Origin of the sequence: Pseudomonas brassicae, from assembly GCF_010671725.1 — a bacterium.
Classification (GTDB): domain Bacteria; phylum Pseudomonadota; class Gammaproteobacteria; order Pseudomonadales; family Pseudomonadaceae; genus Aquipseudomonas; species Aquipseudomonas brassicae.
The window spans coordinates 1-40,993 of the sequence record NZ_JAAHBU010000040.1; the positions used below are offsets into that span (position 1 = coordinate 1).

Here is a 40,993-nt window from a genome sequence, read left to right on the forward strand (position 1 = left end):
TGCACGCGCTGGTGACCAGCGGCGAGCTGGACCGTGCCTTGGGCGCCGGCGAGTTGTGTGCCCAGGTGGCCGCTGCGGCCCAGGCGGCCAGCAACGAAGACGAGCTGGCGCGCAACCTGCGCCGCCAGCGCACGCGCCAGCAGGTGCGCATCATCTGGCGTGACCTGACCCGTCAGGCCGACCTGGTACAGACCTGTCGCGACCTGTCCGACCTGGCCGACGCGTCCATCGACCAGGCCTACCAATGGCTCTACCCGCGCCTGTGCGCGCAGTTCGGCACCCCCACCGGGCACCGCAGCGGCCTGCCCCAGCACATGGTGGTGCTGGGCATGGGCAAGCTGGGCGCGGTGGAGCTGAACCTGTCGTCGGACATCGACCTGATCTTCGCCTACCCCGAGGGCGGCGAGACCGTGGGCGTGAAGCGCCCACTGGACAACCAGGAGTTCTTCACCCGGCTGGGTCAGCGCCTGATCAAGGCACTCGACCCGATCACCGTCGACGGCTTCGTGTTTCGCGTCGACATGCGCCTGCGCCCTTACGGCTCGGCCGGCGCGCTGGTGCTCAGCTTCAATGCACTGGAGCAGTACTACCAGGACCAGGGCCGCGACTGGGAACGCTACGCCATGATCAAGGCGCGGGTGGTGGCTGGTGACCAACTGGCCGGTGCGCAACTGCAGGAGATGCTGCGCCCGTTCGTGTACCGCCGTTACCTGGACTTCTCGGCCATCGAGGCGCTGCGCACTATGAAGCAGCTGATCCAGCAGGAGGTGCGGCGCAAGGGCATGGCCGAGAACATCAAGCTGGGTGCCGGCGGCATCCGCGAAGTGGAATTCATCGCTCAGGCGTTCCAGCTGATCCACGGCGGGCGCGACCTGAGCCTGCAGCAGCGGCCACTGCTCAAGGTGCTGGCGACCCTCGAAGGCCAGGGCTACCTGCCACCGGCAGTGATTGCCGAATTGCGTGAGGGCTACGAGTTCCTGCGCTACACGGAACACGCGATCCAGGCCATCGCCGACCGCCAGACCCAGATGCTGCCCGACGGCGAGCTGGACCGTGCGCGCATCGCCTTCATGCTCGGCTTCGACCACTGGGACAGCTTCCATGCGCAACTGATGCACTGGCGCGGGCGTATCGACTGGCACTTCCGCCAGGTGATCGCCGACCCCGACGAAGACGAGGGCGAGGAGGGCGAAGTGGTGGTCGGTGGCGAGTGGCTGCCGCTGTGGGAGGAGGCCCAGGATGAAGAAGCCGCCTGTCGCCAGTTGACCGACGCGGGCTTCGCCGATGCCGGCAAGGCCCTCAAGCAGCTCGCCGGCCTACGCGCCAGCCCGCAGTTGCGCGCCATGCAGCGCCTCGGCCGCGAACGCCTGGATGCCTTTATTCCGCGCCTGCTGGCCCAGGCGGTCGAGCATGCCGACCCGGACCTGGTGCTGGAGCGCGTGCTGCCGCTGGTCGAGGCCGTGGCGCGCCGTTCCGCCTACCTGGTGCTGCTGACCGAAAACCCCGGTGCGTTGCGCCGCCTGTTGACCCTGTGCGCGGCCAGCCCGTGGATTGCGGCGCAGATCACGCGTTTCCCGCTGCTGCTCGACGAGTTGCTCAACGAAGGCCGGCTGTTCAGCCCGCCACAGGCGCCAGAACTGGCCGCCGAGCTGCGCGAGCGGCTGACGCGTATCCCCGAGGACGATCTGGAGCAGCAGATGGAGGCGCTGCGCCACTTCAAACTGGCCCACAGCCTGCGCGTGGCCGCCTCGGAAATTGCCGGCAGCCTGCCCCTGATGAAGGTCAGCGACTACCTGACCTGGCTGGCTGAAGCCATCCTCAACCAGGTGCTGGCCCTGGCCTGGCGCCAGACCGTGGCGCGCCATGGCCAGCCCAAACGCAGCGATGGCAGCCTGTGCGACCCGGGCTTCATCATCGTCGGCTACGGCAAGGTCGGCGGTATCGAGCTGGGGCATGGCTCGGACCTGGACCTGGTGTTCATCCACGACGGCGACCCGCAGGCCGAGACCGACGGCGCCAAGCCGATCGACAGTGCGCAGTTCTTCACCCGCCTGGGCCAGCGCATCATTCACCTGCTGACCACCCAGACCAACTCCGGCCAGCTGTATGACGTGGACATGCGCCTGCGCCCGTCCGGAGCGTCGGGGCTGCTGGTGAGTTCGCTGGGCGCCTTCGAGCGCTACCAGCAGAACGAAGCCTGGACCTGGGAGCACCAGGCGCTGGTGCGCGCGCGCGTGCTGGTGGGCTGCGCGCAGGTAGGGGCAGCGTTCGAGGGGGTGCGTGCGCAGGTGCTGGGCCAGGCCCGCGACCTGGACAAGCTGCGCGCCGAGGTCAGCGAGATGCGCGCCAAGATGCGCGACAACCTGGGCACCCGGGCGACCCAGGCCGGGCTTGGCGCGAATGCCTACGACAGCGGCGTGGCCTTCGATATCAAGCAGGATGCCGGTGGTATCGTCGATATTGAATTTATGGTGCAATACGCCGCCCTGGCCTGGTCGCACGAGCACCCGGTGCTGCTGCGTTATACCGACAATATCCGCATCCTCGAAGGGCTGGAGGCGGTCGGCCTGATGCCGGCCAGCGATGCGGTATTGTTACGCGAAGTGTACAAGGCGTTCCGCTCCGCAGCGCACCGCCAGGCCCTACAGAAACAGGCCGGGGTGATCGATGCCGGGCAGTTTGTCGTCGAGCGCCGCGAGGTGCGGCGTATCTGGGCGCAACTGGGGCTGAGCTGAACCGGCGCTGAATACGCGCTGAATATCGACCAGGCGATACCACGGCAGGAGGCCGGCCACGACCACAGCCTACACTGAGTGGCGTACACTGGTCGGACCACGCCTGATTATAAAGAAGGGAGGCCAGGCTGTTGGCAAACAGGCTGCAGCCTCCCTGATCGTTTCTGGATAAAGCATGAGAATTTTGATCATTGGGCCCAGTTGGGTGGGCGACATGGTAATGGCACAGACGCTGTTCCATGTGCTGAAGCAGCGTCACCCCACGTGCGTGATCGATGTGCTGGCCCCCGAGTGGAGTCGCCCGATCCTCGAGCGCATGCCCGAAGTGCGCCAGGCCTTGAGCTTTCCGCTCGGCCACGGCGCGCTGGAACTGGCCACGCGGCGGCGCATCGGCAAGTCGCTGGCCGGCCAGTACGACCAGGCGATCCTGCTGCCCAACTCGCTCAAGTCGGCGCTGGTGCCGTTCTTTGCCGGCATCCCCCAGCGTACCGGCTGGCGTGGCGAGCTGCGCTATGGCCTGCTCAACGATGTGCGCAAGCTCGACAAGGCGCGCTACCCACTGATGATCGAACGCTTCATGGCGCTGGGCTATCCGGCCGGTGCCGCGCTGCCCAAGCCGTACCCGCGGCCGAGCCTGCAGATCGAAGCCGGCAGCCGCGACGCTGCGCTGGCCAAGTTCGGCCTGAGCCTGGACCGCCCGGTATTGGCCCTGTGCCCCGGCGCCGAGTTCGGCGAAGCCAAGCGCTGGCCGTCGGAGCATTACGCCAAGGTCGCCGAGATCAAGATCCGCGAAGGCTGGCAGGTGTGGCTGTTCGGCTCGAAGAACGACCATGCGGTCGGCGAGTCGATCCGCGAGCGCCTGATCCCGGGCCTGCGTGAAGAGTCGGTAAACCTCAGTGGCGAGACGTCGCTGGCCGAAGCCATCGACCTGCTGTCGTGCAGCGACGCGGTGGTGTCCAACGATTCGGGGCTGATGCACGTGGCGGCTGCGCTGAACCGCCCGCTGGTGGCGGTGTATGGTTCGACCTCGCCGGGCTTCACGCCGCCGCTGGCCGAGCAGGTCGAGGTCGTGCGTCTGGGGCTGGAGTGCAGCCCGTGTTTTGACCGCACCTGCCGTTTCGGCCACTACAATTGCCTGCGCCAGCTGGAGCCCGAGGCCGTTGCCTCGGCGTTGCAGCGGCTCAACGGTCCGTCGCTGGTCGACGTCACGGTCGAGGTCGATTAAGTTGCGGGTACTGCTGATCAAGACCTCCTCGCTGGGGGATGTCATCCATGCGCTGCCGGCCTTGACCGACGCGGCCCATGCCATTCCCGGCATCCGCTTCGACTGGGTGGTTGAGGAAGGCTTTGCCGAGATCCCCACCTGGCACCCGGCCGTCGACCGGGTAATCCCCGTGGCCATCCGGCGCTGGCGCAAGAACCTCTGGCAGACGCTCAGCAATGGCGAGTGGCGCCAGTTCAAGAAGCGCCTGCGCGAACGCCAGTACGACCTGGTGATCGACGCCCAGGGCCTGGTCAAGAGCGCCTGGCTGACCCGCTACGTCAAGGCACCGGTGGCCGGGCTGGACCGTTATTCGGCGCGCGAAGGGCTGGCCAGCCGTTTCTATGACCGACGCCTGTCGGTGGCCCGTGCGCAACATGCGGTGGAGCGGGTGCGCCAGCTGTTCGCCCTGGCCCTGGGCTACGACCTGCCGTCGGGGTTGGGCGACTACGGGCTGGACCGCTCGCGGCTGGAAGAAATACCCGCCATGCCCTACGTGGTGTTCCTGCATGGCACCACCTGGGACACCAAGCACTGGCCCGAGGTGTACTGGCGCCAGTTGGCCGAGCGCCTGGGGCGCAGCGGCCTGCATATCTGCCTGCCATGGGGCAACCCGGCCGAGAAGGCCCGCGCCGAACGTATTGCCCAGGGCCTGAAGAATGCCCAGGTACTGCCCAGGCTGAACCTGGCGGGGGTGGCGCGGGTGCTGGCCGCCGCCAAGGCCTGCGTGGCCGTGGACACCGGCCTGGGGCACCTGGCGGCGGCACTCGATGTGCCGACCCTGTCGCTGTTCGGCCCGACCAACCCGGGCCTGACTGGAGCCTACGGCAAGTCGCAGGTGCACCTGGGCAGCGATTTCCCGTGCGCCCCGTGCCTGCAGAAGAAATGCACCTACAAGCCGAGCGCCGAAGACCAGCGCCGGTTCGATCTAAAACGCGAGTGGCCGCTGTGCTTCACTCGCCTGAATCCCGAGCGTGTGGCGAGCCAGTTGAGCGCGTTGCTGCGGGCTGAGGACGTTCGTTGATGCAACTGGCCTTTGTGCTCTACAAGTATTTCCCCTTCGGCGGCCTGCAGCGTGACTTCATGCGCATCGCCCTGGAGTGCCAGCGCCGTGGGCACCAGATCCGCGTGTACACGCTGATCTGGGAGGGCGAGGTGCCCGCGGGCTTCGAAGTGCTGGTGGCGCCGGTCAAGGCGCTGTTCAACCATCGGCGCAACGAGAAGCTCACCGCCTGGATGGAGGCGGACCTGGCCAGGCGCCCGGTCGATCGCCTGATCGGCTTCAACAAGATGCCGGGGCTGGACGTGTACTACGCCGCCGATGGCTGCTTCGAAGACAAGGCGCAGAACCTGCGCCACTCGCTGTACCGGCGCTGGGGCCGCTACCGGCACTTTGCCGAGTATGAGCGGGCGGTGTTTGCACGCGATGCCAAGACCGAGATCCTGATGATCTCCGAAGTCCAGCAGCCGCTGTTCGTCAAACACTATGACACCCCGGCCGAGCGCTTCCACCTGCTGCCACCGGGCATCAGCCAGGATCGCCGAGCACCGGACAATGCCGCCCAGATCCGTGCCGAATTTCGCCGCGAGTTCAACCTGGCAGACGATGAGCGCCTGCTGGTGCAGATTGGTTCGGGGTTCAAGACCAAGGGCGTGGACCGCAGCCTCAAGGCCCTGGCGGCCTTGCCTGCGAGCCTGCGCAAGCGCACCCGGCTGATGGTGATCGGCCAGGACGACCCCAAGGTGTTCCAGCTGCAAAGCGCAGCCCTGGGGCTGGGCGAACAGGTGCAGTTCCTCAAGGGGCGCAGCGATATCCCGCGTTTCCTGCTCGGGGCTGACCTGCTGATCCATCCGGCGTACAACGAGAACACCGGTACGGTGCTGCTCGAAGCCGTGGTGGCCGGGCTGCCGGTGCTGGTCTCGGCCGTGTGCGGCTACGCCCATTACATTGCCGAGGCGGATGCTGGCCTGGTACTCGATGAGCCGTTCGAGCAAGAGCAGCTCAATCGCTACCTGCAACGCATGCTCGAAGACGACGCGGCGCGTGCCGACTGGAGCCGTAACGGCCTGGCCTTCGCAGACAGCGCCGACCTCTACAGCATGCCGCAGCATGCGGCTGACGTGATCCTGGCGCAGGAGCGCGCATGAAACTGATACTGGCAGAACCCTTCAAGCGCCTGTGGGCCGGGCGCGACGCCTTCGAGGCCGTCGAAGCCCTGCAAGGCGAGGTGTACCGCGAGCTGGAAGGCCGACGTACGCTGCGCACCGAGGTCGACGGCAACGGCTATTTCGTCAAGATCCACCGTGGCATCGGGTGGGGCGAGATCTTCAAGAACCTGCTCACCGCCAAGCTGCCGGTGCTCGGTGCCGGCCAGGAATGGCGGGCGATCAAGCGCCTGCACGAGGTCGGCGTGCCGACCATGACCGCCGTGGCCTACGGCGAGCGCGGCAGCAACCCGGCAACCCAGCACTCGTTCATCGTCACCGAGGAACTGGCGCCCACCGTCAGCCTCGAAGACTTCAGCCTCGACTGGGTCAAGCAGCCGCCGGCGCCGCGTCTCAAGCGTGCACTGATCGCCGAAGTGGCGCGCATGACCGGCATGATGCACCGCGCCGGGGTCAACCATCGCGACTGCTACATCTGCCATTTCCTGCTGCACACCGAGCGGCCGGTAACCCCGGACGACTTCAGGCTGTCGGTGATCGACCTGCACCGCGCGCAGACCCGCGCGACGATCTCGCGGCGCTGGCGCGACAAGGACCTGGCCGCGCTGTACTTCTCGGCGCTGGACATCGGCCTGACGCGTCGCGACAAGTTGCGTTTCCTGCGGGGCTACTTCCAGCAGCCACTGCGCCAGGTGCTGAGCGAGCACGCCACGCTGCTGCGCTGGCTGCAAGGCAAGGCCGACAAGCTCTACGCGCGTAAGCAACGGTATGGGGATGCGCTCTGATGGCGGGTTGGACACTGGAGCCTGCTTACCAGGCACTGGCGCAGGATTTTGGCAGCATCGAAGCAGTCTTTGCGCTCAAGGGCGAGCGCCTGACCCATGACCCGCTGAGCGAGGTGATCCGGGTCGAGCGCGACGGCGTGAATTACTACGTCAAGCGCTATACCGGCGCCGGCAAGGGCCTGCGCCGCTACCTGGGGCGCCCGCGGATCAAGGCCGAATGGCAGAACCTCAAGCAGTTCGCCAAATGGGGCATCCCCACCGCCGAAGTGGTGGCGTGCGGCCTGCAACGGCGCGGCCTGACCTTTGGCCGCGGCGCGATGATCACCCGCGAGCTGCCGCGCACCGAAGACCTGTCGGCACTGGCCAAGCGCCGCGACGCACGCCTGGCCGACCGGCGTTGGGTCGACCATGTCAGCCAGCAGCTGGCGCGCCATACGCGCACGATGCATGACCACCACTTCACCCACAACGACCTGAAGTGGCGCAACCTGCTGGTGGACGATCAGGGCACGCTGTTCTTCATCGACTGCCCGACCGGCGCCTTCTGGGTCAGCTTCATGCTGCGCTACCGCATTACCAAGGACCTGGCCTGCCTGGACAAGGTGGCCAAGTACCACCTGTCGGCCACCCAGCGCCTGCGTTTCTACCTGCAATACCGTCGTCGCGAGCGCCTGAACGCGGCTGACAAGCGCCGCGTGCGGCATATCGTGACGTTTTTCGAGGGGCGTGAATGAGTGATTTCCTGGCCAGTGCCGAGACGGCACTGCTTGAGCGCCATGGCCTCAACGGGTTCGACCCGCTGTGGGCGCTGCAACTGGACGCGGTGGACGAGCCCAACACCGGGCGTGGTGGCTGGAGCAGCGTCTATCGCCTCGAACTGGAGGGCAAGGGCTTCTACCTCAAGCGTCAGAGCGACTATCTGACGCGCACCTTGCACAGCCCGTTCGGCGAGCCGACGTTCGCCCGTGAGTTTCGCAACATCAAGCGCTACCAGAAGCTGAACATCCCGGCGTTGCAGGCGGTGTTCTACGCCGAGCGCCGTGTCGATGGCGAGCGCCGCGCGATCCTGCTGACCCGTGCCCTGGATGACTGGAGCGACCTCGACCACCTGCTCGGCCACTGGCCGCAGCTGGCCCTGGAGCAGCGCCAGCAGATCCTGCGCGCCTGCGGCGAACTGGCCCGCACGCTGCACACGGCGGGGCAGGTGCATGGCTGCTTCTACCCCAAGCACATCTTTCTGCGCGAGTGCCGCGAGGGCTGGCAGGCGCAGCTGATCGACCTGGAGAAGACACGGCCGCTGCTGTTTGGCCAACGTGACCGGCTCAAGGACCTGGAGCCCCTGCTGCGCCGTGCTGCGGCGTGGAGCGTGGGTGATGTGCGGCTGATGCTGGCGGCCTACCTGGAACAACCAGCCGACAGCGCGCTGGTGGACACCTGGCTGCAGCGCCTGCTGCACCGCCGTCGTGATAAAGAGGCTCGCTGATGCGTCTGTCTGAACTCAAGAATGCCGGGCGCACCCCGGCGCTGCCGTTGAGCATTCCCCTGGCCGATGCGGCAGGCCCCGCCGAGCTGCAGCTGCTGAGCCTGCTGCGGGTACTGCCGGGCCAGCGTTATGTGGGGGCCGGTGTATGGCGCGGCACGCCGGTGCTGGCCAAGTTGCTGGTTGGCGGCAATGCGGCGCGCCACTTCCAGCGCGAGCTGGCCGGTGTGCGCCTGCTTGCCGAGCAGGGCCTGAGCACACCGTTGTTGCTGGCCGACGGGCTGCGCGAAGGCGAGGGTGGCTGGCTGCTGTTCGAGTTTCTTGAACAGGCACAGAGCCTGGGCGATGCCTGGGCCGAGGTCGAGGCCTTGCCGGCACTGGCCGATGAACAGCAGGCGGTGCTCGGCGAAGCGCTGGGTGCGTGGCGCAGATGCACGCCAAGGGCTTGTGGCAGGCCGACCTGCACCTGGACAACCTGTTGCGCCACGGCGGCCAGCTGTACCTGATCGATGGGGCCGGGGTCAAAGCCGAAACCCCCGGGCAGCCGTTGTCGCGCCAGCAGGTGCTGCAGAACCTGGGGGTGTTCTTCGCCCAGTTGCCCAAGCGCCTGGAGCCGTTTGTCGAGGAATTGCTGGTGCACTATGTGCTGGTCAATGGGGAACATGCGCTGCCGCTCGAAGCGTTGCAGAAGCAGATCGACAAGGTGCGCAACTGGCGCCTGAAGGACTACCTGGACAAGGCCGGACGCGAGTGCACACTGTTCAGCGTCGAGCGCGGACCTTCCGGGCTGCGCTCGGTACGCCGCACGGAACTGGCCGCGATGCTGCCGGTGCTGGAACAGGCCGATGCGCTGATCGACCAGGGCCATCTGTACAAGACCGGCGGCGCGGCGAGTGTTGCACGGGTCGAGGCCGGTGGGCGCAGCCTGGTGCTCAAGCGCTACAACATCAAGAACACCGCGCATTGGTTCAAGCGTTTCTGGCGCCCCAGCCGGGCCTGGCATTCGTGGATCGAAGGGCATCGCCTGGAGTTTCTCGGTATCGCCACGCCCAGGCCGCTGGCGGTGCTGGAAAAACGTGTGCTGGGGCTGCGCAGCCGTGCGTACCTGGTCACCGAGTATGCCGACGGTGCCGACCTGATCGCCTGCTTTGCACCGTTCGTCGAGAGCGGCGAGGTGCCCGAGGCGCAGTTGCACGCCTTGCAGGCGCTGCTGGCACAACTGATGCGCGAACGCATCAGCCATGGCGACATGAAAGGCCACAACCTGTTCTGGCAGGACGGCGAGTGGTCGCTGATCGACCTCGACGCCATGTGCCAGCACGCCACGCAGATGAGTTTTGCCCCGGCGTTCGCGCGCGACCGCGCGCGCCTGTTGCGCAATTGGCCAGGTGACAGCGCGCTGTATCAGCGCCTGGATCAGCTGCTGCCGCGGATCGCCGAGTAAGCCTGGGGCAGCGCCAGCCAGTCGCTGCTGCGCCCGGTCTGGCGCACCCGTACCTGCCAGCGCTGGTCCTGCCAGCGCAGCGCGGCCCAGGCCGGTACGGCGCCGTGCTGGGCCGCAGGGATCAGCAGGTGGTAGTGCTGCCCGAGCAGGTGTGCGCGCAGCGGCAATTGCCCGCCGCCGGTCTGCAGGTAGAGCTGGCCGTCGGCGTCAAACAGGCCGTCGCCGCCCGGTACCGGCTTGCCCTGCAAGGGCGTGGTGCTGCGGCAATCATCGAACAGTTGCGCAAGGTCAGGCAGGCCGTCGTGCCAGAACACCCCCGAATCCACGTACCAGTCGCCGTGCGGCACGCGCTTGAGCGGCAGTTGCAGGTAGGCGTTGGGCTGGTCGGGATCGATCACCCGCCAGCGCCGGCCGTCGAAGGTGATGTGATAGAAGCGCCCCTGCTTGTCGCGAACGTAGTACTGGGAGATGCCCTGATACTGCGAGGGCTTTTCGTAGACGCCTTCCTGGTAGATACCGTCGACGCGGTAGCGCAAGGTGCCACTGTCGACCTTGACCGAGAGGCGCCTGGGCAGCAGCAGCGGTGCCTTGTGCGGAAGGTTGCGCATCACGCGCCGCATCCGCGTCGAGCCCCCGAGGCTGCCGAAGGCATCGCCCAACTGGCTCAGGGCGCTGTAGCTGTGGCGCATCAGCGCTTCGCGATCGCCGTGTTCCAGCGCCTCAAGCCCGTCCCAGATGGCGATGGCCGCACGGCCGAACGCCAGTGGCACGAGGGCGCGGTTGGGCAGTACCAGGCAGATCAGGTCCAGCACCTGCCAGAACCCTTCGATCACCGAATGCACGTTGGCTTCCTCGGTGCTGCGGCTGCCGGCATCGGCGTCGGCCAGCAGCGCGCGCACCTCTGCCGCGTACATTGCCTGGAACAGGTCACCTTCGATCAACGGGCGCCTCACATGCGCGCCGATTCTGCCGCGGGCCAGCAGGCTGTCGGTCTTCGCCGCCTGGGCCGCGGGCAGGCGCCGGGTCACATAGCTGCGCAGCGCGGGCTTGTCGCGCAGGCTGCGCAACAGCTCGCGGGTATTGCGGTACTCGCGCCAGGGGCGGCTGTCGGGGGCATCGGGGGCGTAGAGCACAAAGGAGGGCAGGCTGTTCTCGTCGGCGGTAATCAGCAGCACCCCCTGTACCGTGCTGCCCTGGATGAGCAGTTGGCGCACGTGCAGATGATGCCCCTCGACCGTGGGCCGCAGGCGACTGTCAGGGTATTGCAGCACGGTCTTGACCCACTGGTGGCCGCGCTCGCCACGGTCGATGCTGAAGTGCCCGGCATAGCGTGCCTTGACGGCTTCGGCGCGCATGCGCGCGCGGCAGATCTGTGCATGAGCCGATGCACGCCATCGGCCATCGGCCGAGGTGAGCAGTTGGGTGCGCAGGAACTCGGCGTAGCTGCTGCCCACGTTCAGCGTGCGTGCCAGGCGTTTCAGGTAGCCGGCCTCGAGGCCGACGACAGGGCTGGCATCGGGGTGATGCACGCGGGCGGTCAGCCAGTAGTCCACGTCCAGCCAGGCGACATTGAGCAGGGCCAGCTCTTGCAGGCTGTAGGTGGTGCTGACCAGCTCGATGCTGGCGCCGACCTGCGGCCGGCTGGTCACGGGCACGTAGCTGCCGGGTAGCAACGGGTTGACCAGCGGGCCGATCTGACGCGCCTGGGTGACCGTGATCTGCACGCGCGCCGGGTCGATCTGCAGGCCCAGGTCATGCTGCACGCGTTCCTTGAGGCGGGCATTGGCCCAGGCCAGCAGGCTGTTGCGCTGGCGGAACTGGGTCAGGGTGGGAATGCCCGGTGCGGCCGCCTGTTCGATGGCGCGGCCAGCGCCTGCAGGGTTTGCATGATTTCGCCCAGGCCTTGCTGGGACGTCTTGTGCAGCCAGCTGGGCAGGTTCTTTTCCAGCAGCAAGGCGTAGCGGGTAGCCAGGGCGCCCTTGCTGAGGATGTCCTGCTCCAGGTCCAGGGCCTGGCGCAGGGCTGTGTGGTGGGGCGGGTCGGCGTGCCAGACGCTGGCCAGGCGTGCACGCTGTGCATCGTGCAGGCGCTCGATCTGATGCTCCACGGCGTCATCGGCAAACCCGTCATAGCGCAGGCGCTCGGCCTGCCTGGCACGTATCGGGTCGTCGGGGCGGCTGAACAGGCACAGCAGCGGTGCGGCCTGCAGCGGGTCGTCAAGTCGCTCGCTCAGTTCGATGTGCAGCTCGGCGAGGTTGTCGAAGGCTTCGATACCATGGGCCAGGCTGCACAGCAACACGTGGCCCACTGGCTCGTCGGCGTCGATGATGCGGCCCTGCGGGCCGGTTTCACTCAGCACCAGTACACCGGCCAGGTGCGCGCGCCAGTTGGGCTGGCTGGCGCTGAGCAGGGGGCGATAGACCTGGGGGCGGCGGGCCAGCGGCAGGTGCAGGCGCTGCCAGCTGTGGGGCAGGTCGAGCAGGGTGTTCAGCAACTGGATGTGTGCCCGCGCGAGGGTCTGGTCGGTTTGACGCAGTGCCAGTTCGGCCCGCAGTTGTTCACGCCGCAACTGCACCAGGCGCTGCTGGCGGCTGACCCCGGCGGCGTCGGGTTGGGCCCACCAGGCAGCGAGGTCGCCGTGCAACTGGATGCGGTCCGGGGTGTCGGGCAGGCCCTGGAGCAGGGCCTTGATCTGTTGGTCCAGGGATTCGAGGTGTTCGAGCGGTCGCATGGTGTGGCTCCTCACGATAGCGAGCGGGCCATGTTAGGTGAGGTGGCAACAGGCGCTGCGGTAATCATGTACGGCGGGGCTGTCGCGTGTGTAACCCCACCTTCTCGGCCTCACCTGGATCGCAAACCGAACACGCAAGGCTGACGATGGTGCGACGTTGCAGGCGGTGTCCTAGAAGCGGTAATTGACGCTGGCGACCACATTGCGTTGGTCGCCGTAGTAGCACCAGAAGCCGTCGCAGTTGGCCAGGTAGTCCTTGTTCAGCAGGTTCTTGGCTTCGATCGCCACGCTCAGGCCTTTCAGGCTGGCATCCAGGCGCCCCAGGTCGTAGTGCAGCGCTGCGTCGTACACGGTGTATGCGCCGACGTGTGCCACTTCGGTGTTGGCGGTGTTGCCATAGGTGTCGCCCACATGGCGCGCGCCAGCCCCCACGCCGAAACCGTCGAGCACGCCGGCCTGCCAGGTGTAGTCGGCCCATAGCGTGGCCTGGTGGCGCGGGATCAGCGCCATGCGGTTGCCGACTTCACTGGCCAGGCCCTGCTGGATCTGGGTATCGGTGTAGCTGTAGGAGGCGACCAGCGTGAGCGTGTCGGTCACGGCGCTGGTGGCTTCCAGCTCCAGGCCGCGTAGCTGAAACTCGCCCACCTGGCGGTTGATGCTGCCTTCGGTGACCTTCACGTTGTGCTGGCGCAGGTCGTAGGCGGCTGCGGTCAGCAGGGTGTTGCCGGCCAGCGGCTGGAACTTCACGCCGGCTTCGTACTGGCGGCCCTGGGTGGGCTTGAATGACTGCGTTGCAGCGACGTTGGCACCGCTGCTGGGCTGGAACGACTCGGTGTAGGACAGGTACGGCGTGATGCCGTTGTCGAACACGTAGCCCAGGCCCACATTGGCGGTGAAGGCTTTGTCGCGCAGGGTGCTGGTGAGCCCTGCCTGGTTGTGGAAGGTGGTGGCGGTGTGGATCCAGTCTTCACGCCCACCCAGGGTCAGGCGCCAGCTGTCGAGGGCGATCTGATCCTGCAGGTAGACGCCGCTCTGGTGGGTTTTCTGGCGGTAATCCTGCAGGGCGATGTAGCTGACACGGGACAGATCGGCGCCGTACACCGGGCGAACCACGCTGATTGGCGGCACATTTATGCCGGTGATGTTGCCGTTGGCATCAAAGGTATGCGAGCCCCCATATAGCCACTGGTAACGGGTGTTGCTGCGCTGGTGGTCCAGGCCCAGCAGCAGGGTGTGGCTGAGTGCGCCGGTGGTGAAGTCGGCCTGCAGGTTGTTGTCGAGGGCGAACTGGGTGATGTCTTCGTTGACGATGCCCGACTCGCGGTTGACGCTGCCGTCGGCCTGCACGCTGTTGACGGTGGCGACGTTGACCGCCTGCAAGCCCAGGTCGCTCCTGGTGTAGCGCAGGTTCTGGCGAAACTGCCAGGTGTCATCGAGACGCTGTTCGAAGGCGTAGCCCAGCGCGTAGTAGGTACGGTCGTAGAAGTCCCAGTCAGGCTCGCCAAGGTTCTTGTGATGGGAGATCTTCGCCCCGGCCGGCGAGCCCTGCCGGGTGCCCTGCAACGGCAGGAACTGCCCGGTGATACCGGTATCGTCGCGGGTGAACTGCGAAATGAAGGTCAGCCGGGTGTCGTCGGCCAGGTTCCAGGCCAGGCTCGGCGCCAGGTTGTAGCGCTGGTCGGGGATGTGGTCGACGGGGGCATTGCTGTCGCGCACCACGCCGCTGATGCGGTAGAGCCACTGGCCGGCGGCGTCGACCTTGCCGGTGCTGTCGAAGTTGACCTGGCGGTGCTGGTTGCTGCCGACCTGGGCCTGGAGCTGGTGGGCACTGTCGACCTGGGGGCGGCGGCTGAGCATTTCGAGCATGCCGCCGGGCGGGGTCTGGCCGTACACCGACGAGGCCGGGCCGCGCAGTACGGTGATGCGCTCCAGGTTCCACGGTTCGACCTTGGGGTTGGCGAACGAGCCCTTGGGCAGTGGCAGCCCGTCGAGGAACTGGGTCGGGTCGAAGCCGCGCACCCGCAGCCAGTCGGCGCGGGCGTCGGCGCCGTAGCCGCTGCTTTGCACGCCGACGGTATAGCGCAAGGCGTCGTTGAGGTTGAGCACCTGACGTTGGTCGAGTTGCTGGCGGGTGATCACCGACAGCGAGCGCGGCGTTTCGACGATCGGCGTGTCGGTCTTGCTGCCAGCGGCGGTGCGGCTGGCGGTAAAGCCCGTGGCCGGGTCCCAGGCGCGTTCCCGGTGATCGGCGGCATTGATGCTGATTGGCGGCAGCGCGAGGCGGCCTTCGGGCGCGGGTCCCAGGCTGTAGGTGCCGGCAGCGCTCTGCTGCAGTTGCAGGCCGGTGCCACGTAGGGCGGCCTGCAATGCACCGACGCCGTCGAAATCGCCGTTGACCGGCGCCGAGCGCAGGCCGCTGGCCAGGCGCGGGTTCAGCGTCAGGGCAATGCCGGCCTGGCTGGCGATCTGGTTGAGGGTGGTGGCGAGCGGGCCGGTGGGCAAATTGTAGCGGTGCTGCCCGGCAGCGAGCGCTGTGCTGCCGGCCAGGGTCAGGGCCAGCAGGCAGCGGCGCAGCAGCGTTTCAAAGGGGCAGGGCATGCAGCGGATCCTCGACGCAATAAGTGCTGACTAGCTTCCTTGCCGAATGAGCGGGGAAAAGTGACAGGGGTTGCCAGATAATCTTTTGCCTCAGGGTTTGAACCGCGATGGCGTCACCGCGAAGCTGCAGGCGCTCCCACCACCTTCACCCACCACGGCGTACGCTGCTCGATCTGCACCGGCAAGGTCGGCAGCAACGATTGCAGCGCCAGGTCGCTGTCCTTGAGCGGGAAGCTGCCGGTGATGCGCAACCCGGCCACCTCCGGCGCCACGCCCAGGTAACCGCTGCGGTAGCGTGCCAGCTCCGCCACCAGCGTATCCAGACGCACGTTGTCGACCACCAGCATGCCGCGCGTCCAGGCATCGGCGCCCATCCCCAACGGCGCGACGCGGTCCAGATGGTCATGGCGCATCAGCACTTGCTGGCCTTCGCGCAGGATCTGCTCGTCGCCACTGTCCAGCGGCTTGGCCGCCACCGCCGATTGCAGCACGCTCAGGCGCGTGCCCTGGTCTTCCTGGCGCACCAGGAAGCGTGTGCCCAGCGCGCGCAAGCGGCCGTCTGCGGTGGCGACGATAAACGGCCGTTCGTCGTTGTGCCCGGTCTCGATGGAGATCTCGCCCTCGTGCAACACCACCAGGCGCTGCCTGGCATCAAAGCGCACGTCCACCGCCGAATGGGTATTGAGGCTGATCAGCGTACCGTCTTCCAGGCGCAGGCTGCGTTGTTCGCCGGTGGCGGTGCGCTGGTCGGCCAGCCAGTAGCCCAGGCTCTGGTGCGCACTCAGCCAGCCCAGCAGGCCGCCCACCAGCACCAGGCTGGCAAGCCCGCGGCCAAGCTTGCGCACGCGCTGGCGCATGCCCACGCGCGATTGCCCCAGGGCCTTGCGCACCGGCCCTGCGGCTGCGGCAAAGCGCTGGTTGAGCATGCCCAGTTGCATCCAGGCCCGCGCATGCTCCTCGTCGGCGGCATGCCAGCGCTCGAACTCGGCACGCTCTTCGGCGCTGCCGGCGTCCAGGCACAGTTGCCAGGCAATCGCGGCGTCGAGCACGCGCGCCGATACCGGCTTGGCACTGATGCCGCTCATGTCGGCTCGCCGTACAGCGCCACGTAGCATTGGCGCATGCCCTGGGCCAGGTACTGGCGCACGCGCGACACCGATACACCCAGGCGCTCGGCGATCTCGGCATGGCCCATGCCGTCCAGGCGGTTGTACAGGAATGCCGCACGCGCCTTGCTCGACAGCTTGCCCAGCAGGCGGTCGATGGCCTTGAGGTCTTCAAGCATCAGGTGCTGTTGTTCGGGGGAAGGCTGCTCGGCCTCGGGGAGCAGCATCAGTTCGGCCAGGTAGGCCTGCTCCAGCGCCGCCCGCCGGAAATGATCGAACAGCAGGCCGCGCGCCACCGCCGCGAGAAACGCCCGGGGCTCGCGCGGGGCCGGCAACTGGTCGCGCCCGAGCAGGCGTACGAAGGTGTCCTGGCTCAGGTCTTCGGCACGATCGGCACAGGCGATGTTGCGCCGCAGCCAGTTCAGCAACCAGTTGCGATGATCACGGTACAGCGCACCAACCAGCTCACCGTGTGGGCTTTGCACTGACGACAAGACGTTCCCCGAAAAACAAGCGTTAACTAACGAGAATTATTCGCGATTGTGTCAGAGCCAGTGGCACTGTGCAATTAACGCTCATCGGATCGTCAGGGGAGGCGCTGCGCCAGCGATCAGAACCCGTGGCTGTGCTGCCGGCGGCGGCGCCAGCCCTGCAGGCGATGCTCCAGCAACAGCGGGCTGTCCAGGTGCTGGCGGCGGGCCTGGCTGAACAGGATTAATGCCAGCTCGGCAGTAACCTGGGCATCGGCGCTGGCATGGTGGCGCTCCTGGGCGTGCAGGCCAAAGCAGGCCGTCCAGTCGTCCAGCCCCGCGTCGCGCAACACCACGTTGGGGTTGAGCAGTGGCGCCAGTTCGGCGACATCGAAAAACGGGTGCTGCAAGCGGTAGCCCAGGCTTTCCTTCAGCGCGCGGCCGAGCATGCGCTGGTCGAACCCTGCGTGAAACGCCAGCAACGGGCTGTCGCCAATGAAGTCCATGAGGTCGAGCAGGGCCTCTGCCGGTGCACAGCCTGCGGCGATCGCACTGGGGCTCAGGCCATGGATCAGCACGCTGGGGCCGGGTTTGTGGTCGTGGCGGTGCAGGGTGCGTTCGAACTGCTGGCCCAGGTCGATGGCACCGTCCTCGATGACCACGGCGCCGATCGACAGCACCTGGTCGCGGTTGAGGTTCAGGCCGCTGGTTTCCAGGTCCAGCACCACCCAGCGCTGGGCGCGCAGGGAATGCTCCTGCAGCTCGGCCGGCGCCGGCAACTGCGCCAGGCGCTGCTGTTGGGTTGCGTCCAGGGGGGGGTGGCTGGGGCGCAGCCAGGTGAACAGGCTCATAGCTGGTACCGCAGGGCCAGGCTGCTTTGCAGGCGCTGGGCCTGGCGCAGGGATTCACGCAGGATGCGCCGGTCCAGGTCGTTGAGACTGTCGGGGTCGACGCGGTTGGAGTAGGGCAGGTTCTGTCGGGTCTGCAACTGATGCTGCTGCATGCGGGTCTGCTGGATGAAGTGGTAGGCCTCTTCATAGGCGCCGCCATCGAGCGGATCGATGATTTCCTTGGCCACCAGTTGACGCAGGCGCTCCTGGGTATTGTTGGCGGCGATGCCGTGGGCCAGTGCCAGCAGGCGGGCGCGTCGACGAAGGGCGTCAGGCCCTGCACCTTGAGGTCGAGGGTAGCGGCCTTGTCGCTGCCGCTGCGGGTCAGCACGAAATCACGGAAGCGCCCCACCGGCGGGCGCTGGCGCAGCGCGTTGGCGGCCATCATGCGCTGGAACAGGCGGTTGTCGGCGACCTGGTCGAGGATGCCCTGGCGCAACTGCTCGCAGGCGCGCTCCTCGCCCCATACCACGCGCAGATCGAAGTAGATGCTTGAGCCCAGCAGGTTCTCGGGCGTGGCCTCGCGAATGAACGCGGCGAAGCGCCGTGCCCATTCGGCGCGCGACAGGCACAGCTCGGGGTTGCTGGCCATGATGTTGCCCTTGCACAGGCTGAACCCGCACTGCGCCAGGCCCTGGTTGATGTGCAGCGCCAGCGGCAGCAGGCGGCTGCGGATCTCGGCGGCCTGGGCCGCGTCGCGTGCCTCGAACAGGATGCCGTTGTCCTGGTCGGTGTGCAGGGTCTGTTCGCGACGCCCCTCGCTGCCGAAGCACAGCCAGCTGAACGGTACGCCGGGGTCGCCCTTGTCCTGGATCGCCAGCTCGATCACGCGGCACACGGTATGGTCGTTGAGCAGGGTGATGATGTGGGTGATCTGGGTCGACGAGGCGCCGTGGGCGAGCATGCGTTCGACCAGTTGGCCGATCTCGCCGCGTAGCGACACCAGGTTGTCCACGCGCGGGGCGTGGCGAATGGTGCGCGCCAGGTGGACCAGGTCGACCCGTTGCAGCGAGAACAGGTCACGCTCGGACACCACCCCGCACAGGCGCTGGTCTTCGACCAGGCAGACGTGCGCGATATGGCGCTCGGTCATGGCGATGGCGGCATCGAAGGCACTCGCCTGCGGGCTGAGGTAGAACGGCCGGGCGGTCATGTGCCCAGCGATCGGCGCGGCGACGTCGGCGCTGGCGTCGGCTACCACCTGGCGCAGGTCACGCAGGGTGAAGATGCCCACTGGCGCGTGCTGCGCATCGACGATGACGATGCTGCCCACCTGTTGCTCGTGCATCCGGCGCACGGCCTCGCGCACCGGTGTGTCGGGGCTGCAGGTGACCGGGTGACGCATGGCCAGCTCGCCCAGGCGGGTGTTGAGCGAGTACTGGTTGCCCAGGCTTTCCACAGCGCGGCGTTGCACTTGCTGGTTGACCTGGTCGAGCAGGCTGCTGACCCCGCGCAGGGCGAAGTCGCGAAACGCCTCGCACAGCGCGAACAGGCGGATGAACGCGGCCTTGTTCAGTTGCAGGCAGAAGGTGTCTTCGGCCGCCAGGTGTTCGGTGCGGGTGGCCCGTTCGCCCAGCAGTGCGGCCAGCGGGAAGCACTCGCCGCCGGTGATCTCGAAGGTGGTCTCGGTGCCGCTGGCGGCATGGTTGCGCTCGCCCACCACGCGGCCCTGCTTGACGATGTAGAAGTGCTCGACGGGGCCGTCGGCAGGCTTGATGATGCTCTCGCCGCTGGCATAGAAGCGCAATTGGCATTGTTCGACCAGGTACGCCAGGTGGGCGTTCTCCATCTGGTTGAACGGCGGGAAGCGTTGCAGGAACTGCATGGTACCGTGGATGTTCTGCAGTACTGCAGTTTTTCCGGCCTGGGCGAAGGCGTCCATTTTGCTCATGAGCATTTACCGCATCTTTGTATCGGCAGGTGGCAGCCGACGGTTTGTTTTTATCGTGCTGCATGGTCGGCCGCGGGCCGTCCAGTGCCCATTGGACGTTTGTCTAAAGGGGCTCGGTGTCAATTACCCGACGAAAGGCAGTTTGCAGGCATGGGGTTTGCGGTCTGAACTTGATTCAAGGGGTATTTTGCGATGGATAAGACATGCCCGAAACCGACGACATACTAAGTGATGCCGAGCGTCACGCGCTGGCGACGGTGACTGTGCGCGGGGTTGCGCAGCAGCAGGTATTGATTGTCGAAGACAACCAGGATTCGAGGGAGGCGCTGGCCAGTTACCTCCGGGCCCAGGGTATTCGTTGCCTGACGGCGGCCAATACGCTGCTGGCGCTGGAGTGCCTGAACCGCGAGGCGGGGATTGGCTTGCTGATCACCGACCTGCGCATGCAGCCGGTGGATGGCCTGGAGCTGATCCGGCAGATTCGCGAATCGGAAAAAGCGGCGTTGCCGATCATCATCGTATCGGGGGATGCCGAGGTGCAGGATGCGATCACGGCGATGCACCTGAGCGTGGTGGACTTTCTGCTCAAGCCGATTGATGTGGAGAAGTTGTTGAAACTGGTGCGGCACGAACTGGGGATTGCGTAGCCCCCTTCGCCGGCAAGCCTGGCTCCAGCAGGTGATGCACTGTCCTTCAGGCCAGTGCAGTTCCTGTGGGAGCTGGCTTGCCAGCGAAGGGCTGCGTCAGCAGCCCTGTAACGGCCTTACAGCCCGTTACGCGCCTTGAACTCGCGACGACGACGGTGCAGTACCGGCTCGGTGTAGCCGTTAGGCTGCTTCGCGCCTTCAACCACCAGCTCGACGGCCGCCTGGAAGGCGATGTTGCTGTCGAAGTCCGGCGCCATCGGGCGGTACAGCGGGTCGCTGGCGTTCTGCTTGTCGACCACCGGCGCCATGCGCTTGAGGCCTTCGAGCACCTGCGCCTCGCTGATGATGCCGTGGCGCAGCCAGTTGGCCAGCAACTGGGCGGAAATACGCAGCGTGGCACGGTCTTCCATCAGGCCCACATCGTTGATGTCCGGCACTTTCGAACAGCCCACGCCCTGGTCGATCCAGCGCACCACGTAGCCCAGAATGCCCTGGGCATTGTTGTCCAGCTCGTTGCGGATCTCGTCGGCCGACCAGTGGGTGTCAGCGGCCAGCGGGATGGTCAGGATGTCGTCGACCGAAGCCGGCGCACGCTTGGCCAGTTCCGCCTGACGGGCGAACACGTCGACCTTGTGGTAATGCAGTGCATGCAGCGCAGCCGCGGTTGGCGACGGCACCCAGGCGGTGTTGGCACCGGCCAGCGGGTGGGCGATCTTCTGTTCCAGCATGTCGGCCATCAGGTCGGGCATGGCCCACATGCCCTTGCCGATCTGGGCACGGCCCTGCAGGCCGGTGGCCAGGCCGATGTCGACGTTGTTGTTCTCGTAGGCGCCGATCCACTTCTGGGTTTTCATGGCGCCCTTGCGCACCACGGCGCCGGCTTCCATGGAGGTGTGGATCTCGTCACCGGTACGGTCCAGGAAGCCGGTGTTGATGAACACCACACGCTCGCTGGCCGCCTGGATGCAGGCCTTGAGGTTGACCGTGGTACGGCGCTCCTCGTCCATGATGCCGACCTTCAGGGTGTTGCGCTTGAGGCCCAGCACGTCTTCGACGCGACCGAACAGCTCGTTGGTGAACGCGGCTTCTTCAGGGCCGTGCATCTTCGGCTTGACGATGTACACCGAGCCGGTACGGCTGTTCTTGCGCGTGGTGTTGCCATTGATGTTGTGCACGGCGGCCAGGTTGGTGACCAGCGCGTCAAGAATGCCCTCGGGCACCTCGTTGCCATCCTTGTCGAGGATCGCGTCGATGGTCATCAGGTGGCCGACGTTGCGCACGAACAGCAGCGAGCGGCCGTGCAGGCTGACCGAACCGCCGTTGGGCGCGGTGTACTCGCGGTCCGGGTTCATGGTGCGGGTGAAGGTCTGGCCGCCCTTGCTGACGCTTTCGGACAGGTCGCCCTTCATCAGGCCCAGCCAGTTGCGGTAGATCACCACCTTGTCGTCGGCGTCCACGGCGGCGACCGAGTCTTCGCAGTCCATGATGGTGGTCAGGGCGGCTTCCATCAGCACGTCCTTGACCCCGGCGGCATCGGTCTGGCCGACTGCGGTGCTGGCGTCGATCTGGATTTCGAAGTGCAGGCCGTTGTGCTTGAGCAGCACGGCGGTCGGTGCCGCGGCATCGCCGTGGTAGCCGATCAGCTGGGCATCGTCACGCAGGCCGCTGTTGCTGCCACCCTTGAGGGCCACCTGCAGCTTGCCGCCCGCAATGCTGTAGCGGGTTGCATCGACATGCGAGCCTGCCGCCAGTGGCGCGGACTCGTCGAGAAAGGCGCGGGCGAAGGCGATGACCTTGTCGCCACGGACCTTGTTGTAGCCCTTGCCCTTCTCGGCGCCACCGGCTTCGCTGATGGCATCGGTGCCGTACAGCGCGTCGTACAGCGAACCCCAGCGGGCGTTCGAGGCGTTGAGCGCGAAGCGTGCGTTCATCACCGGCACCACCAGTTGCGGGCCGGCCATGCGGGCGATTTCGTCATCGACATGCTGGGTGGAGGCCTGGAAATCCGCCGCTTCTGGCAGCAGGTAACCGATCTCCTGGAGGAAGGCCTTGTAAGCCGAGGCATCGTGAGCCTGGCCTTTGCGCGCCTGGTGCCAGGCATCGATCTGCGCCTGCAGGGTGTCGCGTTTGGCCAGCAGTGCTTTGTTCTTTGGAGCGAGGTCGTTGATGATCTTCTCTGCCCCGCTCCAGAACTGCTCGGCGTTGACGCCGGTTCCGGGAATGGCTTCGTTGTTCACGAAGTCGAACAGGACTTTGGCGACCTGAAGGCCACCGACTTGAACGTGTTCAGTCATTGCTTGCCTCACTCTGCTCAGCTATCTCAGCTCTTGTTTCAACGTTTTGTAGTGCGCGTCGCGGCATACTACATGAAGCGCTGCGCTTGGGAAAATCAGACTAAATACGCCTTTTTTCGACCATTTGGTCGCGATACGGCGTGCTGGGAGCGGGCATGTTCTCAAAAATAGAGTTAATTGTTCCAGATAAATCTTAAAACAGTACACGATTTGTTGTTTGTGGCTGCTGCGGCAGGTTGCCGCGCCTTGCCTATACTTGATCGGCGCCCCCGGTATTCAGGGGCCCAGAGTGAGGAGCGCGGCGTGGATCATCTCGTATTGACCGTGATTGCCCCGGACCGGGCCGGCCAGGTGGAGCGCGTGGCCGAATGCATCGCCGAGCATAACGGCAACTGGCTGGAGAGTCGCATGTCGCGCATGGCCGGGCAATTCGCCGGGATACTGCGCGTGGCGGTACCGGCCGAATCCTATGACGAGCTGGTGGAGGCGTTGCAGGCGCTGGGCAAGCACGACATCCGCGTGCTGATCGCTGAAAGCGGCATTGAGCCGTCCTGTACCTGGAAGCCGATCGCGATGGAGCTGGTAGGCAATGATCGCCCCGGTATCGTGCGTGACATTACCCGCCTGCTGGCCGAGCAGGGCGTCAACCTGGAGCGCTTCACCACCGATGTGCGGCCCGCGCCGATGAGCAGCGAGCCGCTGTTTCATGCCGATGCGCTGCTGGCGTTGCCGTTGACGCTGTCGCTGGATGACCTGCAGCAGCGTCTGGAGGCATTGGCCGATGACCTGATGGTGGAACTCACGCTGCGCCCTGAAGAGTCGGCGTAGGGTTCAACTGCGCCGGCGCAGGCTGATCCACGCGTCCACGCTGTAGAGCGCCAGGCCTGCCCAGATGAACATGAACGCCACCAGCGTGCTGCTCGACAGGTGCTCGCCGAACAGCAGCACGGCCTGCAGCAGCACCAGTGTCGGGGCCAGGTACTGCAGGAAGCCCAGGGTGGTATAGGGCAGGTGGCGTGCGGCGGCGTTGAAGCACACCAGCGGTATCAGCGTGACCGGCCCGGCGGCGGCCAGCCACAGCGCGTCGGTGGTGGTATAGAAGCTGGCCTGGGCACTGTGTGCCATGGGGTTGAGCAACAGCCAGCCAATGGCCAGCGGCACCAGCATCCAGGTTTCCACCACCAGCCCTGGCAAGGCCGCCACCGGGGCCTGTTTGCGGATCAGGCCATAGAAACCGAAGCTCAGCGCCAGCGCCAGCGACACCCATGGCAGGCTGCCGACCTGCCACACCTGCTGCGCCACCCCCAGCGCCGCCAGGCCCACCGCGACCCATTGCAGGCGGCGTAGGCGCTCGCCGAGCAGCAGCATGCCGAGCAGCACGTTGACCAGCGGGTTGATGTAGTAGCCCAGGCTGGCTTCGAGCATGCGCCCGTTGTTCACCGACCACACGTAGGTCAGCCAGTTGCCCGCGATCAGCGAGCCGCTCAGGGCCAGGATCGCCAGCCGACGCGGGTTGTCGCGCAACTCGCGCCACCAGCCGGGGTGCTTCCAGAACAGCAGCAGGATCGAGCCGAACAGCGCCGACCAGAGCACCCGGTGCACGATGATCTCCACCGCCGGTACGTTCTGCAGCGCTTTGAAGTAGAGCGGGAACAGGCCCCAGATGATGTAGGCCGTGAGGCCCAGGATGTACCCGCGGCGCGGGTTTGCGGCTTGCATGCAGATTCCTTGCTTAGGCAGCTATCGAATAGCCCGGCCATTGTAGACAGACTGGCGCAAGGTTCTAGAACAATTTCAACGGCTCTTCGGCCAGGGCGGCGGTCTGCTCACGCAGGGCGAGGATCTGGTCGCCCCAATAGCGTTCGTTGCCGAACCAGGGGAAGCTGCGCGGGAACGCCGGGTCGTCCCAGCGGCGCGCCAGCCAGGCGCTGTAGTGCATCAGGCGCAGGGCGCGCAGCGGCTCGATCAGGGCCAGTTCGCGCGGGTCGAAGTCGTGGAATTCGTTGTAGCCGTCCATCAGTTCGGCCAGTTGCCCGAGGCGTTCATGGCGTTCACCGGCGAGCATCATCCACAGGTCCTGTACGGCCGGGCCGGTGCGGCAGTCGTCGAGGTCGACGATATGGAACACCTCGTCGCGGCACATCATGTTGCCGGGGTGGCAGTCGCCGTGCAGGCGGATGACCTTGTGCGGGGTGCGGGCGTAGGCGTCCTCGACGCGCTTGAGCAGGTCGCGGGCCACCGACTCGTAGGCGGGCAGCAGGCTGCGCGGCACGAAGTCGCCGTCGAGCAGGGTGTTGAGCGAGGCGTGGCCGAAGTTGTCGATGGCCAGGGCTTCGCGGTGTTCGAACGGGCGCGTGGCGCGACCGCGTGCAGGCGCCCGAGCAGTTGGCCGAGGCGATAGAGCTGGTCGAGGTTGCCGGGTTCGGGGGCGCGCCCGCCGCGGCGCGGGAACAGCGTGAAGCGAAAGCCGGCGTGTTCGAACAGGCTTTCGCCGTTGTGCACCAGCGGGGCGACCACGGGGACTTCGCAGTCGGCCAGTTCGGCGGTGAAGGCATGTTCTTCGAGGATGGCCTGGTTGCTCCAGCGACCGGGCCGGTAGAACTTCGCGATCAGTGGTTCGGCGTCTTCGATGCCTACCTGGTAGACGCGGTTCTCGTAGCTGTTGAGCGCCAATACGCGCGCGTCACTGAGAAAGCCGATGCTTTCGACGGCGTCGAGGACCAGGTCGGGGGTGAGGGTTTCGAAGGGGTGGGACATGCGAGCTCCTGCGGCGCGACGGGTGGTCGGGCGTATGAGAGCCATGGTACAGCATGCGCACCGCGTGGGCCCCTTCGCTGGCAAGCCAGCTCCCACAGGTTCGTCGCTGCCCTCAAAACCAGCGATCACCCTGTGGGAGCTGGCTTGCCAGCGAAGGGGCCGGTGCGGTTCTAGAGCGGCGTACCCAGCAACACATACGCCGGCGAAAAACGCACCGCCACTTCACTGCCTGCCGCCACACGGTTGTCGAGCAACCACGGCGGCTCGGCAAACGCACACAGTGTCTGCCCGTTACTCAAGCTCAGGCGCACCTCGGTAGTCCCTTCAGGGTCGTCGATCAGTTCCTGCACCACCGCGCTCAGCTGGTTGACCTGCGCCGGCCCGGGCATCACCACCTCCAGCCAGCCGGCCTTGATCAGTGCCACCACCGGCGTGCCCAGCGCCAGCTCCAGGCGCAAGGTGCTGTCATGGGTGATCTGCGCCTCGATATGCAAGCCGCCGGCCAGAGCCAGCTCCACCGTGTCGATGCGCCCCTGCGCCCGAATCGCACTCACCCGCCCATGCAACTGGTTGCGCGCACTGGTACGCAACATCAGGCGCCCCAGCAGGTCGAGGTCGCTGGCACCCTCGGCGGCCTCCAGCACCTGCGCCTGCAACACCTGCAACTTCTGGTACAGGCACAGCACACGCTGGCCTTCCTCGGAAAGCCGCGCACCACCACCGCCACGCCCACCAACACTGCGCTCCACCAGCGGGCTGGCCGCCAGGTTGTTGAGTTCGTCAATGGCATCCCACGCCGCCTTGTAGCTCATGCCCGCACTTTTTGCAGCACGGGTGATCGAGCCCTGTTCGGCAATGTGCTGCAGCAGCGCGATGCGCTGCGGGCGACGAACGATGTGTTGGGTCAGGGGCGCAGGCAAGGACATGGGCAGGCACGCATTCGGGCAGGGAGTGGCCCCGAAAGTGCCCGCCAGCCTGCCTCAAGTCAAGCGCTACCCGGCTTGGGCGTACGCGCCAGGCAGTACACGTCGACCCGCTGCGCGCCCGCCTGGCGCAGCAGGCTGGCCAAGGCCTGAGCAGTGGCACCGGTGGTGAGCACATCGTCGACGATCGCAACATGAAGGCCGTGTATCGCTGCCGAATCGGACAACGCGAACGCTCGCAACAGGTTGCCTCGGCGGGCGTTTGCCGTCAGCCCCTGCTGCGCCAGGGTGTCGTGCGGACGTTGCAGGATGTCTGCGGCACAGGCAATGCCCAGTTGCCCGGCCAACCACTGGGCAAGCATGCCGGCCTGGTTGAAACCACGTTCGCGCAAGCGCCGCCGCGCCATCGGTACCGGCAGCAGAAGGGCCGGGCGCGGCAGGCCATCGGCGAAGCGATGCGCCAGCCAGCAGCCGAGCAGTTGCGCCAGCAACCGACCCAGCGGCCACTGGCGCTGGTGCTTGAAGCGGGTAATCAGCGCATCCACCGGAAACCCGTAATGCCAGGGCGCCTCCACCCGGGTGAACGCCGGTGGCCGACGGCTGCACTGGCCGCAGGTCAGGTCGCGCATCGGCAACGGCAACGCGCAGGTCTGGCAGCACTCGTCCAGCCACGGCAGTTCGCTCTCACAGGCACTGCAGATGGGCCTGGGCTGCTGGGCGGGCTCGTCGCACAATAAACATGATTGGTTGTTATTTAGCCAGTTGTAAACCAGCTCCTTGAGTGATGGTTGACAGTGCATGGCGCTTCCTTAACTATGCGAGCTATCCGTGATGCGCTCGGCGGGCTTTCCTGTCCCGGCGCCAGTACAAGCCTAAACAAGGAAACACCCATGAGCGCCAGCACAACTGCAACGCTTCGTCACGACTGGTCCCTGGCCGAAGTCAAAGCACTCTTCCAGCAACCCTTCAACGACCTGCTGTTCCAGGCGCAGACCGTGCACCGCGCGCATTTCGATGCCAACCGCGTGCAGGTCTCGACCCTGCTGTCGATCAAGACCGGCGCCTGCCCGGAAGATTGCAAATATTGTCCGCAGTCCGGCCACTACAACACCGGGCTGGAAAAACAGAAGCTGATGGAAGTGCAGAAGGTGCTGCAAGAGGCCGCCCGCGCCAAGGCCATCGGCTCCACGCGCTTCTGCATGGGCGCGGCGTGGAAGCACCCTTCGGCCAAGGACATGCCCTACGTGCTGCAGATGGTCAAAGGGGTCAAGGCCATGGGCCTGGAAACCTGCATGACCCTGGGCAAGCTCGACCAGGAGCAGACCGAAGCGCTGGCGCACGCCGGGCTGGACTACTACAACCACAACCTCGACACCTCGCCGGAGTTCTACGGCAGCATCATCACCACCCGCACCTACAGCGAGCGTCTACAGACGCTGGCCTATGTGCGTGACGCCGGGATGAAGATCTGCTCGGGCGGCATCCTGGGCATGGGCGAGTCGCTGGACGACCGCGCCGGCCTGCTGATCCAACTGGCCAACCTGCCGGAACACCCGGAGTCGGTGCCGATCAACATGCTGGTCAAGGTGGCCGGTACGCCGCTGGAAAACGCCGAGGAAGTCGACCCGTTCGACTTTATCCGCATGCTCGCGGTGGCACGCATCCTGATGCCGCAATCGCACGTGCGCCTGTCGGCCGGCCGTGAGGCGATGAACGAGCAGATGCAGGCGCTGGCGTTCTTCGCCGGGGCCAACTCGATCTTCTACGGCGAAAAACTGCTGACCACGGCCAACCCGCAGGCCGACAAGGACATGCAATTGTTCGCCCGCCTCGGCATTCAGCCCGAAGCGCGTGAAGAGCACGCTGACGAAGTGCATCAGGCCGCCATCGAGCAGGCGCTGGTGGAGCAGAAGAGCAGCGAGCTGTTCTACGACGCCGCATCGGCCTGAGGTCGTCATGAGCTTTGATCTGAACGCGCGCCTGGCGCAACGGCGTGCTGCGGCGCTGTATCGCCAGCGCCCCCTGCTGCAAAGCCCGCAAGGCCCCGAGGTGGTGGTCGATGGCCAGCCACTGCTGGCGTTCTGCAGCAATGATTACCTGGGCCTGGCCAACCACCCCGAGGTGATCGGCGCCTGGCGCGCTGGCGCCGAGCGCTGGGGTGTCGGCGGTGGTGCGTCGCACCTGGTGGTCGGCCACAGCACCCCGCACCATGAGCTGGAGCTGGCCCTGGCCGAGTTCACCGGGCGGCCGCGGGCACTGCTGTTCAGCACTGGCTACATGGCCAACCTGGGCGCCTTGACTGCGCTGGTGGGGCAGGGCGACAGCGTGCTGCAGGACCGTCTCAACCACGCCTCGCTGCTGGATGGCGGCCTGCTCAGCGGGGCGCGCTTCAACCGTTACCTGCACAACGATGTCGACAGCCTGGGCAAGCGCCTGGACAAGGCCAGCGGCAATGTGCTGGTGGTGACCGACGGGGTGTTCAGCATGGACGGCGACATTGCCGACCTGCCGGCACTGGCCGCGCAGGCCCAGCGCAAGGGCGCCTGGCTGATGGTCGACGATGCCCACGGCTTCGGCACGCTGGGCAGGCACGGCGGCGGTGTGGTCGAGCACTTCGGCCTGGGCCTGGAGCAGGTACCGGTACTGGTCGGCACACTGGGCAAGGCGTTTGGTACGGCCGGTGCGTTCGTGGCCGGCAGCGACGAGTTGATCGAAAGCCTGATCCAGTTCTCCCGCCCCTACATCTATACCACCAGCCAGCCACCGGCCTTGGCCTGCGCCACGCTCAAGAGCCTGCAACTGCTGCGCGATGAGCACTGGCGGCGTGAGCACCTGCAGGCGTTGATTGGCCAATTCCGTCAGGGCGCCGAGCAACTGGGGCTGCAACTGATGGACAGCGCCACGCCGATCCAGCCGATCGTGATCGGCGATGCGGGGCGTGCGCTGCGCTTGTCCGAGCTGTTGCGCGAGCGCGGCCTGATGGTCACTGCGATTCGTCCGCCGACCGTACCTGCCGGCAGTGCGCGCCTGCGTGTCACGCTGACCGCGGCGCACACTGCGGCGCAGGTGCAGCTATTGTTGAATGCATTGGCCGAGTGCTATCCGCTGCTGGAGCCTGCTGATGCGTGATCGATTGATACTGTTGCCCGGCTGGGGCATGGGCCGCGCTGCGCTGGAGCCACTGGCCGCCAGCCTGCGGGCGCAGGACAGTGCCTTGCATGTCGAACTGGTCGACCTGCCGCAACTGGCCGCCAGCGATGTGCATGTGTGGCTCGACTACCTGGACCGGCACTTGCCTACCGACACCTGGCTGGGTGGCTGGTCGCTGGGCGGGATGCTGGCCGCCGAACTGGCGGAACGGCGCGGCGACCACTGCTGCGGGCTGGTGACGCTGGCCAGCAACGTCAGCTTCGTGGCCCGTGCGCACTGGCCCCACGGCATGCTGGCCGACACCTTCGCCACCTTTGTGGATGGCTGTCGCAACCATCCCCAGGTGACGCTCAAGCGCTTCAAGTCGCTGTGCAGCCAGGGTGCGCAGGAGACGCGCAGCCTGATCCGCCTGCTCGATATCGGGGTGCCGGCACTTGATCCGCTGTACCTGACCACGGCGCTTGAAGTGCTGGGCCAGCTCGACACCCGTGCGGCGCTGCAAAACTACGACGGCCCGCAACTGCACCTGTTCGCCGGTCGCGATGCGCTGGTGCCGGTCGAGGCGGCCAAGGCACTCAACGAGCTGTTGCCGGATGTGGAAGTAGGCCTGGTGGAGGATGCCGCGCACGCCTTCCTGCTGGAGTACCCGCAGGAACTGGCCGGCGCGATCAAGACCTTCCTGCACGAGAGTGGCGATGACTGATCTTACCCAGCCGAACCTGCCTGGCGGCTTGCCCGACAAGCGCCAGGTGGCGGCATCGTTTTCCCGCGCGGCGCCCAGCTACGACAGCGTCGCGGAGTTGCAGCGCGCAGTCGGCGCGCAGCTGCTGGCGCAAGTACCACAGGCCTTGCAGCCCCGCTGCTGGGTCGACCTGGGCAGCGGCACCGGGCATTTCAGCCGCCAGTTGCGCCAGCGCTATCCACAGGGCCTCGGGGTGGCGGTGGACATCGCTGAAGGCATGCTGCAGCACGCCCGGGCTCAGGGCGGCGCGCACTACCATGTGGCCGGTGATGCCGAGCGCCTGCCGTTGCGTGACGCCAGCGCCGGGCTGATCTTCTCCAGCCTGGCGGTACAGTGGTGCGCCGACTTCGCCGCGGTGCTGAGCGAAGCACGGCGGGTGTTGCAGCCTGGCGGGGTGCTGGCATTCGCCAGCCTGTGCGTGGGTACCCTGGCCGAACTGCGTGACAGCTGGCAGGCGGTGGACGGCAGGGTGCACGTCAATCGCTTTCGCCACCTGGACGAGTACCAGCGCCTGTGCAGCGCCAGCGGCCTGCAGGTACTCGGGCTGCAGGTGCGGCCGCATGTGCTGCATTACCCCGATGTGCGCAGCCTTACCCATGAGCTCAAAGCCCTCGGTGCGCACAACCTCAACCCCGGGCGGCCTGCGGGGCTGACCGGCCGGGCACGCCTGGAGGGCATGCTGCAGGCCTACGAGCGCCTGCGCCAGCCGCAGGGACTGCCGGCGACCTATCAGGTAGTCTACGCGCTACTGCACAAGCCGCTGGCACCGGGGGACTGAATGAACGCTGCCTACTTCATTGCCGGCACCGATACCGATGTGGGCAAGACCACCATCGCGGCAGGCCTGTTGCATGCCGCTCGCCTGGCCGGCCTGAGCACCCTGGGCGCCAAGCCGGTGGCCTCCGGCTGCGAGGTCACGCCCAAGGGGCTGCGCAACGCCGATGCGCTGGCGCTGATGGCGCACAGCAGCGTCGCGTTGCCTTATGCGCAGGTCAACCCATTCGCCTTCGAGCCGGCTATCGCGCCGCACCTGGCGGCCCGCGAGGCGGGTGTGGCGCTGAGCGTGCAGGCGCTGCTGGCGCCGATGCGCGAGGTACTGGCGCAGGGCGCGGATTTCACCCTGATCGAAGGCGCCGGGGGCTGGCGCGTGCCATTGTCCGACCAGGCCAACCTGTCCGATCTGGCGATCGCGTTGCAGTTGCCGGTGATCCTGGTGGTCGGCGTGCGCCTGGGCTGCATCAATCATGCGCTGCTAAGTGCCGAGGCCATCGCCCGCGATGGCCTGCAACTGGCCGGGTGGGTCGCCAATATCATCGAACCACGCACCTCGCGCCTGGAAGAAAACCTTGCCACCCTGGCCGAGCGCCTGCCGGCGCCTTGCCTTGGGCGAGTGCCCAAACTCAAGGGGGCCAGCGCCGAGGCGGTGGCCGGGCATTTGCAACTGGACCTGCTCGACTAGGCTGAATCTATCGGCGGGCACTGTGCCATTAGTGTTTTTGACGGGCCTTTTGCCCGGCGGTCTGCTTCAATAGGCGCATTGTTTGTGACACGTGGCGCCTGCCACCTGGAGAAAATGACATGGAAATCTCGGGCAACTCCGCATTCTATGCCGGCCTGAGCTCGATTCAGACCGGTCAGAACCGTGTCGATCAAGCCGCCAACCAGATCGCCACCACCACGGTCGAGCGCTCCGCCACCAGCCAGTCCAGCGACTACCAGGCCGAGCGCCTGCGTTCGGTAGACCGCAGCCAGCAGATGGACCTGGCCACCAGCACCGTCGAACTGGCGCTGGGCAAGCATCAGGTCGAATTGGGTGTCAAAGTGGCCAAAGCGTCCGACGAAATGCTCGGCACCCTGATCGATACCTTCGCCTGAGCCGTCCCGGCTCCTTCACGGCAAGACGTTTAACATCCTTCGGTTTTCATGCCCCGGCCCTTGCAGGCCGGGCGTTTGCCTGCACCTGGCGTTTGTGCGTGGAGAGGCCGGAGCGCAGCCCGGCATGGCAGATTTGCCCTCTGCCGGGTGCTTGACAACGTTTCGGCGTAAACGTATGTTTCAAACAACTGTTTGACCGAAAGCCGCCTAGAGCTGGTCGGTATGTCGCGGTCTCCCTATCAAGGATTCATCAGCAGAGGTTCATCGCTATGCCTGATTACAAAGCCCCCTTGCGTGATATTCGTTTCGTTCGCGATGAACTGCTCGGCTACGAAGCGCACTATCAGAGCCTGCCGGCCTGCGCTGATGCTACCCCCGACATGGTCGACGCGATCCTTGAAGAAGGCGCCAAGTTTTGTGAACAGGTACTGGCCCCGCTGAACCGTGTGGGCGACCTGGAAGGCTGCACCTGGAGCGAGTCGGGCGTGAAGACCCCGACCGGCTTCAAGCAAGCCTACAAGCAGTTCGTCGAAGGTGGCTGGCCGAGCCTGGCCCATGACATCGAGCATGGCGGCCAGGGCCTGCCGGAGTCGCTGGGCCTGGCGGTGAGCGAAATGGTCGGCGAGTCGAACTGGTCGTGGGGCATGTACCCGGGCCTGTCGCATGGTGCGATGAACACTATCTCCGAGCACGGCACCCCCGAGCAGCAGGAGGCGTACCTGACCAAGCTGGTGTCGGGCGAGTGGACCGGCACCATGTGCCTGACCGAACCGCACTGCGGCACCGACCTGGGCATGCTGCGCACCAAGGCCGAGCCACAGGCTGACGGCTCCTACACCGTGACCGGCACCAAGATCTTCATCTCTGCCGGCGAACACGACATGGCCGACAATATCGTGCACATCGTGCTGGCGCGCCTGCCCGATGCACCGGCCGGCACCAAAGGCATCTCGCTGTTCATCGTGCCCAAGTTCATGCCAACCGCCGACGGCGGTGTGGGCGAGCGCAACGCAGTCACCTGCGGTTCGATCGAACACAAGATGGGTATCCACGGCAACGCCACCTGCGTGATGAACTTCGACGCCGCCACCGGCTACCTGATCGGCCCGGCCAACAAAGGCCTGAACTGCATGTTCACCTTCATGAACACTGCTCGCCTGGGCACTGCGCTGCAAGGCCTGGCCCACGCCGAAGTGGCGTTCCAGGGTGGCCTGAAGTATGCCCGTGACCGCCTGCAGATGCGTTCGTTGACCGGCCCCAAGGCGCCCGACAAGGCGGCCGACCCGATCATCGTGCACCCGGATGTGCGCCGCATGCTGCTGACCATGAAAGCGTTCGCCGAGGGCAACCGCGCAATGGTCTACTTCACCGCCAAGCAGGTCGACATCGTCAAGTACAGCCAGGATGAAGACGAGAAGAAGAAGGCCGACGCACTGCTGGCCTTCATGACCCCGATCGCCAAGGCGTTCATGACCGAAGTCGGTTTCGAGTCGGCCAACCATGGCGTGCAGATCTACGGTGGCCACGGCTTCATCGCCGAGTGGGGCATGGAGCAGAACGTTCGCGACAGCCGCATCTCGATGCTGTACGAAGGCACCACCGGTATCCAGGCACTCGACCTGCTGGGCCGCAAGGTGCTGATGACCCAGGGCGAAGCGCTCAAGGGCTTCACCAAGATCGTGCACAAGTTCTGCCAGAACAACGAAGGCAACAGCGCCATCAGCGAGTTCGTCGCGCCGCTGGCCAAGCTGAACAAGGAATGGGGCGAGTTGACCATGAAGGTCGGCATGGCCGCGATGAAAGACCGTGAAGAGGTGGGCGCCGCGTCGGTGGACTACCTGATGTATTCCGGTTACGCGTGCCTGGCCTACTTCTGGGCCGACATGGCGCGCCTGGCTGCCGAAAAACTGGCGGCCGGCACCACTGAAGAAGCGTTCTATACCGCCAAGCTGCAGACGGCGCGCTTCTACTTCCAGCGCATCCTGCCGCGTACCCGTACCCATGTCGAAACCATGCTGTCGGGTGCGAGCAACCTGATGGACATGAACGAAGAGCACTTCGGTCTCTCGTACTGAGTCATCGCTTGAAACAAAAATGCCCGCCCTGACCGGCGGGCTTTTTTTTGCCTGCAAACACTCTCGACACACTTTGATCCTAAGCCCCGCCTCACCGCTGCCGTTACAACGGCTGCCGGCATATTCATCTATTCATGTGCGCTGCCGACACATTAAAGGCACAATGCCATTACTTGATCTGCCGGGTCGGAGATTCCCTTGTTTCGTTTATCCGCTGTACGCCTGAGCCATTTTCTACCGTCGCTGTTCTTGCTGGTGTCGGGGCTTGCGGCCGCTTATGTCAGAGACCTCAGTGTCTTCTTCACATCGCTGTTCAACGTGTTGCCCACCCTGGTGCTGCTGCTTGGTGGCGCCTACTGCGCGGTGTATCGCCGCCAGCGTGAGCTGTTTCTGATGGTCACGGTGTACATCGCCTACTACCTGCTCGATACCCAGACCGATTTCTACCGTGACAACGGCGTGGTGCGCGAAGACGCGGCCGTGGTGTTCCACCTGGTGTGCCTGCTGCTGCCTATCCTGTTTGGCCTGTTCGGTGCCTGGCAGGAGCGCACCCACCTGTTCCAGGACATGGTGGCGCGCTTTGCCGTGTTGCTGGCGGTGGGCAGCGTGGCCCTGGGCCTGGAGCAGAGCTACCCGCAGGCGCTGCTCGGCTGGCTGGCGGAGATTCGCTGGCCGTCGCTGCATGGCCAATGGATGAGCCTGATCCAGCTGGCGTATCCGGTATTCATCTGCGCCTTCGTGCTGCTGGTGGTGCAGTATCTGCGTGAGCCGCGGCCGTTGCATGCGGCCCAGGTGATCGGGCTGGTCGGGATCTTCTGGATGCTGCCCAAGACCTTCATCCTGCCCTTCACCCTGAACATCATGTGCAGCCAGGTGATGCTGATGATTGCCGCTGCGGTGTCCCACGAGGCCTACCAGATGGCCTTTCGTGACGAGCTGACCGGCCTGCCGGGCCGACGCGCACTCAACGAGCGCATGCAGCGCCTGGGGCGCAACTATGTGCTGGCGATGACCGACGTCGACCACTTCAAGAAATTCAACGATACCCACGGCCACGATGTGGGCGACCAGGTGCTGCGCCTGGTGGCCAGCAAACTGTCCAAGGTCACCGGCGGCGGTCGCGCCTACCGCTACGGCGGTGAGGAGTTCGCGCTGGTGTTCGCGGCCAAGACCATCGAGGAGTGCCTGCCGCACCTGGAGGCGGTGCGTGAAGTGATCGCCAACTACAATATCCAGCTGCGCAACCAGGACAACCGCCCGCAGGACGACCAGCAAGGGCGCCAGCGTCGGGGGGCCGCAGGGGCCAGCAGCGTGTCGGTGACCATCAGCATCGGCGCCGCCGAGCGTCTGCCCGAGCACCGCAGCCCGGACGAAGTGCTCAAGTCTGCCGACCAGGCGCTGTACAGCGCCAAGGGCGCGGGGCGCAACTGCACCATGACGCATGGGCATCAGGCCAAGCGTGGGGCAGTACGCATGGCGTGACTGAAGTTGACTATGGCGTGACTGAAGTTGACTATATAGTCGCTAGATGACCCTATGTCTCGCAAAAGTTGTTCGGTTACACTGCTTGGCAACTGTGTAGCGGCCCTGCGAGGCCGCCCCGACTCAAGGTGAGAGGTTGCCATGGCTGACTACAAAGCGCCCCTGCGCGATATGCGCTTCGTCCTCAACGAAGTCTTCGAAGTGTCCCGGCTGTGGGCGCAACTGCCCGGGCTGGCCGAGGTGGTCGACGAGGAAACGGCGCTGGCGGTGCTCGAAGAAGCCGGCAAGGTCACCAGTCAGCGCATCGCGCCGCTGAGCCGCAGTGCCGACGAAGAGGGCTGCCATTGGGACAACGGTGCGGTACGCACCCCGGCCGGCTTCATCGACGCCTACCGCACCTATGCCGAAGGCGGTTGGGTCGGCGTCGGCGGCGACCGGCCTACGGCGGCATGGGCATGCCCAAGGTGATCTCGGCTCAGGTCGAAGAGATGGTCAACTCGTCCAGCCTGGCCTTCGGCCTGTACCCGATGCTGACGGCCGGTGCCTGCCTGTCGATCAACGCGCATGCCAGCGAGGCCCTCAAGGCCCAGTACCTGCCGAACATGTATGCCGGGGTCTGGGCGGGCTCCATGTGCCTGACCGAGCCACACGCCGGTACCGACCTGGGCATCATCCGTACCCGTGCCGAGCCGCAGGCCGATGGCAGCTACAAGGTCACCGGCACCAAGATCTTCATCACCGGCGGCGAGCACGACCTGACCGAAAACATCATTCACCTGGTACTGGCCAAGCTGCCTGACGCCCCGGCTGGGCCCAAGGGCATCTCGCTGTTGCTGGTGCCCAAGTTCCTGGTCAATGCCGATGGCAGCCTGGGCGAGCGCAACCCGGCCACCTGCGGCTCGATCGAACACAAGATGGGTATTCAGGCTTCGGCCACCTGCGTGATGAACTTCGACGCGGCCGTGGGCTACCTGGTGGGTGAGCCGAACAAAGGTCTGGCGGCGATGTTCACCATGATGAACTACGAGCGCCTGGGCGTAGGCATCCAGGGCCTGGCGTCGGCCGAGCGCTCCTACCAGAACGCCATCGAATACGCCCGCGACCGCCTGCAAAGCCGTGCTCCGAGCGGCCCGCAAGCCAAGGACAAGGCGGCCGACCCGATCATCGTGCACCCCGATGTGCGTCGCATGTTGCTGACCATGAAGGCCCTGAACGAAGGCGGGCGGGCCTTTTCGACCTACGTGGCAATGCAACTCGACACCGCCAAGTTCAGCGAAGACCGTGACACACGCAAACGTGCCGAAGACCTGGTCGCCCTGCTGACCCCGGTGTCCAAGGCGTTCCTGACCGACCTGGGCCTGGAAGCCACCGTGCATGGCCAGCAGGTGTTCGGCGGCCATGGCTACATTCGCGAGTGGGGCCAGGAGCAACTGGTGCGCGACGTGCGCATCACGCAGATCTACGAAGGCACCAACGGCATCCAGGCACTGGACCTGATGGGGCGCAAGGTCGTGGGCAGCGGCGGCGCGTTCTACACGCTGTTCGCCGACGAGATCCGCCATTTCATTGCCAGCGCCGACAGCCAGCTGGGCGAGTTCGTGCAGCCCTTGCAGGCGGCCCTGACCACGCTCGACGAGTTGACCGCCTGGGTGCTGGACCGTGCCAAGGCCAACCCCAACGAAATCGGGGCGGCGTCGGTGGAGTACCTGCAGGCTTTCGGCTACACCGCCTACGCCTACATGTGGGCGCTGATGGCCCGCACTGCGCTGGCCCGTCAGGGCGAAGACGACTTCTACGCCAGCAAGCTGGGCACGGCACGCTTCTACTTCGCCCGCCTGCTGCCGCGTATCCACTCCCTGAGCGCCTCGGTGCGGGCAGGCAGTGAGTCGCTGTACCTGCTGGATGCCGAGCAGTTCTGAGTGTTAATGCGTCATGTAAGCATTTACTTACATGGCGTGGTGGAGTTTCGCCTCTTCCGCAAGATTGGATCCACAGCTAATCTTCACTGCATGGACGTAGCGCAGGAAGCGCACTGACCATAACAGGGACACGAGGGATTCCTGCCAGGATGGTGGGTTGAAAAGGATGTCAGGGAAACAGTCTGCAAAGCCCCGCTTCGGCGGGGTTTTCTTTTGCCCGGGTTTTTTAGCCGAGCACATCCAGGGGCGACACACCGATCTGGCGTGGGTCGATCTCCTCTTCCAATAGCGTACGCAGCAGTTCGACCGAAGCCTGCTGGCGTTGCGCATCGCGAAACACCAACCCCACCTTGAGCGGCACCCGTGGTTCGCTGAGCGGCTTCCACAGCAGTTGCGGATCGTCGGTGGCTTCCTGCGCGCGCCCCGGCAGCACCGTGGCCAGCGAGGTGTGCGCGAGGCTGTCGAGAATCCCGCCCATGTTGTTCATCTCGGCCTGCACCCTGCGGGCGGCGCCCCAGGTTGGCCAGTTGCGTCTGCCAGATCTGGCGCACCTGGAATTCCTCGCCCAGCAACAGCATTGGCAGCTCCGCCGCCTGTTTCAGCGAGACCTTCTTGAACTCGCGCAGCGGGTGCGTGTGCGGGATCACCAGTTGCAGTTCGTCTTCGTACAGCAGCAGCCCGTGCAACCCTGGCTGCGCGGCGGCAGGTAGCTGATGCCGATGTCCAGGGTGCCGTTGAGCAGGCGTCGTTCGATCTCCAGCCCTGACAGTTCATAGATCTGCACCACCAGGTGCGGCTGCGCCTTGCGCAGGCGGTCGAGCAACTGCGGCACCAGGCTCGGCCGCACGGTCTGCAGCACCCCGATGGCCAGGGTGCGCAGGGCCTGGCCGCGGAAGTTGCGCAGCGCCTCGCGGGCGCGTTGCAAACCGTCGAGCAAGGGCAGGGCGTGGTTGTACAGGGTGTGTGCGGCCAGGGTTGGCAGCAGGCGCTTGTTGCCGCGTTCGAACAGGCTGACGTCGAGGCTGTGTTCGAGCTGGCGGATCTGTTGCGAGAGGGCTGGCTGCGACAGCGACAGGCGCTCGGCAGCCCGGCCCACATGGCCTTCTTCATAGACCGCGACGAAATAACGCAGTTGGCGAAAATCCATAAGTAATACTTATCAATAAAGCTCGAAAAACGAAATGGCCGACGGCCCGCGAGAAGCCTAGTCTATCCCGTATTCACAAGGTTTACAGGGCCATAGGGCGCGATGAATACCGTGTATGTGGATGGCGTTTACATAGGCAAGGCAAAGAATCTGGGGTATGGCTTGTTGACCGATGTCGACAAGGAACAGGTTGCAAGAAGGCTGTGGTTATGGCCACAGGGGCTGGGCAGCGATGAGCACGGCGACCCGCGCTTTCACACCGGCCCCGAGCGGGCCTTGCACCACTACCCGGCCGAGCACTACGCCTATTGGCGCCGACGTTATCCACAGATCGACTGGTGTGCCCCGGCCTTTGGCGAAAACCTTTCGACTCACGGCCTGTGTGAAGAACAGGTGTGCCTGGGCGACCTGTTTCGCTGGGGCGGTGCGTTGTTGCAGATCAGCCAGCCGCGCTCGCCGTGCTACCGCCTGAGCCACCGCTGGGGCTTGCCGAAGCTGCCGCAGCAGGCGCAGGACGCAGGTCGCTGCGGTTGGTTCTACCGGGTGCTGAAGCCGGGTTTCGTCAGCGCCGATGAACCGTTTGAACTGATTCAGCGCAGTTATCCGGGCCTTACCGTGGCCTGGGCGCTGCACACTTTTTACCGTGAACCTCTGGAGCATGCAGGTTTGAAAAAGCTGGTGGATTGTCCGGCCCTCTCGTCACGCTGGCGCGACATTGCGATCAAGCGCCTGCGCACTGGCCAGGTCGAGGACTGGAGCGCACGCCTGCTCGGCCTGCCGCTGGAAGGGCTGCGCGCATGAACCTGTTCAACCTGCGCCGTCAGGCGGCGCGTGCCGCCGAGCGGGCGCCGGCCCCGGTGGCCATGGCGCAGCCGAATCCCTCTCTCGCGAGTGCCTGATGCCCGCCACCGAGCGTGCCCCGCAGGTGTTCGTGCGTGGTCAGGGCTCGTGGCTGTGGGACAGCGATGGCCGTGCCTACCTGGACTTCACCCAGGGCTGTGCGGTGAACAGCCTCGGGCATAGCCCCAAGGCATTGGTGCAGGCGCTGAGCACGCAGGCCCAGGCACTGATCAACCCGGGGGCGGGGTTTCACAACCGTGGCCTGCTGCAACTGGTCAATCGCCTGTGCAGCAGCACCGGCAGCGATCAGGCGTACCTGCTCAACAGCGGCGCCGAAGCCTGTGAAGGGGCAATCAAGCTGGCCCGCAAGTGGGGGCAACTGCATCGTGGCGGTGCCTATCACATCATCACTGCCCGCCAGAGCTGCCATGGGCGCAGCCTGGGCGCGCTGTCGGCCTCGGACCCGTCGGCGTGCAACCGCTGCGAACCGGGTGTGCCGGGTTTCAGCAAGGTGCCATTCAACGACCTGGCGGCGCTGCATGCGGCGGTGGACTCGCGTACCGTGGCGATCATGCTTGAACCGATCCAGGGCGAGGCCGGGGTTATCCCGGCGACCCAGCACTACCTCAAGGGGGTGGAGCGCCTGTGCCGCGAGCTGGGCATCCTGCTGATCCTCGACGAGGTACAGACGGGTGTCGGGCGCTGTGGTGCACTGCTGGCCGAGCAGACCTATGGCGTGCGTGCCGACATCATCACCCTGGGCAAGGGCCTGGGCGGTGGTGTACCGCTGGCCGCCTTGCTGGCGCGGGGCACCGCGTGCTGTGCCGAGGCCGGTGAGCTGGAGGGCAGCCACCACGGCAATGCGCTGATGAGCGCTGCGGGCCTGGCTGTGCTCGACGCCGTGCTGGAGCCTGGCTTTCTGGAGCAGGTGCAGGCCTCGGGGCGGCATTTGCGTGATGGCCTGAGCCATCTGGCCGGGCGCTATGGCCAGGGTGAGGTACGCGGGCAGGGCTTGCTGTGGGGGCTGGCGTTGACTGACGACTCGGCCGCTGAGGTGGTGCAGGCAGCGCTGCAAGAGGGCCTGTTGTTGAATGCGGCGCGGGACGATGTGCTGCGTTTTTCGCCGGCGCTGACCGTCAGCCAGGGCAACATCGATGAAATGCTGCTGCGCCTGGCCCGGGCCTTTGCCCGGGTGCACACGGCGCAGCTTCACCAGCAGCGTGCCTGAGCAGGCAGCGCTGGCACCGAATTCCACGAACCGTCTCGCGTTCCTGCGCATCGCCCCGGGCCTGATCCTTTTGGCCTGGGGCGTTTTTTTTTGCGCAGTGCTGGCAATTTGAACCACTGGGCAGCCGTTGCAGTCTGTTGTTAGGACTTTACTCGAGGAACTGCCTGATGGACCTGATCCGAATTATCTTCGCCATTCTGTTGCCGCCACTGGGCGTATTTCTGCAGGTGGGCTTTGCTGGCGCCTTCTGGCTGAACATTCTGCTGACGCTGTGCGGGTACATTCCGGGCATCGTGCATGCGGTGTACATCATCGCCAAGCGCTAAGACCGCGTCGCGGCCTTCGCTGGCAAGCCAG

General features: G+C 65.7%; 29 protein-coding genes and 6 pseudogenes. 22 read left to right on the top strand and 13 right to left on the bottom strand.

The window, feature by feature from the left end:
* The 8 genes and pseudogenes from glnE to G3436_RS03640 form a co-directional block, all read left to right on the top strand.
* Positions 1 to 2,735 (top strand): bifunctional [glutamate--ammonia ligase]-adenylyl-L-tyrosine phosphorylase/[glutamate--ammonia-ligase] adenylyltransferase (glnE, locus tag G3436_RS03605; RefSeq protein ID WP_163941381.1); only part of this gene is annotated, 2,735 nt, incomplete at its 5' end.
* Between the two features lie 175 nt (positions 2,736 to 2,910).
* A complete protein-coding gene (gene waaF, locus G3436_RS03610) occupies positions 2,911 to 3,960 on the top strand; it encodes a lipopolysaccharide heptosyltransferase II (RefSeq protein ID WP_163941384.1) in 1,050 nt (349 codons plus the stop codon).
* A 1-nt stretch (position 3,961) separates the two neighbouring features.
* The gene (gene waaC, locus G3436_RS03615) at positions 3,962 to 5,020 is read left to right on the top strand and encodes a lipopolysaccharide heptosyltransferase I (protein ID WP_163941387.1); all 1,059 of its coding nucleotides are present in this window, start codon (positions 3,962 to 3,964) and stop codon (positions 5,018 to 5,020) included.
* Positions 5,020 to 6,144 (top strand): glycosyltransferase family 4 protein, encoded by a 1,125-nt coding sequence (locus tag G3436_RS03620; protein WP_163941390.1) that lies wholly within the window; start codon positions 5,020 to 5,022, stop codon positions 6,142 to 6,144. Before waaC ends, G3436_RS03620 begins: the two co-directional genes overlap by 1 nt.
* On the top strand, positions 6,141 to 6,947 hold the full coding sequence (rfaP, locus tag G3436_RS03625) for a lipopolysaccharide core heptose(I) kinase RfaP (protein ID WP_163941392.1): 807 nt from the start codon (positions 6,141 to 6,143) through the stop codon (positions 6,945 to 6,947). The genes G3436_RS03620 and rfaP overlap by 4 nt, the downstream gene beginning before the upstream one ends.
* Positions 6,947 to 7,681, top strand: coding sequence for a lipopolysaccharide kinase InaA family protein (locus G3436_RS03630; RefSeq protein WP_163941395.1), 735 nt, complete (start codon positions 6,947 to 6,949; stop codon positions 7,679 to 7,681). The genes rfaP and G3436_RS03630 overlap by 1 nt, the downstream gene beginning before the upstream one ends.
* Positions 7,678 to 8,430 carry a lipopolysaccharide kinase InaA family protein gene (locus G3436_RS03635; protein ID WP_163941397.1) on the top strand — a complete coding sequence of 251 codons (753 nt, stop codon included), beginning with the start codon at positions 7,678 to 7,680 and terminating at the stop codon, positions 8,428 to 8,430. The genes G3436_RS03630 and G3436_RS03635 overlap by 4 nt, the downstream gene beginning before the upstream one ends.
* A pseudogene (locus G3436_RS03640) lies at positions 8,430 to 9,871 on the top strand (lipopolysaccharide kinase InaA family protein). The gene G3436_RS03635 and the pseudogene G3436_RS03640 overlap by 1 nt, the downstream one beginning before the upstream one ends.
* Here G3436_RS03640 and G3436_RS28450 read toward each other — a convergent pair.
* The 7 genes and pseudogenes from G3436_RS28450 to G3436_RS03670 form a co-directional block, all read right to left on the bottom strand.
* Complete coding sequence (locus G3436_RS28450; RefSeq protein WP_338001198.1) at positions 9,844 to 11,634, bottom strand: dermonecrotic toxin domain-containing protein; 1,791 nt, start codon at positions 11,632 to 11,634, stop codon at positions 9,844 to 9,846. The pseudogene G3436_RS03640 and the gene G3436_RS28450 sit on opposite strands and share 28 nt — an antisense overlap.
* Before the next feature lie 59 nt (positions 11,635 to 11,693).
* On the bottom strand, positions 11,694 to 12,602 hold the full coding sequence (locus G3436_RS28455) for a hypothetical protein (RefSeq protein WP_338001199.1): 909 nt from the start codon (positions 12,600 to 12,602) through the stop codon (positions 11,694 to 11,696).
* A gap of 171 nt (positions 12,603 to 12,773) precedes the next feature.
* The gene (locus tag G3436_RS03650; protein ID WP_163941398.1) at positions 12,774 to 15,200 is read right to left on the bottom strand and encodes a TonB-dependent siderophore receptor; all 2,427 of its coding nucleotides are present in this window, start codon (positions 15,198 to 15,200) and stop codon (positions 12,774 to 12,776) included.
* Between the two features lie 113 nt (positions 15,201 to 15,313).
* Positions 15,314 to 16,285: a FecR domain-containing protein gene (locus G3436_RS03655; protein ID WP_163941399.1), complete on the bottom strand. Its 972-nt coding sequence runs from the start codon at positions 16,283 to 16,285 to the stop codon at positions 15,314 to 15,316.
* The gene (locus tag G3436_RS03660) at positions 16,282 to 16,800 is read right to left on the bottom strand and encodes an RNA polymerase sigma factor (protein WP_163941400.1); all 519 of its coding nucleotides are present in this window, start codon (positions 16,798 to 16,800) and stop codon (positions 16,282 to 16,284) included. Before G3436_RS03660 ends, G3436_RS03655 begins: the two co-directional genes overlap by 4 nt.
* Positions 16,801 to 16,916: 116 nt before the next feature.
* Positions 16,917 to 17,627, bottom strand: coding sequence for a 3'-5' exonuclease (locus G3436_RS03665; protein WP_163941401.1), 711 nt, complete (start codon positions 17,625 to 17,627; stop codon positions 16,917 to 16,919).
* Positions 17,624 to 19,557: pseudogene (locus tag G3436_RS03670) on the bottom strand (DUF294 nucleotidyltransferase-like domain-containing protein). Before G3436_RS03670 ends, G3436_RS03665 begins: the two are co-directional and overlap by 4 nt.
* 203 nt (positions 19,558 to 19,760) lie before the next feature.
* On the opposite strand from G3436_RS03670, the gene G3436_RS03675 reads away from it, so the two are divergent.
* Positions 19,761 to 20,204, top strand: coding sequence for a response regulator (locus G3436_RS03675; protein WP_163941403.1), 444 nt, complete (start codon positions 19,761 to 19,763; stop codon positions 20,202 to 20,204).
* Between the two features lie 116 nt (positions 20,205 to 20,320).
* On the opposite strand, the gene G3436_RS03680 is transcribed toward G3436_RS03675, so the two are convergent.
* Positions 20,321 to 22,498: a malate synthase G gene (locus G3436_RS03680; RefSeq protein WP_163941407.1), complete on the bottom strand. Its 2,178-nt coding sequence runs from the start codon at positions 22,496 to 22,498 to the stop codon at positions 20,321 to 20,323.
* Positions 22,499 to 22,801: 303 nt separating this feature from the next.
* On the opposite strand from G3436_RS03680, the gene G3436_RS03685 reads away from it, so the two are divergent.
* On the top strand, positions 22,802 to 23,326 hold the full coding sequence (locus G3436_RS03685; protein WP_163941409.1) for an ACT domain-containing protein: 525 nt from the start codon (positions 22,802 to 22,804) through the stop codon (positions 23,324 to 23,326).
* A 3-nt stretch (positions 23,327 to 23,329) separates the two neighbouring features.
* Here G3436_RS03685 and rarD read toward each other — a convergent pair whose 3' ends face one another.
* From rarD to G3436_RS03705, 4 genes and pseudogenes are all read right to left on the bottom strand, one after another.
* Positions 23,330 to 24,217, bottom strand: a complete 888-nt coding sequence (gene rarD / locus G3436_RS03690; protein WP_163941411.1) for an EamA family transporter RarD — start codon at positions 24,215 to 24,217, stop codon at positions 23,330 to 23,332.
* 64 nt (positions 24,218 to 24,281) lie between these two features.
* Positions 24,282 to 25,255: pseudogene (locus tag G3436_RS28460) on the bottom strand (serine/threonine protein kinase).
* A gap of 170 nt (positions 25,256 to 25,425) precedes the next feature.
* Entirely contained in the window at positions 25,426 to 26,181 is a 756-nt protein-coding gene (locus G3436_RS03700) for a TOBE domain-containing protein (protein ID WP_163941413.1), read from the bottom strand.
* A gap of 59 nt (positions 26,182 to 26,240) precedes the next feature.
* The gene (locus G3436_RS03705; RefSeq protein ID WP_163941415.1) at positions 26,241 to 26,978 is read right to left on the bottom strand and encodes a ComF family protein; all 738 of its coding nucleotides are present in this window, start codon (positions 26,976 to 26,978) and stop codon (positions 26,241 to 26,243) included.
* A 90-nt stretch (positions 26,979 to 27,068) separates the two neighbouring features.
* Between G3436_RS03705 and bioB the strand changes: the two genes are divergently transcribed.
* The 9 genes and pseudogenes from bioB (at position 27,069) to G3436_RS03750 (ending at position 37,421) form a co-directional block, all read left to right on the top strand.
* Entirely contained in the window at positions 27,069 to 28,127 is a 1,059-nt protein-coding gene (gene bioB, locus G3436_RS03710) for a biotin synthase BioB (protein WP_163941416.1), read from the top strand.
* Positions 28,128 to 28,134: 7 nt separating this feature from the next.
* Positions 28,135 to 29,307: an 8-amino-7-oxononanoate synthase gene (gene bioF / locus G3436_RS03715; RefSeq protein WP_163941428.1), complete on the top strand. Its 1,173-nt coding sequence runs from the start codon at positions 28,135 to 28,137 to the stop codon at positions 29,305 to 29,307.
* Positions 29,300 to 30,031: an alpha/beta fold hydrolase gene (locus G3436_RS03720; protein ID WP_163941430.1), complete on the top strand. Its 732-nt coding sequence runs from the start codon at positions 29,300 to 29,302 to the stop codon at positions 30,029 to 30,031. The genes bioF and G3436_RS03720 overlap by 8 nt, the downstream gene beginning before the upstream one ends.
* Positions 30,024 to 30,848, top strand: coding sequence for a malonyl-ACP O-methyltransferase BioC (gene bioC, locus G3436_RS03725; RefSeq protein WP_163941432.1), 825 nt, complete (start codon positions 30,024 to 30,026; stop codon positions 30,846 to 30,848). Before G3436_RS03720 ends, bioC begins: the two co-directional genes overlap by 8 nt.
* Positions 30,849 to 31,529 (top strand): dethiobiotin synthase, encoded by a 681-nt coding sequence (gene bioD / locus G3436_RS03730; protein ID WP_163941434.1) that lies wholly within the window; start codon positions 30,849 to 30,851, stop codon positions 31,527 to 31,529.
* Positions 31,530 to 31,648: 119 nt separating this feature from the next.
* A complete protein-coding gene (locus G3436_RS03735; protein WP_163941437.1) occupies positions 31,649 to 31,945 on the top strand; it encodes a pyrroloquinoline quinone biosynthesis protein PqqE in 297 nt (98 codons plus the stop codon).
* 269 nt (positions 31,946 to 32,214) lie between these two features.
* A complete protein-coding gene (locus G3436_RS03740; protein ID WP_163941440.1) occupies positions 32,215 to 34,020 on the top strand; it encodes a phenylacyl-CoA dehydrogenase in 1,806 nt (601 codons plus the stop codon).
* Positions 34,021 to 34,218: 198 nt separating this feature from the next.
* Positions 34,219 to 35,502, top strand: coding sequence for a GGDEF domain-containing protein (locus G3436_RS03745; RefSeq protein WP_163941443.1), 1,284 nt, complete (start codon positions 34,219 to 34,221; stop codon positions 35,500 to 35,502).
* Between the two features lie 141 nt (positions 35,503 to 35,643).
* Positions 35,644 to 37,421: pseudogene (locus tag G3436_RS03750) on the top strand (acyl-CoA dehydrogenase C-terminal domain-containing protein).
* Positions 37,422 to 37,647: 226 nt separating this feature from the next.
* Here G3436_RS03750 and G3436_RS03755 read toward each other — a convergent pair.
* A pseudogene (locus tag G3436_RS03755) lies at positions 37,648 to 38,568 on the bottom strand (LysR family transcriptional regulator).
* Between the two features lie 102 nt (positions 38,569 to 38,670).
* On the opposite strand from G3436_RS03755, the gene G3436_RS03760 reads away from it, so the two are divergent.
* From G3436_RS03760 to G3436_RS03770, 3 genes and pseudogenes are all read left to right on the top strand, one after another.
* On the top strand, positions 38,671 to 39,369 hold the full coding sequence (locus G3436_RS03760; protein ID WP_163941445.1) for an MOSC domain-containing protein: 699 nt from the start codon (positions 38,671 to 38,673) through the stop codon (positions 39,367 to 39,369).
* Positions 39,366 to 40,636 (top strand): annotated as a pseudogene (locus G3436_RS03765) (aspartate aminotransferase family protein). The gene G3436_RS03760 and the pseudogene G3436_RS03765 overlap by 4 nt, the downstream one beginning before the upstream one ends.
* 167 nt (positions 40,637 to 40,803) lie before the next feature.
* On the top strand, positions 40,804 to 40,962 hold the full coding sequence (locus G3436_RS03770) for a YqaE/Pmp3 family membrane protein (protein WP_163941449.1): 159 nt from the start codon (positions 40,804 to 40,806) through the stop codon (positions 40,960 to 40,962).
* The last annotated feature ends 31 nt before the right edge of the window (positions 40,963 to 40,993 follow it).

What these genes read in the sequence shown, in the direction of transcription:
- G3436_RS03630 (WP_163941395.1), top strand. Translation starts at nt 6,947, where the DNA reads ATGGCGGGTTGGACACTGGAGCCTGCTTACCAGGCACTGGCGCAGGAT.
- G3436_RS03720 (WP_163941430.1), top strand. Translation starts at nt 29,300, where the DNA reads ATGCGTGATCGATTGATACTGTTGCCCGGCTGGGGCATGGGCCGCGCT.
- G3436_RS03665 (WP_163941401.1), bottom strand. Translation starts at nt 17,627, where the DNA reads ATGAGCCTGTTCACCTGGCTGCGCCCCAGCCACCCCCCCCTGGACGCA.
- G3436_RS03650 (WP_163941398.1), bottom strand. Translation starts at nt 15,200, where the DNA reads ATGCCCTGCCCCTTTGAAACGCTGCTGCGCCGCTGCCTGCTGGCCCTG.
- bioB (WP_163941416.1), top strand. Translation starts at nt 27,069, where the DNA reads ATGAGCGCCAGCACAACTGCAACGCTTCGTCACGACTGGTCCCTGGCC.
- G3436_RS03635 (WP_163941397.1), top strand. Translation starts at nt 7,678, where the DNA reads ATGAGTGATTTCCTGGCCAGTGCCGAGACGGCACTGCTTGAGCGCCAT.
- waaF (WP_163941384.1), top strand. Translation starts at nt 2,911, where the DNA reads ATGAGAATTTTGATCATTGGGCCCAGTTGGGTGGGCGACATGGTAATG.
- G3436_RS03735 (WP_163941437.1), top strand. Translation starts at nt 31,649, where the DNA reads ATGGAAATCTCGGGCAACTCCGCATTCTATGCCGGCCTGAGCTCGATT.
- G3436_RS03700 (WP_163941413.1), bottom strand. Translation starts at nt 26,181, where the DNA reads ATGTCCTTGCCTGCGCCCCTGACCCAACACATCGTTCGTCGCCCGCAG.
- bioC (WP_163941432.1), top strand. Translation starts at nt 30,024, where the DNA reads ATGACTGATCTTACCCAGCCGAACCTGCCTGGCGGCTTGCCCGACAAG.
- G3436_RS03620 (WP_163941390.1), top strand. Translation starts at nt 5,020, where the DNA reads ATGCAACTGGCCTTTGTGCTCTACAAGTATTTCCCCTTCGGCGGCCTG.
- G3436_RS03675 (WP_163941403.1), top strand. Translation starts at nt 19,761, where the DNA reads ATGCCCGAAACCGACGACATACTAAGTGATGCCGAGCGTCACGCGCTG.
- rfaP (WP_163941392.1), top strand. Translation starts at nt 6,141, where the DNA reads ATGAAACTGATACTGGCAGAACCCTTCAAGCGCCTGTGGGCCGGGCGC.
- bioF (WP_163941428.1), top strand. Translation starts at nt 28,135, where the DNA reads ATGAGCTTTGATCTGAACGCGCGCCTGGCGCAACGGCGTGCTGCGGCG.
- G3436_RS28455 (WP_338001199.1), bottom strand. Translation starts at nt 12,602, where the DNA reads ATGCGACCGCTCGAACACCTCGAATCCCTGGACCAACAGATCAAGGCC.
- G3436_RS03655 (WP_163941399.1), bottom strand. Translation starts at nt 16,285, where the DNA reads ATGAGCGGCATCAGTGCCAAGCCGGTATCGGCGCGCGTGCTCGACGCC.
- G3436_RS03740 (WP_163941440.1), top strand. Translation starts at nt 32,215, where the DNA reads ATGCCTGATTACAAAGCCCCCTTGCGTGATATTCGTTTCGTTCGCGAT.
- bioD (WP_163941434.1), top strand. Translation starts at nt 30,849, where the DNA reads ATGAACGCTGCCTACTTCATTGCCGGCACCGATACCGATGTGGGCAAG.
- G3436_RS03770 (WP_163941449.1), top strand. Translation starts at nt 40,804, where the DNA reads ATGGACCTGATCCGAATTATCTTCGCCATTCTGTTGCCGCCACTGGGC.
- G3436_RS03680 (WP_163941407.1), bottom strand. Translation starts at nt 22,498, where the DNA reads ATGACTGAACACGTTCAAGTCGGTGGCCTTCAGGTCGCCAAAGTCCTG.
- G3436_RS03760 (WP_163941445.1), top strand. Translation starts at nt 38,671, where the DNA reads ATGAATACCGTGTATGTGGATGGCGTTTACATAGGCAAGGCAAAGAAT.
- G3436_RS03705 (WP_163941415.1), bottom strand. Translation starts at nt 26,978, where the DNA reads ATGCACTGTCAACCATCACTCAAGGAGCTGGTTTACAACTGGCTAAAT.
- rarD (WP_163941411.1), bottom strand. Translation starts at nt 24,217, where the DNA reads ATGCAAGCCGCAAACCCGCGCCGCGGGTACATCCTGGGCCTCACGGCC.